General features: G+C 69.2%; 56 protein-coding genes and 1 pseudogene (1 of these 57 cut by a window edge). 21 read left to right on the plus strand and 36 right to left on the minus strand.

Annotated features, from left to right (window positions below; translation table 11 throughout):
• The coding region (locus tag IFT54_RS20275; protein ID WP_206758145.1) for a hypothetical protein at positions 1-204 on the plus strand (204 nt) is incomplete at its 5' end.
• Positions 205-345: 141 nt separating this feature from the next.
• Here IFT54_RS20275 and IFT54_RS16650 read toward each other — a convergent pair.
• On the minus strand, positions 346-3,354 hold the full coding sequence (locus IFT54_RS16650; RefSeq protein WP_192071444.1) for a TonB-dependent receptor: 3,009 nt from the start codon (positions 3,352-3,354) through the stop codon (positions 346-348).
• Between the two features lie 233 nt (positions 3,355-3,587).
• Here IFT54_RS16650 and IFT54_RS16655 point away from each other — a divergent pair, with 233 nt between their 5' ends.
• The 3 genes from IFT54_RS16655 (at position 3,588) to IFT54_RS16665 (ending at position 6,783) form a co-directional block, all read left to right on the plus strand.
• On the plus strand, positions 3,588-4,127 hold the full coding sequence (locus IFT54_RS16655) for an RNA polymerase sigma factor (RefSeq protein WP_051916211.1): 540 nt from the start codon (positions 3,588-3,590) through the stop codon (positions 4,125-4,127).
• A complete protein-coding gene (locus tag IFT54_RS16660; protein ID WP_192071445.1) occupies positions 4,124-5,098 on the plus strand; it encodes a FecR family protein in 975 nt (324 codons plus the stop codon). The genes IFT54_RS16655 and IFT54_RS16660 overlap by 4 nt, the downstream gene beginning before the upstream one ends.
• Positions 5,099-5,223: 125 nt before the next feature.
• Complete coding sequence (locus tag IFT54_RS16665; protein ID WP_192071446.1) at positions 5,224-6,783, plus strand: alkaline phosphatase D family protein; 1,560 nt, start codon at positions 5,224-5,226, stop codon at positions 6,781-6,783.
• Between the two features lie 28 nt (positions 6,784-6,811).
• On the opposite strand, the gene IFT54_RS16670 is transcribed toward IFT54_RS16665, so the two are convergent.
• From IFT54_RS16670 to IFT54_RS16695, 6 genes are read right to left on the minus strand one after another with little or no spacing between them, the layout of a single operon-like run.
• Positions 6,812-7,231, minus strand: a complete 420-nt coding sequence (locus IFT54_RS16670) for a Na+/H+ antiporter subunit G (protein ID WP_107931497.1) — start codon at positions 7,229-7,231, stop codon at positions 6,812-6,814.
• The gene (locus tag IFT54_RS16675) at positions 7,228-7,497 is read right to left on the minus strand and encodes a K+/H+ antiporter subunit F (protein WP_037531531.1); all 270 of its coding nucleotides are present in this window, start codon (positions 7,495-7,497) and stop codon (positions 7,228-7,230) included. Before IFT54_RS16675 ends, IFT54_RS16670 begins: the two co-directional genes overlap by 4 nt.
• Positions 7,494-7,985, minus strand: a complete 492-nt coding sequence (locus tag IFT54_RS16680) for a Na+/H+ antiporter subunit E (protein WP_056408796.1) — start codon at positions 7,983-7,985, stop codon at positions 7,494-7,496. The genes IFT54_RS16675 and IFT54_RS16680 overlap by 4 nt, the downstream gene beginning before the upstream one ends.
• Positions 7,982-9,505, minus strand: a complete 1,524-nt coding sequence (locus tag IFT54_RS16685) for a monovalent cation/H+ antiporter subunit D (protein ID WP_192071447.1) — start codon at positions 9,503-9,505, stop codon at positions 7,982-7,984. The genes IFT54_RS16680 and IFT54_RS16685 overlap by 4 nt, the downstream gene beginning before the upstream one ends.
• Entirely contained in the window at positions 9,502-9,864 is a 363-nt protein-coding gene (locus tag IFT54_RS16690; protein WP_031440531.1) for a Na+/H+ antiporter subunit C, read from the minus strand. The genes IFT54_RS16685 and IFT54_RS16690 overlap by 4 nt, the downstream gene beginning before the upstream one ends.
• Positions 9,861-12,686, minus strand: coding sequence for a monovalent cation/H+ antiporter subunit A (locus IFT54_RS16695; RefSeq protein WP_192071448.1), 2,826 nt, complete (start codon positions 12,684-12,686; stop codon positions 9,861-9,863). The genes IFT54_RS16690 and IFT54_RS16695 overlap by 4 nt, the downstream gene beginning before the upstream one ends.
• A gap of 165 nt (positions 12,687-12,851) precedes the next feature.
• Between IFT54_RS16695 and IFT54_RS16700 the strand changes: the two genes are divergently transcribed.
• Positions 12,852-13,544, plus strand: coding sequence for a hypothetical protein (locus IFT54_RS16700; RefSeq protein WP_192071449.1), 693 nt, complete (start codon positions 12,852-12,854; stop codon positions 13,542-13,544).
• A gap of 5 nt (positions 13,545-13,549) precedes the next feature.
• On the opposite strand, the gene IFT54_RS16705 is transcribed toward IFT54_RS16700, so the two are convergent.
• Positions 13,550-14,182, minus strand: coding sequence for a TetR/AcrR family transcriptional regulator (locus IFT54_RS16705; protein ID WP_192071450.1), 633 nt, complete (start codon positions 14,180-14,182; stop codon positions 13,550-13,552).
• 85 nt (positions 14,183-14,267) lie between these two features.
• Here IFT54_RS16705 and IFT54_RS16710 point away from each other — a divergent pair, with 85 nt between their 5' ends.
• Genes IFT54_RS16710 through IFT54_RS16720 form a run of 3 tightly spaced genes read left to right on the plus strand, consistent with a single transcriptional unit; the run spans position 14,268 to position 18,419 of the window.
• Positions 14,268-15,710: an efflux transporter outer membrane subunit gene (locus tag IFT54_RS16710; protein WP_192071451.1), complete on the plus strand. Its 1,443-nt coding sequence runs from the start codon at positions 14,268-14,270 to the stop codon at positions 15,708-15,710.
• Positions 15,707-16,879 carry an HlyD family efflux transporter periplasmic adaptor subunit gene (locus tag IFT54_RS16715; protein ID WP_244649143.1) on the plus strand — a complete coding sequence of 391 codons (1,173 nt, stop codon included), beginning with the start codon at positions 15,707-15,709 and terminating at the stop codon, positions 16,877-16,879. Before IFT54_RS16710 ends, IFT54_RS16715 begins: the two co-directional genes overlap by 4 nt.
• Before the next feature lie 10 nt (positions 16,880-16,889).
• Complete coding sequence (locus tag IFT54_RS16720; RefSeq protein WP_192071452.1) at positions 16,890-18,419, plus strand: DHA2 family efflux MFS transporter permease subunit; 1,530 nt, start codon at positions 16,890-16,892, stop codon at positions 18,417-18,419.
• 47 nt (positions 18,420-18,466) lie between these two features.
• Here IFT54_RS16720 and IFT54_RS16725 read toward each other — a convergent pair whose 3' ends face one another.
• The gene (locus IFT54_RS16725) at positions 18,467-21,157 is read right to left on the minus strand and encodes a TonB-dependent receptor plug domain-containing protein (protein WP_192071453.1); all 2,691 of its coding nucleotides are present in this window, start codon (positions 21,155-21,157) and stop codon (positions 18,467-18,469) included.
• 425 nt (positions 21,158-21,582) lie between these two features.
• Here IFT54_RS16725 and IFT54_RS16730 point away from each other — a divergent pair, with 425 nt between their 5' ends.
• Together IFT54_RS16730 and IFT54_RS16735 are read left to right on the plus strand one after the other, a co-directional pair.
• A complete protein-coding gene (locus tag IFT54_RS16730) occupies positions 21,583-22,683 on the plus strand; it encodes a serine hydrolase (RefSeq protein WP_235188233.1) in 1,101 nt (366 codons plus the stop codon).
• Between the two features lie 98 nt (positions 22,684-22,781).
• Positions 22,782-25,217, plus strand: coding sequence for an EAL domain-containing protein (locus IFT54_RS16735; RefSeq protein ID WP_192071454.1), 2,436 nt, complete (start codon positions 22,782-22,784; stop codon positions 25,215-25,217).
• Between the two features lie 3 nt (positions 25,218-25,220).
• Here the strand turns inward: IFT54_RS16735 and glsA are convergent, their stop codons facing one another.
• The 3 genes from glsA to IFT54_RS16750 all read right to left on the minus strand — a co-directional run bounded on the left by glsA (position 25,221) and on the right by IFT54_RS16750 (position 28,354).
• Positions 25,221-26,156 carry a glutaminase A gene (gene glsA, locus IFT54_RS16740; RefSeq protein ID WP_192071455.1) on the minus strand — a complete coding sequence of 312 codons (936 nt, stop codon included), beginning with the start codon at positions 26,154-26,156 and terminating at the stop codon, positions 25,221-25,223.
• A gap of 69 nt (positions 26,157-26,225) precedes the next feature.
• On the minus strand, positions 26,226-28,130 hold the full coding sequence (locus IFT54_RS16745; protein ID WP_192071456.1) for a hypothetical protein: 1,905 nt from the start codon (positions 28,128-28,130) through the stop codon (positions 26,226-26,228).
• Positions 28,127-28,354 carry a hypothetical protein gene (locus tag IFT54_RS16750; protein ID WP_192071457.1) on the minus strand — a complete coding sequence of 76 codons (228 nt, stop codon included), beginning with the start codon at positions 28,352-28,354 and terminating at the stop codon, positions 28,127-28,129. The genes IFT54_RS16745 and IFT54_RS16750 overlap by 4 nt, the downstream gene beginning before the upstream one ends.
• 115 nt (positions 28,355-28,469) lie before the next feature.
• Between IFT54_RS16750 and IFT54_RS16755 the strand changes: the two genes are divergently transcribed.
• The gene (locus tag IFT54_RS16755; RefSeq protein ID WP_192071458.1) at positions 28,470-28,907 is read left to right on the plus strand and encodes a hypothetical protein; all 438 of its coding nucleotides are present in this window, start codon (positions 28,470-28,472) and stop codon (positions 28,905-28,907) included.
• Between the two features lie 46 nt (positions 28,908-28,953).
• Here IFT54_RS16755 and IFT54_RS16760 read toward each other — a convergent pair whose 3' ends face one another.
• The 5 genes from IFT54_RS16760 to flgG form a co-directional block, all read right to left on the minus strand.
• On the minus strand, positions 28,954-29,259 hold the full coding sequence (locus tag IFT54_RS16760; protein WP_166747139.1) for a hypothetical protein: 306 nt from the start codon (positions 29,257-29,259) through the stop codon (positions 28,954-28,956).
• Between the two features lie 232 nt (positions 29,260-29,491).
• Complete coding sequence (locus IFT54_RS16765; RefSeq protein ID WP_031395278.1) at positions 29,492-30,370, minus strand: flagellin; 879 nt, start codon at positions 30,368-30,370, stop codon at positions 29,492-29,494.
• A gap of 157 nt (positions 30,371-30,527) precedes the next feature.
• Positions 30,528-31,259, minus strand: coding sequence for a flagellar basal body L-ring protein FlgH (flgH, locus tag IFT54_RS16770; protein ID WP_192071459.1), 732 nt, complete (start codon positions 31,257-31,259; stop codon positions 30,528-30,530).
• Positions 31,260-31,270: 11 nt separating this feature from the next.
• Entirely contained in the window at positions 31,271-31,729 is a 459-nt protein-coding gene (flgA, locus tag IFT54_RS16775) for a flagellar basal body P-ring formation chaperone FlgA (RefSeq protein WP_192071460.1), read from the minus strand.
• Positions 31,726-32,433, minus strand: a complete 708-nt coding sequence (gene flgG, locus IFT54_RS16780; RefSeq protein ID WP_192071543.1) for a flagellar basal-body rod protein FlgG — start codon at positions 32,431-32,433, stop codon at positions 31,726-31,728. The genes flgA and flgG overlap by 4 nt, the downstream gene beginning before the upstream one ends.
• Between flgG and IFT54_RS16785 the strand changes: the two genes are divergently transcribed.
• The 3 genes from IFT54_RS16785 to IFT54_RS16795 all read left to right on the plus strand — a co-directional run bounded on the left by IFT54_RS16785 (position 32,432) and on the right by IFT54_RS16795 (position 36,461).
• The gene (locus IFT54_RS16785) at positions 32,432-34,450 is read left to right on the plus strand and encodes a FlgK family flagellar hook-associated protein (protein ID WP_192071461.1); all 2,019 of its coding nucleotides are present in this window, start codon (positions 32,432-32,434) and stop codon (positions 34,448-34,450) included. The two genes, flgG and IFT54_RS16785, sit on opposite strands and share 2 nt — an antisense overlap.
• Before the next feature lie 11 nt (positions 34,451-34,461).
• Positions 34,462-35,370 (plus strand): flagellin, encoded by a 909-nt coding sequence (locus tag IFT54_RS16790; protein ID WP_107931515.1) that lies wholly within the window; start codon positions 34,462-34,464, stop codon positions 35,368-35,370.
• 92 nt (positions 35,371-35,462) lie between these two features.
• Entirely contained in the window at positions 35,463-36,461 is a 999-nt protein-coding gene (locus tag IFT54_RS16795) for an adenosine kinase (RefSeq protein ID WP_031394261.1), read from the plus strand.
• Positions 36,462-36,575: 114 nt separating this feature from the next.
• Here IFT54_RS16795 and IFT54_RS16800 read toward each other — a convergent pair.
• The 8 genes and pseudogenes from IFT54_RS16800 to hisB all read right to left on the minus strand — a co-directional run.
• Positions 36,576-38,104 (minus strand): annotated as a pseudogene (locus IFT54_RS16800) (amino acid permease); the annotation flags it as partial.
• 110 nt (positions 38,105-38,214) lie between these two features.
• Positions 38,215-38,592, minus strand: coding sequence for a histidine triad nucleotide-binding protein (locus IFT54_RS16805; protein ID WP_192071462.1), 378 nt, complete (start codon positions 38,590-38,592; stop codon positions 38,215-38,217).
• Positions 38,593-38,734: 142 nt separating this feature from the next.
• Complete coding sequence (locus IFT54_RS16810) at positions 38,735-39,055, minus strand: phosphoribosyl-ATP diphosphatase (RefSeq protein ID WP_192071463.1); 321 nt, start codon at positions 39,053-39,055, stop codon at positions 38,735-38,737.
• A gap of 32 nt (positions 39,056-39,087) precedes the next feature.
• Positions 39,088-39,264 carry a hypothetical protein gene (locus IFT54_RS16815; protein ID WP_166747134.1) on the minus strand — a complete coding sequence of 59 codons (177 nt, stop codon included), beginning with the start codon at positions 39,262-39,264 and terminating at the stop codon, positions 39,088-39,090.
• Between the two features lie 5 nt (positions 39,265-39,269).
• Positions 39,270-40,043, minus strand: a complete 774-nt coding sequence (gene hisF, locus IFT54_RS16820) for an imidazole glycerol phosphate synthase subunit HisF (protein ID WP_056019835.1) — start codon at positions 40,041-40,043, stop codon at positions 39,270-39,272.
• Positions 40,044-40,260: 217 nt separating this feature from the next.
• Positions 40,261-40,995, minus strand: a complete 735-nt coding sequence (gene hisA, locus IFT54_RS16825) for a 1-(5-phosphoribosyl)-5-[(5-phosphoribosylamino)methylideneamino]imidazole-4-carboxamide isomerase (protein ID WP_192071464.1) — start codon at positions 40,993-40,995, stop codon at positions 40,261-40,263.
• The gene (hisH, locus tag IFT54_RS16830; protein WP_192071465.1) at positions 40,992-41,597 is read right to left on the minus strand and encodes an imidazole glycerol phosphate synthase subunit HisH; all 606 of its coding nucleotides are present in this window, start codon (positions 41,595-41,597) and stop codon (positions 40,992-40,994) included. Before hisH ends, hisA begins: the two co-directional genes overlap by 4 nt.
• Entirely contained in the window at positions 41,594-42,181 is a 588-nt protein-coding gene (gene hisB / locus IFT54_RS16835; RefSeq protein ID WP_192071466.1) for an imidazoleglycerol-phosphate dehydratase HisB, read from the minus strand. Before hisB ends, hisH begins: the two co-directional genes overlap by 4 nt.
• 71 nt (positions 42,182-42,252) lie before the next feature.
• Here hisB and IFT54_RS16840 point away from each other — a divergent pair, with 71 nt between their 5' ends.
• The 5 genes from IFT54_RS16840 to gmk all read left to right on the plus strand — a co-directional run bounded on the left by IFT54_RS16840 (position 42,253) and on the right by gmk (position 45,593).
• Positions 42,253-42,738, plus strand: a complete 486-nt coding sequence (locus IFT54_RS16840; RefSeq protein ID WP_031394376.1) for an SspB family protein — start codon at positions 42,253-42,255, stop codon at positions 42,736-42,738.
• 165 nt (positions 42,739-42,903) lie between these two features.
• Positions 42,904-44,295 carry a class II fumarate hydratase gene (gene fumC, locus IFT54_RS16845; RefSeq protein WP_192071467.1) on the plus strand — a complete coding sequence of 464 codons (1,392 nt, stop codon included), beginning with the start codon at positions 42,904-42,906 and terminating at the stop codon, positions 44,293-44,295.
• 162 nt (positions 44,296-44,457) lie between these two features.
• Entirely contained in the window at positions 44,458-44,670 is a 213-nt protein-coding gene (locus IFT54_RS16850; protein WP_192071468.1) for a hypothetical protein, read from the plus strand.
• Positions 44,667-44,870: a hypothetical protein gene (locus IFT54_RS16855; protein ID WP_031440271.1), complete on the plus strand. Its 204-nt coding sequence runs from the start codon at positions 44,667-44,669 to the stop codon at positions 44,868-44,870. The genes IFT54_RS16850 and IFT54_RS16855 overlap by 4 nt, the downstream gene beginning before the upstream one ends.
• 72 nt (positions 44,871-44,942) lie before the next feature.
• Positions 44,943-45,593 (plus strand): guanylate kinase, encoded by a 651-nt coding sequence (gene gmk, locus IFT54_RS16860; protein ID WP_031394372.1) that lies wholly within the window; start codon positions 44,943-44,945, stop codon positions 45,591-45,593.
• Between the two features lie 39 nt (positions 45,594-45,632).
• Here gmk and IFT54_RS16865 read toward each other — a convergent pair whose 3' ends face one another.
• The 6 genes from IFT54_RS16865 to IFT54_RS16890 form a co-directional block, all read right to left on the minus strand.
• Positions 45,633-46,313 (minus strand): ATP12 family chaperone protein, encoded by a 681-nt coding sequence (locus IFT54_RS16865; RefSeq protein WP_192071469.1) that lies wholly within the window; start codon positions 46,311-46,313, stop codon positions 45,633-45,635.
• Between the two features lie 13 nt (positions 46,314-46,326).
• A complete protein-coding gene (locus tag IFT54_RS16870; protein WP_192071470.1) occupies positions 46,327-46,545 on the minus strand; it encodes a hypothetical protein in 219 nt (72 codons plus the stop codon).
• On the minus strand, positions 46,542-47,201 hold the full coding sequence (locus IFT54_RS16875; RefSeq protein WP_192071471.1) for an HAD-IA family hydrolase: 660 nt from the start codon (positions 47,199-47,201) through the stop codon (positions 46,542-46,544). Before IFT54_RS16875 ends, IFT54_RS16870 begins: the two co-directional genes overlap by 4 nt.
• A gap of 511 nt (positions 47,202-47,712) precedes the next feature.
• Entirely contained in the window at positions 47,713-49,011 is a 1,299-nt protein-coding gene (locus IFT54_RS16880; RefSeq protein WP_183936828.1) for an RluA family pseudouridine synthase, read from the minus strand.
• The gene (crcB, locus tag IFT54_RS16885) at positions 49,008-49,382 is read right to left on the minus strand and encodes a fluoride efflux transporter CrcB (RefSeq protein ID WP_031441014.1); all 375 of its coding nucleotides are present in this window, start codon (positions 49,380-49,382) and stop codon (positions 49,008-49,010) included. Before crcB ends, IFT54_RS16880 begins: the two co-directional genes overlap by 4 nt.
• 87 nt (positions 49,383-49,469) lie before the next feature.
• A complete protein-coding gene (locus IFT54_RS16890) occupies positions 49,470-50,222 on the minus strand; it encodes a hypothetical protein (protein ID WP_192071472.1) in 753 nt (250 codons plus the stop codon).
• 108 nt (positions 50,223-50,330) lie between these two features.
• Between IFT54_RS16890 and IFT54_RS16895 the strand changes: the two genes are divergently transcribed.
• Entirely contained in the window at positions 50,331-50,552 is a 222-nt protein-coding gene (locus IFT54_RS16895) for a hypothetical protein (RefSeq protein WP_031395999.1), read from the plus strand.
• Between the two features lie 17 nt (positions 50,553-50,569).
• Here the strand turns inward: IFT54_RS16895 and IFT54_RS16900 are convergent, their stop codons facing one another.
• From IFT54_RS16900 to IFT54_RS16910, 3 genes are all read right to left on the minus strand, one after another.
• A complete protein-coding gene (locus tag IFT54_RS16900; RefSeq protein WP_192071473.1) occupies positions 50,570-51,016 on the minus strand; it encodes a hypothetical protein in 447 nt (148 codons plus the stop codon).
• A 13-nt stretch (positions 51,017-51,029) separates the two neighbouring features.
• The gene (locus IFT54_RS16905; protein ID WP_031395930.1) at positions 51,030-51,455 is read right to left on the minus strand and encodes an OsmC family protein; all 426 of its coding nucleotides are present in this window, start codon (positions 51,453-51,455) and stop codon (positions 51,030-51,032) included.
• Between the two features lie 88 nt (positions 51,456-51,543).
• The gene (locus IFT54_RS16910) at positions 51,544-51,852 is read right to left on the minus strand and encodes a glycine zipper 2TM domain-containing protein (RefSeq protein ID WP_037532560.1); all 309 of its coding nucleotides are present in this window, start codon (positions 51,850-51,852) and stop codon (positions 51,544-51,546) included.
• Positions 51,853-52,203: 351 nt separating this feature from the next.
• Here IFT54_RS16910 and IFT54_RS16915 point away from each other — a divergent pair, with 351 nt between their 5' ends.
• Positions 52,204-52,845: a trimeric intracellular cation channel family protein gene (locus IFT54_RS16915; protein WP_107045759.1), complete on the plus strand. Its 642-nt coding sequence runs from the start codon at positions 52,204-52,206 to the stop codon at positions 52,843-52,845.
• Between the two features lie 7 nt (positions 52,846-52,852).
• On the opposite strand, the gene IFT54_RS16920 is transcribed toward IFT54_RS16915, so the two are convergent.
• Both IFT54_RS16920 and sppA read right to left on the minus strand, forming a co-directional pair.
• A complete protein-coding gene (locus tag IFT54_RS16920) occupies positions 52,853-53,446 on the minus strand; it encodes a GNAT family N-acetyltransferase (RefSeq protein ID WP_042466732.1) in 594 nt (197 codons plus the stop codon).
• Positions 53,446-55,303 carry the 3' portion of a signal peptide peptidase SppA gene (gene sppA, locus IFT54_RS16925; RefSeq protein WP_192071474.1) on the minus strand. Its footprint extends 17 nt past the window's final position, so 1,858 of the gene's 1,875 nt are visible here — the last part of the coding sequence; its start codon lies beyond the right edge, outside the window; it ends in the stop codon at positions 53,446-53,448. Before sppA ends, IFT54_RS16920 begins: the two co-directional genes overlap by 1 nt.

The following is a 55,303-nucleotide window of genomic DNA, read 5'->3' on the forward strand; positions in this document are numbered from 1 at the left end:
GTAGCTCGTCAGGCTCATAACCTGAAGGTCACAGGTTCAAATCCTGTCCCCGCAACCAAATCCTACGACAGCCCCGATGCGAAAGCATCGGGGCTGTCGTCGTTTGCGGTGTCCTTCGCCGGTCGCGACAGACCACGCGACAAGAATGCCGAACCGGCCGTGCCTGTGCGGGTGTACGTTTGTGGAATCCCGGCATCAGGATAATGCTGCCGCACGGCGCGCGCGCTATCGTTGGTATCGCTCGATTGCGGGCCCCAGGGGGGCAGATGATGCTCCGGATCGGTGAAGGGCCACACGATCCCGGTGCGTGGGGCAGGCCGGTGACCGACCTGCCCCTGTGCTCGTTCAGAAGCGCATCGTCCCGCCGAACGCGACGGTGCGGCCGCTGACGGTGTTGGTCATCACCCGCTTTGCGGTGCCGTCGGCATATTGGACGATCGGCTCGTCGGTGATGTTGATCACGTCGAGCGTCAGCTTGAACCGCGGTGTCAGATTGACATAGGCCGAGGCGTCGAGGTTCGTGGTGCCCTTGATATATTCGCCGATATTGCCGTTGCCGCCATCGCCCCAGCGATAGCGCGAGCGCGTTGCGATCGAGCCACGCGCGCCCCAGCGATCGGTGTCGTAATAGAGCGTCGCGTTCGACGAGAATTTCGACAATGTCGGCAGCGGCAGGCGGACCGGCACGCCCGCATAGAAGACGTCGGTCGACCCGCTGGCGACCGTGACGTTGCCGAGTATGCCGAGCTTGTCGAACGGCGCGGGCAGGAAGTCGAAGTCGCGCTTTGCGGCGACCTCGATCCCCTTGATCGACGCGCCGGGGCCGTTGATCGGGCGCGTATAGTTCACCAGCACCGCAGGGTCGACGCCGACGGGCAGCAGCGCCGCCGGATAGCCGGTCGAGGCGTAGGACACGAGCCGCGTCTCCGACGTGATGTACGAGTCCATATGCTTGTAGAAGGCGCCGATCGCGAGCGATCCGCGCGTGCCGTCATAATATTCGAGCGACGTCTCGATCGAATCGGCGATGAACGGCTTCAGATTGGGGTTGCCGGCCGCGATCGTGCCGCCGAACGAGGCGAGGTTGAGCGTCCCGGCCGCGCGCATGTCGCTGAGCGCAGGGCGGCTCAGATTGCGATTGCCGCTCAGCCGGAAGACGACCGACCGGCTGAGGTCGAAGGCGAGGTTCGCCGCGGGCAGGAAACCGTCATAGCGGTTGGTCACGCTGACCGGGACGAGCGCGCTGCCGACCAGCGCGGTTCCGGCGGATCCGAGATCGGTATGGTAATAGCGCACGCCGACATTGGCGCGCAGGCCGATCGCGCCGAGCCGGGTGGCGAGGTCATATTGCAGATAGGCGCCATAGGTCCGTTCGGTCAGGTCATAGGCGGTGCCGGCGACGGTGCTGTTCGCGTCGACGGTCATACTCTGGCCGAGCAGCGCATAGGTGCCGGCGACATCGCCGATCACATAGGGGGCGAGCGTGCTGTCGGTCAGGACGCTGGTCGGGACGTCGGGCACGCCCGGCTTGTTCTCGTAGCTGGGCGCGACCTTGCGCTGCCAGCCGCCATTGGTGAAGCGCTTGAACCCCGCGCCCGCCTTGATCGTCGACCCCGTGGCGACGGTCCAGGCAAGCTCTGCCTTGCTGTTGTAGAATTCGCTCTCGATCCGGTCGGCGCGGGTCTCGAGGCCCTGCAAATCCCATTGCGACGCGTCGGTGGTGTCGAAGCCATAGTCGGTCCGCGGCGAGGCGGTGTTCAGCCCCGAAAAGGAATAGCTCTTGCCGACCGCCTCGAGATAGACCTGGGCATAGCGCGATGCGAAGGTCGATCGCGACCAGCCGCCCAGGACGTTGAGCGTCAGGTTGCTGGCGAGATCGGTATGCGCGTTGAGCGCGGCCTGCCAGAAGGTCGTCTGGTCATGCGTCACCTTGGATTCGGTGCGCATGTCGACGCGGTCGAACGACGCGCCGACGATGTCGTTGAAATCGTCGAAGGTGACGCCGGTCAGCAGCTGCGTGCCGGTCACGTTGTTCGCGGCGACGCCGTTGGTCCCCGCGGCGCCGATCACGCCCGAGCGCCGGTCGTTGTTCAGCCGGCCATAGAGCAGGTCAAGCGAGACGTCGGTGCGGTCGTCGGGATGATATTGCAGTGCGGTGGTGACGCCGAGGCGTTCGCGCTTGTTGAAGAACGTGGCGTAAGTCTGCGCACGGCTGTTCCAGACGCGTGCGGCACCGGTCGCGCCCACCAGGAGCGCGCGGTCCGCCGCGGAGACGGCGGGCCCGACATTGGCCGCGCCGAAATTGATCTGCGACCAGTTCCAGTTGCGATAGCCGAACTCGACGGTCTCGGCGGTGCTGTACGCGACCGAGGCGAGGACGCCGAAATCTCCCCAACGATCGGATATCAGCCCGACGAGGCGCGGTGTGACCGTCTTGGTATATTGGTTCGCCTGGCCGCGGGCGGAGGCGACGACGGTGAGCCCGTCATAGTCGAACGGCTTGGCGGTGTGCAGCCCGACCGTGCCGCCGATGCCGCCCTCGTCCTGCTGCGCCGCATAGGATTTCTCGACGACGACCTTGTTGAACAGCTCGGACGCGAAGATGCTGTAGTCGAACGCGCGCGACCGGCTGACCGACGAACGGCTGTCGAGCCCCGACGAGGTATTGGTGAGCACCTCCATGCCGTTCAGCTGCGTGCGGGTGAAATCCGCGCCAAGGCCGCGTAGCGAGATCTGGCGGCCCTCGCCGCTGTCGCGGGTGATCGCGACGCCGGGGATGCGCTGGAGCGCCTCGGCGAGGTTCTGGTCGGGAAACGCGGCGATGTCCTGCGCCAGGATCACCTCCTGCGACCCGGTTGCGGCCTTCTTGATCTGCTGCGCCTTGGCGACGCTCTGGCGGTAGCCCCGGACGACGATGTCGGCACCGTCATCGGCGAGGGGGTCAGGCTGCGTGGCCTGCGCGATCGCCTGGGCTTCGGTCCCGCCGGGCGCCGCGGCAGGAGCGTATGCCGTCGTCACCGGCCCCATGTGCCGCGCGACGGTGACCGTGCCGCCGACGATCCTGCCGTCGACCGCGCTGCCCGCGGTGATCCGCGCGAGCGCCTGTTCCGCGGTCATCCGCCCGCGCAGGCGCTGGCTGCGTGCGCCCTGCAGCAGCGACGGCGACGTCGCGAGCTGCAGCCCGGTCAGCCGTGAGAAGGCGAGGAGCGCGTCGGCGAGACCCTGTGCGGGAACGTCGAAGCTGAACTGGCGTGGTGCCGGTGGTGCGGTCTGCGCAATCGCAGGCGCGCAGACGAGGCCGGACAGTGCGACGGACGCGAGCAGACGCCGCGCCAGACGAATTCTATGAAACATGATTTCCCCCCGAGATGGTTCGAGGGCAAGACGGGCAGGCGCCCGGAAACCCGACAAAGTATTTGGTTTCAGTTATATGACAGCGAAGTCTGATGTAGGTCGGTGTTTATACTGACGGTGGTGCTGCACAATTTGGGGGATCGGGCGGCGTCCGCGCGAACTCCTTGTCGCACCCTCTCCGAAATTGTCACAAACGCGGCCTAGGTCGCCGGGATCAACAACCCGGACGAGCCATGCCAGCGACGCTTCCCCAGATCGACACCCGCGCGGGCGAGCCCGCGGTCGAGGACTGGCGCGCGATCGCGGCGACGCTGAGTCGCTATGTCCGCGCGCGGACCAGCCGGGTCGATGTCGTCGAGGACGTCGTGCAGGAGACGCTGTCGCGACTGGTGCACCAGGGGCGCGTGCAGAAGCTGGTCAGCATCTATGCGCTCGGCTTTCGGATCGCCGCGAATCTGTTGGTCGACCATCATCGCAGGGACCGCCGCTATGTCGCCGAACGCGCGGAGGAGCCCGTCAGCCAGGCGCCCCTGCCGGATCGGGTACTGGTCGGCCGCGAGGCGGTCGCGATCCTCCGGGACGCGCTCGACGCCATGCCGCCGCTGCGCCGCGACGTGCTTGTCCGCCGCCGTTTGCAGGGGCAAAGCTGCGCGGCGATAGCGAGGGATCTGGGGTTGAGCCCGAAGGCAGTCGAGAAACACATCACCCGCGGCCTGGCAGACCTTCACAAGGCGATGCCGGGAGAGGCGATTGCGTGCGGACGCGGGCGATGAGCCGCGAGAGCCAGATCGCCGAGGATGCCGCCGCGTGGATCGACCGGCTCAACCAGCCGGCGTTCGATGCCGCGGCGGGGCCGGACTTCGATGCGTGGATGGCAGCGTCACCGCGGCACCGCGCGGTCTTCGCCGAGATGCAGGCGCTCTGGCAATCGGAGGCGCTGGTCGAGGCGCTCGGGACCGCGGCGTGCGCCCCTGCGGCCGCGATCCCGCCGGCCCCGCGGGTCGATCGCGCGCGTCGGGGGCGGCGATCGGCGCCGTGGCTCGCCGCTGCGGCCTGCGCGATGCTGCTTGTGATCGCACTGCTCGGGCCGATGCTGGCGACGACGCGCTATCGCACCGGCCCTGGCGAAAGCCGCACCGTCGTGCTCGCGGACGGGTCGCGCGTCGACCTGAGCGGCGACACCGAGCTGCGCGTGCGAATTCTGCCGTGGCACCGCGGTGCCGAGCTCGTCCGCGGCGAGGCCTATTTCGATATCCGCCACGAACGCAGCCGGATGTTCCGGGTCGCGAGCGGCACCACATCCGTCCGCGTGCTAGGCACCGCGTTCAACGTCGACCGCCAGTCGCCGACGCGCACCGCCGTGGTCGTCTATCGCGGTGCGGTCGAGGTCGGCGTCGCCGGGGAAGCGGATCTGGTGCTGCACAAGGGCGACGGCGCACGCGTCGTCGACGGGCAGGTCACGGCGCAACCGCGCATCGCGGCGAGCGCGCCCGAGTGGAAGTCGGGGTGGTTCGAGGCGTCCGACGTTCCGCTCGCGGTGCTGATCGGCAAGGTTCAGCGTTACTCGGCGCGGCCGATCCTGTTGGAGGATCGCGGCCTGCAGGCGCTTCCGATCAGCGGCCGCTTCCATATTTCCGATACCGACCGCGCATTGCAGGCGGTGCAGGCGGCCTATCAGGTCGATGTCGCTTACGGGAAAGACGCGATCGCCATCCGCCCGGCGGGTGAGCGCGGGAATCCGTAGGATCGCCGCCGCCCGTTCTTTTGTCTGTCGGGTTTTGCCCCGCTGCTCCGTCTTTCCGGCATAGCAGGTCGCGCTGCGACGCCGGTCGGGCGCTGCAGGCGCGCGCTGCCGCAGGGAGTGTCCTTATGGCTCAGTTCGATCGCCGCAATCTGGTCAAGGCCGGCCTCTCGCTCGCAATGCTGGGCGGGGCGGGGGCGCCGCGGTTGCTGGCGAAGGCGACGTTCACGCGCGATCCGTTCACGCTCGGTGTCGCCTCCGGAGACCCCTGGCCCGACGGGTTCGTGATCTGGACCCGGCTGGCGCCCGAGCCGCAGACCCCGGACGGCGGCATGCCGCCGCATGATGTTCCGGTCCGCTGGGACATCGCCGAGGACCCCGGTTTCCGCAAGATCGTCCGGACGGGATCGGCGGTCGCCGACGCGACGCTTGCGCATTCGGTCCATGTCGAGGTCGACGGGCTGCGATCGCACCGCCCCTATTGGTATCGCTTCCTCGTCCAGGGTGCCGGATCGAGCCCGGTGGGGACCGCGCGCACCGCGCCTGCGGCGGGCGCGTCGCTCGATCGGCTGCGGCTGGCGATGCTGGGGTGCCAGGATTTCGAGACGGGCTTCTTCACCGCCTATGCGCATGTCGCGCGCGAGCCCGATCTCGACGCGGTCTTCCATTATGGCGACTATATCTACGAGATGGCGACCCGGGCCGAGCCCAGTCCGCGCAAGCACCTCGGCACCGAGACCCATACGCTCGACCAGTATCGTCGCCGCTATGCGCAGTACAAGGCGGATCCCGACCTGCAGGCGGCGCATGCGGCGGTCGCGTTCATCATGTCGTTCGACGATCACGAGATCGACGACAATTGGGCGGGCGAATTCGACAAGGACGGCAACCCGCCGCCGGTGTTCGCCGCGCGCAAGGCCGCGGCGTTGCAGGCCTGGTACGAGCATGTCCCCGTCCGCCGCGCGCAACGGCCCGGGACCGGGCGCGCCTATCGCCGGTTCGATTACGGCACGCTGGCGCGGATGCACGTGCTCGACACGCGCTCGGCCCGCAGCGACCAGCTCTGCGAGCGGCCCGGGATCGCGCGGGGCGAACTCGACGCCTGCGTGCCCGTCGACCGGCCGGGGCGCACGATGCTGGGGGCCGCGCAGGAGCGCTGGCTCGACGACGGGCTCGCCAATGACGCCCGGTGGAACTTCATCGCGCAGCAGGTGCTGTTCATGCCCTATGACGCGCGCAAGGACGGCGCGACGACGCCGGTGGTCGGCAAGGACAATTGGAACGGCTATCCGCTCGCGCGGCAGCGGCTCGTCGACGGCATCGCGCGGCGCGGGCTGACCAATGTCGTGATCGGCAGCGGTGACCTGCACCAGAATGTCGTCGGTTCGGTCCCGCGCGACGCGAACGACCTGGGCGGTCCCGCGATCGCGACCGAGTTTCTCGCGACCTCGATCTCGTCGGGCGGCACCGGCGGTGCGCGTTATGCGGGCGAGACGCGCGCGCTCGACCATAATCCGAACGTCAGCCTGCTCAACAACCAGCGCGGCTATCAGCTGTTCACCGTGACGCCGGACCGCTGGCTTGCCGAGGTGAAGGTGATGGATCAGGTCGATCGGCCGGGCGGGTCGATCTCCACCTTCGCCAAGTTCGTGGTGGATCCGAAACAGCCCGGGCCACAGCCGGCCTGACGCGGTTGCGCGACCCCCGTGCGGACGCTCAGGGGTTTTCGATCGAGGCCTGCGTGTCGGTATGCGGCGCCTCGAACGTCGCCCATTCGCCTTCGCCATCCGGGTCGGGGCGGGGCGGCGGCCCCGCAATGCCGTCGTGATCGGGGCGGTCGCCGGTACGCGCACGGTGGAGATGGACCTTGGCGATCATGTTCGCCGAAATCGGCGCGGTGATGAACAGGAACAGCGAGATCAGCAGCTCGTGCGCGGTCCAGACGCCGAGCCGGACCTGGAAGAACACGACCGACGCCAGCAGCAGCCCGCCGAGCCCGAGCGTCGTCGCCTTGGTCGGGCCGTGCAGCCGCTCCATCGTCGAGGGCAGGCGGACCAGCCCCCAGCTACCGATCAGCACGAATGCCGCGCCGAGCAGGATCAGGCCGGCGATGACGATCTCGACGATGCCGCTCATTCGACGATGTCCCCGCGCAGGAGGAACTTGCAATAGGCGATGGTGCTGACGAACCCGACCATCGCCAGCAGCAGCGCGGCTTCGAAATAGGTGTCGTTGCCGCCCATCATGCCGATCACGACGATCACCGCGATGACGTTGATCACCATGGTGTCGAGCGCGAGGATCCGGTCGGCGAGCGCGGGCCCGCGGTACAGCCGCCAGCCGTTGAGCAGCAACGCGAGCGCGATGGCGATGGCGGCGATCTGCAAGGCTATGGCGATCATGCGAAGATCCTCAGCAGCGGCGCCTCGTAGCGGGTCTTGATCCGCGCGATCTCGGCGGCCGCGTCCGCGACGTCGAGCGCGTGGACCAGCAGGAAGCGCCCGTCGGCGGAGACGTCGGACGAGACCGTCCCCGGCGTCAGGCTGATCGTCGCGGCGAGCACGGTGATCGCCTCGGGCGACGACAGGGCGACGGGCACGACCAGCCAGCGCGAGCGGAGATCGCGGTTGCGCCGGAACAGGATCAGCCGCGCGACCTCGAAATTGGCGACGACGATGTCGTAGAGCACGAGGCCGACATAGCCGAGCAGCGCGCGGCCGAAGCGGACGCGGGGGCGATCGGGCCAGAAGGGCTCGGTGAACTTGGGCAGGACGATCCCGAAGACCAGACCGAGCAGGATCCCGCCGACCGTGATGCTGTTCGCCATCAGCAGCCAGACGACGACCAGCATCGCGGTCAGCGCCGGGTGGGGGAGGAGGCGCTTGATCATCGCGTCGCCTCCGTCAGGACCGCCGCCGCATAGCGATCGGGGGCATAGATCTGCGCGGCGGTCGCCTGTGCCTGTGCGGTGGCCCAGCCGGCACCCAGCGTCAGCAGCGCGAGCAGCACGAGCAGCGTCGCCGGCGCGATCAGTTCGGCGCGCGACCGGTCCGCGCCGGCGATCGGGTCGGCATCGTCGGCCGCCTTCCAGAACAGCGTGCTGCCGCTGCGGGCAAAGCCGACCACGCCGATCAGCGTGGTGCCCAGCACCGTCGCCCAGATCACCGGCCATGGCTCGGCCGTGACGCTGCTCTGGAGGATGAACAGCTTGGCGACGAACCCCGACAGCGGCGGCAGGCCGACCGCGGCGATCGTCGCGGCGAGGAACAGCAGCCCGGTCGCCTGCTGCCCCGCAAAGCGCGGACTGGGGACGATCGCGTCGCTATATTGGCCGCGTCGGCGCAGCGTCACGTCGGCGACGAGGAACAGCGCCGCGCCCGCCAGCGTCGCGTGGACGAGATAGAACAGCGCGGCGGCGGTCGTCGCCTGCGTCCAGCAGGAAACCGCGAGCAGCAGCGTCCCGGTCGAGCCGAGGATCGCGAACGCCGCCTGTTCGCGCATCGCGCGCGCCGCCAGCACGCCGACGAAGCCGGTGATCGCGGTCAGCACGGCGGCGGGCAGCAGCCACGGCGCTGGCACCCAGGCGGCGGCGCCCGCGGCATCGCCGAAGATCAGCGGCACGACCCGGATCATCGCATAGACGCCGACCTTGGTCATGATCGCGAACAGCGCGGCGACGACCGGCGCGGTCGCGGCATAGGTGCGCGGCAGCCACAGATGCAGCGGCACGACCGCCGCCTTCAGCGCGAACACCGCGAGCAGCAACAGCCCGGCGAGCCGGATCAGCCCCTGATCCGCCGCGCCCAGTGCGGCGATGCGCTGGCCGAGATCGGCCATGTTGAGCATGCCGGTCAGCCCGTAGAGCAGCCCCAGCGCGATCAGGAACAGCGCCGAGCCGACGATGTTGACGACGACATAGGCGACCCCCGCCTTCAGCCGCGCCGCCCCCTGACCGTGGAGCATCAGCCCGTAGGAGGCGATCAGCAGCACTTCGAAGAACACGAACAGGTTGAACAGGTCCCCGGTCAGAAACGCGCCGTTCAGCCCGAGCAGCTGGAACTGGAACAGGGGGTGGAAATGCCAGCCCTTGCGGTCGACCGCGGTGACGACCGCGTGGAGCATCACCACCAGCGCCAGCACCGCCGCGAGCACCAGCATCATGGCGGACAGCCGGTCGAGCACCAGCACGATCCCGAACGGAGCGGGCCAGCCGCCGAGCGGATAGGCGCGGATCGAATCGTCCTGCGCGATGCCGAACAGCGCGAGCGCGACGACCAGCATCGCGGTGCAGCCGGCGAGCGACAGCGCGACGCCGACATGCCGCCGCCGCCGCATCACCATCAGCGTCAGCGGCGCGATGATCGCGGGGATCACGACCGGCGCGATCACGAGATGGTCGAGCAGCGTCATGCGCGATCCTGCTCCGGGCCGGGGACGGCGTCGGCGATGCCGTCGACCTGATCGGATCCGCTTTCGAGGAAACTGCGCAGCGACAGGATGACGACCAGCGCGGTCATCCCGAAGGTGATCACGATCGCGGTCAGCACCAGCGCCTGGGGCAGCGGATCGGCATGGTCGGTCACGCCCTTGGCGAACAGCGGCGGGCGGTCGACGACGAGCCGACCGATCGCGAACAGGAACAGGTTCACGGCGTAGGACAGCAAGGTCAGCCCGAGCACGACCTGAAAGGTGCGCCCGCGCAGCGCGAGATAGACGCCGCCCGCGGTCAGCACCGCGATTCCGCTGGCGATCAGGAATTCCAGACTCATGCCGATGTCTCCTCGTCGGCCTGATCGCGGCTGCGCGCCGCGCGCTGCGCAACGTGGCTGAGCTGGGCGAGCGCCATCATCACCGCGCCGACGACGACGCAGGCGACGCCGGTGTCGAAGAACATCGCGGTCGCCAGCTCGACCTCGCCGACCAGCGGAATGTGGAAATAGCCGAAGCTGCTCGTCAGGAAGCGCGCGCCGAAGACGAGCGAGCCGAGCCCCGTCGCGGTCGCGATCAGCACGCCGACCGCGATCAACGGATGTTCGCCGATACGGCGGCGGTCGTCGGTCCAGTCGAAGCCCGAGGCGAGATATTGCAGCAGGATCGCAATCGAGACGACCAGCGCGGCGATGAACCCGCCGCCGGGCTGGTTATGCCCGCGCAGGAAGATGTAGAGGCCGACCAGCAGCGCGAGCGGCAGCAGCAGCCGCGTCGCCATCACGAACATCATCGGGTGGCGCTCGGGCGAATGCGGCATGTCGTGCCGCCATTCGCGCAACCGCCGCCCCGCCGTGCCGCGCGCCGCGGGCTCGAGCAGCGCATAGATGGCCAGCCCCGCGATCCCGAGCACGATGATCTCGCCCAAGGTGTCGAACGCGCGGAAATCGACCAGGGTCACGTTGACGACATTGGTCCCGCCGCCGCCCGGATAGCTGTTCGCCCAGTGGAAGGACGAGACCGTGTCGCGCAGGTCGCGCGTCATCACCGCCCAGGCCGCCCAGCCGGTGCCGATCCCGGCGATCGCCGCCAGCAGCGCATCGCGGCTGCGGCGCGGCAGGCTCGAGAGTTGCGGCGGGACCTTGGGCAACAGGTGCAGCGCGAGCAGCATCAGCAGGATCGTCACGACCTCGACCGCGATCTGGGTCAGCGCGAGATCGGGGGCGGAAAGATGGACGAAGGCGAGCGCGATGACGAGGCCAATGACGCTGATGAAGACCAGCGCGAGGAAGCGCTGACGTTGCATCACCACGACGATGCCGGTCGCGACGACCAGCGCGAACCAGGCGACGACCGCGACCGGCGACGCGGGCAGCGTCGCGCGCGTCCCCGCGGGCAGCCCGCCGGGCGTCAGCGCGGCATCGATCCCGAACAGCACCGCCACCGCGAACAGCATGAACAGATAGCGTTGCAGCGACGGCGCATGAATCGCGAGCGAGGCGTCGCGGCTGCGCGCGACGATCGCCGCCATCGCGCCATCGAACAGCCGCTTGGCATCGAGCGTTCGCCGCCCGTCCAGCCAGCGCGCGACCGGCGCGCGCCGCCACAGCAGCAGCGCACCGATCACGACCGCGAGCGCGCTCATCCCCAGGGCGGGGTTGATCCCGTGCCACAGCGCCAGATCCAGCGCGGGCGGGCTGCCACCGATCACCGCCCCCGTCGCGGCGCGCACCAGCGGCCCGGCGATCGTCGTCGGCAACAGCCCGAAACCGAGCGCGACGAGCACGAGCACGATCGACGGTCCGATCATCGCCATCCCGGGATCGTGCGGGGCGACGACATTCCCCGTCGCGCGACGCCCGAAAAACTGTCCGGTGGCGTAGCGCAGCGAATAGGCGACCGACAGCGTCGCCGCGATCGTCGCGAGCAGGGGCACGAGCCAGGACCGGCCATCGTGCGCGGCATGCAGGCTTTGTTCGAGCATCATTTCCTTGGAGATGAACCCGCCGAGCGGCGGCAACCCCGCCATCGCCGCGACCGCCAGCGTACCGAGCGTCGCGGTCAGCGGCATCAGCGCGGCGAGCCCGCCGAGGCGACGGATATCGCGCGTCCCCGTCTCGTGATCGACGATGCCCGCGTTCATGAACAGCGCCGCCTTGAACGCGGCGTGGTTGAGAATGTGGAATACTGCCGCCGCGGCGGCGGCGGGCGTGCCGAAACCAAGCAGCATCACCATCAGCCCGAGCTGGCTGATCGTCGAATAGGCGAGGATCGCCTTCAGATCGTTGCGGAACAGCGCGACGCCCGCGCCGAACAGCATCGTCACGAGCCCGGTCGAGGCGACCAGATAAAACCACAAGTCGCTGCCCGCGAGCACCGGCCACAGCCGCGCGAGCAGGAAGACGCCCGCCTTCACCATCGTCGCGGAATGGAGATAGGCGCTGACCGGCGTCGGCGCGGCCATCGCGTGCGGCAGCCAGAAATGGAACGGGAACTGCGCCGACTTGGTGAACGCGCCGAGCAGGACGAGCGTCAGGATCGCAGGATAGAGCGGCGACGCCTGGACGACGGCGCCACGCGTCAGGATCGTCGCGAGCTCATAGGATCCCGCCGCCTGGCCGAGCAGCAGCATCCCCGCGATCAGCGCCAGCCCGCCGCCGCCCGTCACCGCGAGCGCCATCCGCGCGCCCTGCCGCGCGTCGGCCCGGTCGCGCCAGAAGCCGATCAGCAGGAACGACGACAGGCTGGTCAGTTCCCAGAATATCAGCATCAGCAAGATGTTGTTCGACACCGCGATACCGATCATCGCGCCCTGGAACAGCATCAGGAACGACAGGAACCGCCCGGTCGGCTCAGCCTTGGCGAGATAGCCCTGCGCATAGATCACGACGAGCAGGCCGATGCCGAGGATCAGCCCGGCGAACAGCAGCCCGAGCGGATCGAGCCACAGGCTGAGATCGACCCCGAGCGCCGGGATCCACGCGATCCGCGCGGTCAGCGGGGTTCCCGCGAGGACCGCGGGCGCGGCCAGAAGCAGCAGCGCGAGCCCCGCCGCGCTCGCACCGGCGGCGATCCCGACATGCATGCGACGGCCGCCACGTGCGCCGAGCGCCAGCATCAGCGCCGCCGCGAACGGCAGCACCATCAGGAGCATCAGGGGCATGGCAGATCGTTTCCCGGCGACGTCACGAGACTTGCCATCGCACGATATGGCTTCCGGGTCGACCGGACTACGCCCAGCGGCCCTGACGATATCCCGGGGGCATCGACCCGCGATGCGCGTTGATGCCGCATCGGGAGCCTCGCGCCCCGGAATAGCGGAGCGACCATGCGCACGATCGACTTCAGTTCCTGGCAGACCACGTTGCTGACGCTGTTCGGGCTCGCGCTGGTGACCGCGATCGGCGTCGGCATCCGCCTCGTCACGATGATGACGATCCAGCAGCGCCGCGAACGGATCAACCGGCAGATCAACGAACGGCTGCGTACGCTGATCGCGGCCTACAAGACGCTGGGTGGGTCCTTCACGGGCACGCTGACGGTCGACCCCGCGCATCGGCGCGACCTGCGTCGCCGGGGCGAGGCGGTTCCTGCCGATGCGGCGGATGTCACGATCGACACGGGATCGGACCGCGGCCGGCGGATCCGCGACGCAGTCGAGGCGGCGCTGTCGGACATCATCCTGCTCGGCACCGACGAGCAGGTCCGGCTGGCCGCACAGGCCGCGGGCGAACTCGCGGCAGGCCGGCCGGTCCCGACGCATGCGCTGGTGGTGTCGCTGCGCGATTTCGTGCGCGCCGCGCTCGATCTGGCACCCGTCCCGACCGACCTGGTCCTGCCCACGCAGGGCCCGACGCGGCCGGCCGCCGGCGGCGGCCGCGGCAAGGGCGACGGCGCCTCAGCCGCCCGTGGTTCGGGCGGTGGCGGTGGTGGTGGCGGTGGAGGACAGGGCGGCGGCGGCGGGGGCGGCGACACGGTTGCCGCGGGGGAGGACGCTCCGGCTCCCGGTACCCGCGCGTAACGCCGTTACGGCGCGACCTCTGCCCCATAAGCGCGCGTGAACAGGTCGAGCGCGCGCGCCGCCTGCCGGCGCGCTTCCTCCGGACCGGGTATGCCGACAACCCCCCAGAGCCGCAGATTCTGTTGCGCCTGGGCGAGCAGCAACAGGTGCATCGCCGCCTGCACCGGATCATCGGCGCGCAGGTCGCCGGCGTCCATCCGGCCGCGCAGATAGAGTGAAAGCTGTTCGATCACGATCTGCGGCCCGCGGGCATAGAAGATGCGGCCGATCTCGGGAAACCGCCCGCCTTCGCCGACGATCAGCCGGTGCAGCCGGATGTTGTCGGGATGCAGCAGCTTGGCCTGGAAGCGTTCGAGGAAATCGAGCAGCGTCGTCGCACAGTCGCGCCCCGGGCGCAGCGCATCCTCGAGGCTCTGGCGGAAGTTCGACGTGACGTCGTCGAGCACCGCGCTGAACAGATCCTCCTTGGAGGGGAAATAGGCCCAGAGCGTCCCCTTCGACCCGCCAAGCTGCGTGGCGATCGTCGACATCGAGGTGGCGGCATAGCCATGGTCGAGAAACGCCTCGCGCGCGGTCGCCACGATCGTCTCGCGACGGGCTTCGCGGTTCAGATCGCGGCGGGTTTTCGGCTCGGACATAGTCGTACTATACGGTACGATTATTTATTGACAAGTCCACGACCCGGGACCATCTGCCGAGCGTACGCAGGAGTACGATGATTCAATGCGACTGATTCGATTCGCCGGCTGCACTGCAATCGCAGCCGGGCTTGCCGGCTGCGCGGTGCCCGATCTGGGGCCGCCGCCCGTCCTGGCATCCGCGGACACCTATGCATCGCGCAACAGCCTCGCGTCGAACGGCCCGGCGTCGAATGCGGCATGGCTGGCGGCGCAGTGGTGGCGGGGCTACGGCGATGCGCAGCTCGACACGCTGATCACCGAGGCGCTGGCGGGATCGCCCGACATCGCGATCGCGGCGGCGCGCGTGCGGACCGCGCGCGGCGCCGTGCAGCAGGCGGGTGCCGCCAACCAGCCGCGACTCGACGCCGAGGGCACGGTCGGGCTCAACAAGCAGAGCTACAATAACGGCATCCCAGCGGAGTTCATCCCGAAGGGCTGGAACGACACGGGCCGGCTGGCACTCGACGCAGGCCTCGATCTCGACCTGTTCGGGCGCAACCGCGCGGCGCTGGTCGCGGCGACGTCGGAGGCCGAGGCGGCGCGGCTCGATGGCGAGCAGGCGGCGCTAACGCTCGCGACCGATATCGCCGCGCGCTATGCCGATCTCGCGCGGCTCTATGCCGAACAGGACGTGCTGCAGCGGGCGAATGCGGTGCGCAGCGCGAGCGAGCGGCTGGTGAACGAGCGTGTCGCGATCGGGCTCGATACGCAGGCCGAGCTCAAACAGGCGCGCTCCGCGGTGCCGGCGTCGCGGGTCGACCTGGCCAGCAACGCCGAACAGATCGCGCTCGCCAAGAACGCGATCGCCGCGCTGCTCGGCGCGGGGCCCGATCGCGCGCTGACGATCACCCGGCCTGCGGTCCCCGTGCTTGCCACCGAACTCCCCGCCGACGCGGCGATCGGCCTGATCGGCCGGCGTCCCGACGTCGCCGCCGCGCGCGCGCGCGCCGAAGCGGCGGCGAGCCGGATCAAGGTCGCCCGCGCCGATTTCTACCCCAATCTCAGCCTGTCGGGGCTGATCGGGCTGCAATCGCTCGGCCTAGACAACCTGTTCAAGGGCGGATCGAGCATCGGCAATGTCGGCCCGGCGATCAGCCTGCCGATCTTTCGCGGCGGCGCGCTGCAGGGCCAGTATCGGCAGGCGCGCGGCCAGTATGACGAGGCGGTCGGCAGCTATGACCGCATCGTGATCAACGCACTGCGCGAGGTCGCGGATGTCGTGACCAGCCGGCGCCAGGTCGCCGCACAGATGCGCGATGCGCGCGCGTCGCTGGTCGATGCCGAAGGCGCGTATCAGGTCGCGCAGCTGCGCTATCGCGGCGGCCTGTCGACCTTTCTCAACGTGCTGAGCGCCGAGGAAGCGGTGCTGACCGCGCGGCGTTCGGTCGCGGCGATCGATTCGCGCCGGTTCGCGCTCGACGTGCAGTTGGTGCGCGCGCTCGGCGGCGGCTTCCAACCCCTTATCCAGACCAGCGGGACACGATGATGGACACCCCATCCCACGACAGCGACCAGACTCCCGCCGAGGAGCCCAAGGCCGACGCCAAGGTCGAAACCGCCAACCCGGGCAAGCGCAAGCGGCTGCTGCTGATCTTCGCGGCCGTGCTGGTCGTGATCGCCATCCTGTATTTCGTCTACGATGCGCTCGTGCTGTCGAAGCGCGTGACGACCGACAATGCCTATGTCGCGGCGGAAACCGCGCAGGTCATGCCGCTGGTCAGCGGGCAGGTGATCGCGGTCACGGTGAGCAACACACAGACCGTCAAGCGCGGGCAGGTGCTCATGCGGCTCGACGATGCCGACCTGCAGATCGCGGTCGCGCAGGCCGAAGCCGATCTGGCAGGCGCCGAGCGCCGCTATGGCCAGACCGCGGCGACGGGCGATGCGCTCCAGGCGCAGGCCAATGCGCGCGGTGCCGATATCGGTGCCGCCCGCGCGCAGCTGCTGCTCGCCCAGGGCAATCTCGACCGCGCGCAGATCGATTATCAGCGTCGCCAGGCGCTGGTCGCGGCGGGCGCGGTATCGGGTGACGAGGTGACCGCGGCGACGAACGCGCTGCGCACCGCGCGCGCCAATGTCGCGATCGCGCAGGCGGGGATCGCGCAGGCGACCGCGACCCGCGCCTCCGCGCTCGAGGATCGCGCCGCCAACACCGCGCTGACCCGCGGCACCACGCGCGACAACGCCCCCGAGGTCCTTGCCGCGCGCGCCAAGCTGCGCCAGGCCCGGCTCGACCTGTCGCGTGCGGTCGTGCGTGCGCCGATCGACGGCGTGATCTCGCAGCGCAACGTCCAGATCGGCCAGCGGCTCGCGCCCGGCACCGCGGCGATGGTGATCGTGCCGGTCGATCAGCTCTATGTCGATGCGAACTACAAGGAGGGCCAGCTGCAGCATGTCCGCGTCGGCCAGCATGCGACGCTGATCTCCGACCTGCACGGCGACGACGTCGTCTATCACGGCCGCGTCGTCGGGCTTGCCGGCGGGACCGGCGCATCGTCCGCGCTGATCCCCGCGCAGAACGCGACCGGCAACTGGATCAAGGTGGTCCAGCGTCTGCCGGTGCGCATCGCGCTCGATCCCAAGGAACTGCGCGATCATCCGTTGCGCGTCGGGCTGTCGATGGACGCCGAGATCGACATCTCGGGCGATCGCTAGGAGCGGATCGATGGCCGCCGACACGTCCGCGCCGGTGCTGACCGGCCCGCGCCTCATCCTTGCGGGCTTCGTGCTGGCGCTGACCAACTTCATGGTAGTGCTCGACACGACCATCGCCAATGTGTCGGTGCCGCATATCTCGGGCGGGCTCGGCGTGTCGCCGACCCAGGGGGCCTGGGTCGTCACCTCCTATTCGGTCGCCGAGGCGATCTGCGTGCCGCTGACCGGGTGGCTGGTCCGGCGGTTCGGGACGATCCGCGTCTTCATGGCGGCGATGATCGGCTTTGCGGTCTTCTCCGCCTTGTGCGGCCTCGCCTCGTCGCTCGGCGCGATGGTCGCGTTCCGGATCGGGCAGGGCTTTTGCGGCGGCCCGCTGATGCCGCTGACGCAGACGCTGCTGCTGACCATCTTTCCCCCGCAGAAGCGCGCGGCGGCGATGGGCGCCTGGGCGATGACGACGGTCACCGCGCCGATCCTCGGGCCGATCCTGGGCGGGACGATCAGCGACAACTGGTCCTGGCCGTGGATCTTCTACATCAACCTGCCGATCGCGATCTTCTGCATCGTCGGCGTCTTCACGCTGTTGCGCAAGTCGGAGACCAAGACCGAGATCGTGCCGATCGACCGTTTCGGCCTGTTCCTGATGGTCGTGTGGATCGCGGCGCTGCAGATCATGCTCGATCTCGGGCGCGAGCATGACTGGCTGGGGTCGAGCTTCATCGTCGGCTGCGCGATCATCGCGGCGATCGGCTTCGTCACCTTCCTGATCTGGGAGCTGACCGCGGGCAATCCGATCGTCGACCTGCGCGTGTTCCGGCACCGCGGGTTCACCGTCGCGGTGACCGCGCTCGCCTTCAGCTTCGGGACCTTCTTCGCCTCGGTCGTGATCATCCCGCAATGGCTGCAGTCGACGATGGGCTATACCGCGAGCGATGCGGGCTATGTGACCGCGTTCAACGGCGTGCTCGCGGTGATCTTCTCGCCGATCGTCGCCAAGCTGAGCAACAAGGTCGATCCGCGCGCGCTGGTGTGTTTCGGGATCTTCTGGCTCGGACTGACGTCGGTGCTGCGGACCTTCTGGTTCAGCGGTGCGGATTTCTGGATCCTGGCGGCGCCGCAGCTCGTCCAGGGGCTGGGGATGCCGTTCTTCTTCATCCCGCTGACGATCATCGCGCTGGGCGCGGTCGATCCCGAGGAAACCGCGTCGGCGGCGGGCGTGATGAGCTTCCTGCGCACGCTGGCGGCGGCGATCGGCACCTCGATCGGCAGCACCATGTGGCAGAACAACGCGCAGACGAACCGCGCCGAGCTGACCAACATCCTCAACAATGGCGATCAGGTGATCGCCAACGCGCAGCAGCACGGGCTGAGCGCGGAACAGGGGCGCGGGCTGATCGAGCGCGTGGTCGAGCAGGAAAGCTTCGCGCTGGCGACGAACCATCTGTTCGCCTTTGCCGCGCTGATCTTCTTCGTGTCCGCCGCGATCATCTGGCTGGCGCCGCGGCCCGCCCGGCCGGTCGACCCCGCCGCCGCGCACTGATCCGGTGGTGAGAAGACGGGGGGCACCGCGGCGCCCCCCGTCCGGTCTCAGTATTTCACGCGCAGACGCGTATAGTAGAAGCCGCCGTTGAAGCCGAACGGTCCGCCGTTGCGCGGATAGACCTGGCCGTCCGACGTGCCGCCGGTGAGCGGATAGATCTGCACCGTCGAGGTCGGCTTGAGCCGGTCGGGATGCTCGTCGGTGAAGTTCTGCGCGCCGACCGCGACCGTGAAATGCTCGGCGAAGGTGTAGCTGAGCTCCAGATCGGTGACGAACTTGCCGCTGAACACCTGGTTCGGCACGCCGTTGGTCTGGCCGTAATCCTGCGCGCTGGTGAACGAGCTGTAGTAATTCTCGCGGACGTTCAGGCTCAGATTGTCGAGCGTCCAGCCGGCGTTGAAGACGACGCGGTGCTTTGGCGCGAGGTTTTCCGCGTCGATCAGCTGCGCGGTGCCGACCACCCGGGCATCGAACTCGGTAACCTTGGTGTCGTTGTAGTTATACGCCAACGAGAAGTTCAGCTCCGCCTCGCTGAACCGCGTGCGGTAGGTGCCGACGACGTCGATGCCCTGGGTCCGCGTCTTGAAGCCGTTGGTGAAATACTGGACCTGGCCGCCGACACCGACCGGCAGCAGCGCTGGCTGCGCGGCAAGGTCCGCCGCGGTGACGATGAAGGGCGAGGTCAGGCCGATCCGGTTGCGCAGGTTGATCCGGTAGCCATCGACCGTGACCGTCATTCCGCGGACCGGTTCGAGGATGAAGCCGAGGCCGTAATTGGTCGACTTTTCCGGGGTCAGGTTGCTCGCGCCATAATATTGCGCGACCGCGGTGTTGGTCGGGTAGGTGCCCGCCTGGAACGCGACGCCGTTGTTGAACGAGGTCGTGACGATCGAGACGTTCGACTGGCCCGGCGACGGTGCGTGGAAGCCCGTGCCGAAGCTGCCGCGGACCGAGAAGGCGTCGGCGAACTTGTACAACGCGTTCACCTTGCCGACCCAGGCATCGCCGAACGTGTTGTAATGTTCGTACCGGCCCGCCGCGCCGACCGTCAGCGCGTCGGTCAGGTCGGTCTCGAGCCCCACATAGGCGGCATAGGCCTTCTGGCTGAACTTGCCTGCGGTGGCGGGGCTGGTGCCGGCATAGCCGCTCGCGCCGACGCCCTGCGCCGCGGTCGTGCCGGAGGCGACGTACACGCCCGGCGCGGTCTGGGTGAAGAGCTGTTGCGCGATCGCATAGGGGCCCGCGGCATAGGATTGCGTGTCGCCCGCGGTCTGTTCGTAGGTTTCCTTGCGGAACTCCCCGCCCGCCGAGATGGTCAGCGGTGCGGCGAGACCGAGGTCGGCGGCATAGGTGAAGTCGGCGTTGAAGTTGGTTTCCTTCTGGATCAGGTCGCCAAAGTCGAAGCTGGTCTGCGTCGCCGGGCCGTAGGAGAAATTGGCCGAGTCATACATCGACAGCGACAGCTTGTTGCGCGCCAGCGTGCCCGACAGGTCGTAGCTGAAGGCGCCGGACGTGCCCTTGTAGCCGAGCACGCCATACGCCTCCTGCGTCTTGCCGACGAAGCGCGGCGTGAAGCCGGCGGGGTAGAGCGTGCCGAAGCGGAAGGTGTTGCCGTCGCGCACGAAGCCGCCGCTCGGGCAGGTCGCGTTGCCGGTCGGGCAGGGGGTGAGGAAGAAGGTGTTGTTGAACGCGCCGTTCGCGCCCTGATTGCGGACCACGCCGTTCGTGTCGACCGCGGTGCTCGACACCGAGGCGCGGTAGTTGAAGCTCTGATTGCCCTTGCTCTGCGCATAATTGGCAAAGACGTAGATCTTGCTGCTGTCGGTGACGTTGATCGCCGAGTTATAGACCGACTTGAAGCCGTGCGACGGCGAATTGCCCCAGATCTGCACAGGCAGCGGATAATTGGGGAGCTGGTTCGCGAGCGCCGGGAAATTCTGCGCGAAATTGGCGGCCGAGGGGCGGGTGCGGCCGCGGCTGGTCTGGCCTTCGTCGACATATTCGCCGGTGACGTTGATGAAGCCCCAGTCGCCCTTCACGCCCGCATTGCCCGCGATCTGATAGCTTTCGCCGTCGCCCGCATAATATTGGCCGGCACGACCGACCAGTTCGATCCCCTGGTCCTCGCGCAGGCCGTAATTGAGCACGCCGGCGATCGCGTCGGAGCCATATTGCGCGGTCGCGCCCTCGCGCAGCACCTGCAGATTGCCGATTGCGAGCGACGGGATCGCCGAGATGTCGGGCCCCTGCGCACCGCGACCGAGCCCGGTGTCGCTGCCGCCATAGACCTGCACCAGCGCGGAGCGGTTATAGCGTTTGCCGTTGATCATCACGAGCACCTGATCGCCCGACAGGCCGCGCAGCGATGGCGAGCGGACGAAGGTCGAGGCGTCCGAGATCGAATTCTGGCCCGCGTAGAAGGACGGCACGATATTCTTGAGCGCGTCGATCATGTTGGCGGCGGGCTGCGACGTCAGTTCGGCCGAACTGATCACGTCGACCGGCGACGGCGACGTGGCGAGCGTGCGATCGGTGCGGCGCGTGCCCAGCACGACGATGTCGTTCGACGGTTCGGGGGTCGCGCTGGCGGCGTCGGGTACGCTTTCCTGCACGGCGCTGGCCGGTGCGGGTGTGGGCGCGGCGCCATCCTGTCCGCTGCCGGGCGTCGCTGCGAAGGCGGCGGACCCGGCAAGAAGTGCGACCGCCAGTGCGACGGTCGAGGTCGTGTATCTGATCATCCTAAGCCCCCTTTGAAAAGTGGCTCTCAGGATCCTCCCCCATCATCGCCGTTCCAGACCGCCGATTCCCCTTGGCGCGCCTGCGGAAATTGCCCTGTCACACGCAAGGACGGCCGCCTGTCCGGCTTCGTCCTTGACCTGTCCTGGCAACAAACGGCCATAGCGGTCCCGTCTTTGCAACCGAAAATACGCACGACTTTCATATGGACGTCATAATGTTGCAGAATTGACGCAATCGATTGTCCCGGTTCCAGCCAGACAAGGGGCGGCGGACGTAGTGGGCCGGGCATCGCCACCGGGGCCAAAGCCGGGCCACGGCGAATCGGCGGCGTGCGACCGGCGGAACCCGAAACGCGGCGGATGCGGCAGCTTTCGGGTTCCGCGCAGCGCTCAGCGCGCTAAGCAGCGGACAAGGGGAACTTATCGTGTCAATTTCAGTGTCTCATCGCCTCGCCGGGATCCTTGCCGCGGTCACCAGCCTGGGTGCGTGCGTTCCCGCGGGTCGCCAGCCGATGCGTCCCGCACCGCCGCCGCTGACCGTCACGACCGTGGCGCCGGCGCCCCGGCCATCGTCGCCGACGCGGCCGTCGACCAGGCCCCAGCCCGCGGCGGACCTGCTCAACGCGGTCCAGGCGCTCGGCGCGAGCTTCAAGGGACAGGTCGGGATCACGGTGCGCGACATCGACGAGGGCTGGGTGGTGGCCTGGGACGGCGACACGCGGCGTCCGCAGCAAAGCGTCAGCAAGCTGTGGGTGGCGATCGCGGTGATGGACGCCGTCGACCGCGGGCAGATTTCGCTGTCCGACCGCGTCACGCTGACGCGTGCCGACCTGACGCTGTTCCACCAGCCGATCCGCGCGCTGATCGGCGCGGACGGCTATACGACGACGATCGACGAGCTGTTGCGCGGTGCGATGACGCGCAGCGACAATACCTGCAACGACGTGCTGCTGTGGCGCGTCGGCGGTCCCGCGGCGATCAACCGGATGCTCGACGCCAAGGGTGTCGAGGGCGTGACCTTCGGTCCGGGCGAACGGGTGCTGCAGGCGAAGACCGCGGGGCTCGAATGGCGGCCCGAATGGGCGGGGGGCTGGGGCTTTCTCCAGGCGCGCGCGGCGATGACCTACGAGGCGCGGGCGAAGGCGCTGAACCGCTATCTCGCGGCGCCATACGACGGTGCGTCCGCCAATGGCGTGACGCTCGGCCTGTCGCTGCTCGCGCAGGGCAAGCTGTTGAGCGCGCGCTCGACCGCGTCGCTGCTGACGCTGATGCGGTCGAGCAAGACCGGGCCGCTGCGACTCAAGTCGGGGCTGCGGCCGGGCTGGTCGCTCGCGCACAAGACCGGCACCGGGCAGGACCTGGGCAGCCTGTCGACCGGCTATAACGATATCGGGCTGCTCGTTGCGCCGAACGGCCATCGCTATGCCGTCGCGGTGATGATCGCCAGCACGCGCGAGCCGATTCCGGTGCGGATGCGGCTGATGGGCGACGTGACCCGGGCCGTGGTCGCCTCGGCGGGCAATTGATCGTGCCGGCCGGGCAAGGGGCCCTATCAAGCCGTTTCGGTTATAACTTTCTTTAATAAATTCATGCGATTGGGAGTGACTTCCTGAGAGCAAAGATCGTGGTCCCCCTTTTCAATCTTCATTTCGAGCATTCGGGGTCGCTGGTCGCCGTTGCAGTCGGGATCTGCCTGACCGCGAGCTGGTCGGTGGCGATGCTCGCGATCGATCTCGACCGGACCGCGGCAGAGCCCGGCGAGCCGCTCGGCTGGCGGCATGCCGCGCTCGCGCTCGCCGCGGGGCTCGGCGTCTGGGCGACGCATTTCATCGCGATCCTCGCCTATCGACCCGATCTCCTGCTCCGCTACGACGTGCCGATCGCGATCCTGTCCGCGCTGGTCGGCATCGCGCTGGTCGGCGTGCCGCTGGTCGCGGTCACCCGCCTGCGCCGCCGCGCCGCGCGGATCGCTGCGGCGACGATCGCGGGCGCGGGCATCTGGTGCATGCATGCGGTCGGGCTGACGGGCATGACCGATTGCGTCCACGTGTTTTCCTGGCCGACGAACATCGCCGGGCTGGTGCTCGGGACGGTGCTGATGGCGACGTGGCAGCTCCACCGCGGCTGGGCGCGGTCGCGCACCGCCGCCTGCATGCTGTTCGCGCTCGCGATCTGCACGACGCATTTCGTCGCGCTGTCGGGCGATATCGTGATCGGCAGCATCGGCGACGTGCGCGGCAGCCTGTTGTCGCCGGGCCTCGTCGCCGCCTGCATGGCGTTTGGCGTGTCGGTCACCTGCCTCGCCAGCCTGCTGACCTTCGAGCGGTTCAGGACGACGCGCGAGGAAGAGGGGCACACGCTGAGAGCGGTGCTCGAAAGCATGTCGGACGGGCTGGTGTTCATCGACGGCCATGCCCGGCTGCAGCATTTCAACCACCGGTTCCTCGAGATGTACGCGATCCCGGACGGGGCGATCGCGCCGGGCATGACGATCACCGCCTGTATCGACATCGTCGCGCGTCATCGCGGCTGGCGGCCCGAGCGGCGCGCCGAGATCCGCGCGGCGATGCAGCAATGGATCCGGACCGACGCGACGTTCGACCGCGAATGGGCGATGGACGATGGCTGCGTCTATCGGATGCAGTGCCGTCCGATGCAGTCCAAGGGCGTGGTGCTGACCTTCAACGACGTCAGCGCGGAGCGGCAGGCGCTGCGCAACCTGACGCATCTGGCCTATCATGATCCGCTGACCGGGCTGGGGAACCGCCGGTCGCTGCGCGAGCAGAAGGAGGCGCGGATCCGGATCGGCACGCCCTTCTCGCTGCTGATGATCGACCTCGACGATTTCAAGCGGATCAACGATGCCTTTGGTCACGCGGTCGGCGACCAGCTGCTGGTCCATGTCGCGGCCGAGCTGACGCGGCTGCTGCCCCAGGACAGCTTCATCGCGCGGATGGGCGGCGACGAGCTCGCGATCCTCGCCAGCGAGACGGGTGACGCGGCGGCGGCGCTCGCCGATTCGATCGTCGCGCAATTGAGCGGCGCGGTCGTCATCAACGGCTGCCGGCTGCTGCCGAGCTGCAGCATCGGCATTTCCCACTTTTCGGGCGCCTGTTCCGCCGACGACCTGATGAAGCGCGCGGACATGGCGCTGTACGAGGCCAAGCGGCTCGGGCGGCGGCGCGCGCAGGCCTATCTGCCCGGGCTCGCCGAACGGCTCGCCGAACGTCAGGGGATCGTCGACGACCTGCACGAAGCGGTCCAGACGGGCGGCTTCGCACTCGCCTTCCAGCCGGTCGTCGATCTGCTGACCGGGGGCACGACGGGCTATGAGGCGCTGATCCGCTGGAACCACCCGGTGCGCGGCTGGATCCCGCCGGGCGTCTTCATCCCGATCGCCGAGCAATGCGGGCTGGTCGAGGATATCGGCCGCTGGGTGATGATGGAGGCGTGCCGCCACCTCGCGGGCTGGTCGCCGCATCTCAACGTCGCGATCAACATCTCCGCCGCGCAGCTGAAGTCGGAAGGGCTGCTCCACAGCCTGACGCAGGCGATCCTGATCCACGGCGTCGCCCCCGAGCGGGTCGAGATCGAGATCACCGAGACCGCGCTGATCGACGATGCGGGCCGGACCGCGGTGATGCTCGACCGGATCCGCAAGCTCGGCATCAAGGTGTCGCTCGACGATTTCGGCACCGGTCAATCGTCGCTCGCGCATCTGCGCGACTTCCGTTTCGACCGGATCAAGATCGACCGCAGCTTCGTCGCCGAGGCGGCGAATGATCCGCGCTGCATGGCGGTGCTGAGCGCGACCGTCGCGATCGGCAAGGAACTGGGCGTGCTGACGCATGCCGAGGGGGTCGAGACGCGCGAACAGCTCGACGTGCTGCACGATATCGGCTGCGACGTGGCGCAGGGCTATCTGCTCGGCCGCCCGGTCGTCCCGTTCACCGATGCGACGGCGGACTTCGCCGCGCTGCCGGGGGACACGATCATCGGCGCACCCGGCGATACCGACCCGCAATCCTCGGGGGTGACGGTTACCCGGCTCGCTGCCTGAGCGTCAGACCAGCGGCGGTCCGAACACCGACCAGCCGGTCCGGTGCGCGATCATCTCGAGCGCGCGGATGCCGAGGATGCTGTTGCCATGCTGGTCGAGATTGGGCGACCAGACCGCGATCGCCGCCCGGTCCGGCACGATCGCGAGAATGCCGCCGCCGACGCCGCTCTTGGCGGGCAGGCCGACCCGCACCGCAAAATCCCCCGACCCGTCATAATGACCGCAGGTGATCATCAGGCCGAGCACCGTGCGGTGACGCTTGGCGACCGCGTCGGCCTCCGGGTCATCAGGCGACCGCCGCGTCGCCGCGAGATAGGCACCCGCCTTGGCAAGGCCACGGCAATCGAGCGCGATCGCGCAGTTGCGGACATAGGCGGCCATCACCGCGTCGGGATCGGCATGGAGATTGCCGTGATGCCGCATGAAGCTCATCATCGCGCGGTTCAGGTCGCCACCCTCCTGCTCGGACGCCATCACGTCCTCGTCGAACGTGACGCTATCGGCCCCGGTCTCGCGGCCGATCAGCCGGGCGACCGCCGGGTCGTCGCCGTCCTCGGGCCGGTGTTCGACCAGGATATCGACGACCGCCAGCGCGCCTGCGTTGATGAACGGGTTGCGCGGCACGCCCTTGGTCCGCTCGAGATCGACGATCGAGTTGAACGGGTCGCCCGACGGCTCTTTCCCGACGCGCGCGAAGACGTCGTCGCCGATCGCCGCGAGCGCGAGGTCGAGCGCGAACATCTTCGAGATGCTCTGGATCGGGAATGCCGTCGTCGCCGCGCCCGCGGTCAGCAGCGTGCCCGACGTCAGCGCGACCGCGATGCCGATCGGCCCGGGCGCGGCCTCCTCCTTGCGGTCCGCCGATGCCTCGATCCGCGCGGCGTCGTCGGTGATCTCGGCGGCGATCTCGGTGATGATCTGCGCGATCGTGCTGGGCATGCGGCTCTCCTGGTGAACAGGTTGAACTCGCAGGCGGCGCGCATGATCCGTGGGCAGGGGCGCGGCGCCCTAGTCCAGCCGCGTCGACGTCCGCGCCGCCTGTCCCGCGGTCAGCAGGTCGCCGATCGCGCCCGCGGGGCCGGTCGCGGACAGCGCGGTCATCGCAGAGTCGAGCCGCGCCGGGTCGAAGCCTCCGACCGGCGCGGTCAGCATCGCGAACACGGGCGCGGTCGGCAGCGGCGCGAAGGCGCGGGCATAGCGCCGGTTGAGCCGCGCCAGCGCGGCCTCCTGTCCGAGCATCGCATGGGCGATCGCCTGGCGCAGGACGATCGCCTGGCCCTCCGCGGACAGGCCGCCGCGCGGTCCGGGGGCGGGCAGCAGCGCGGTGCCGCTGGCGGCTAAGCCCGACCAGTCGCGCGCGTGCCAGTCGAATTCGGCGCGGATCGGCGTCGCGTCGCGGATGTCGGCGAGCGTCGCCACCGCTTCGGCGTGGCGGCCGAGCAGTTCGAGCGCGACGGCCTGGAGGCGGCGGCGTTCGTCCTGGATCGCGTCGGGATAGGGAATCATCGCGGTTTCGCGCAGCACGCGGACCGCGGCGTCGGGCGCGCCCGCCAGGATCCGCAGCGTCGCGACGCGGATCGACAAGGGGCCCTGTTCGACGTCGCGCTGCGTGGAGGACAGCCGGCGTTCGAGCAGCTCGGCGGCGCGGCGATAGAGTCCGGCCTGTTGCAGCCGGTCGGCGAGCATCCACACCACGCGGTCGCCTTCCGCCCCCGTCGGCATCAGGTCGCGGTAATCCCAGAGCAGGCCGGCGGCGGTGCCGAGCGGCATGGTCGATTGTGGCGCCACCAGTGCGACGAGATGCGCCTGGACGGTCGCCGACAGCGGGGCGGCGTCGGCGCCGACATTGCCATAGCGCAGCAGCGCGGCGGCCGCCGCCAGCAGCGCGGATTCGTCGCCGCGGCGGGTGGCGAGGCTCATCGCCAGCGTCAGCCCGCGGCGCTCGACCATGCCCCCTCGCCAGCGGAACAGCAGCGCCGCCAGACGCCGTGCCGCGGCCGGCGGGGCGAGCATGCGCGCGGCCAGATCGGTCTCGATCGTCCCGAGCGTGGCCGCGGCGCGCTGTTCGGGATCGCCGGTGCGTGCGGCCAGATCGAACCAGCGACGGCTCGTCGCGGCGGCGCCGAGCGCACGGTCCGCCTCGCCGTGCAACAGCGCGGCCGCCGCGTCGGTCGCCGGGATGCGATCGAGCCAGTCGCGCGCCGGGCCGGGCCTGCCCGCGTCGATCGCCGCGCGCGCGGCGGCGAGAATGAAGGGGCGGCGCGCCTTGGCGCCACGCGCGTTCAGCGCGGGCATCGCACAGCCGAGCACGCCCAGCGCCGGCGCCGCACGACCCGCCTCCGCCAGGATCCGCATCCGCCACAGACAGGTCTCGGGATCGGTCGCGAGCGCAGGGTCGTCGAGCGCCGCGATCGCCGGATCGGTCCGCCCGAGGCGCCCGAGCGCGACGCCGCGCGCGCGCCGCCACGCGGCGACCTTTGCAAGCCCGGTATCGTCGGCTGCCATCACGTCGAGCACGCCGAGCGCCTCGCCAGCGCGGTCGCGCGCGATCAGGGCGACCGCATAGCGCCAGCGTGTCGCCTGCCGCGTCGCGGGCGTGGCGGTCGCAAGCGCCGCCCAGGCCGACTGCTCGCTCATCGCGGTCCAGGCGGTGCGCGCCGGCGGCAGCGGCTGCGCGGCGAGCTCGGCGGCAAAGGGTACAGGCGCCGGGCGGGCGGGGGCGGGTGGCGACGGTTGCGCGGGCGTCGGCGTGCCCGGGTGGGGCGTGCCCGGGTGGGGCGTGCCCGGGTGGGGCGTGCCCGGGTGGGGCGTGCTCGGGTGCGGCGCGCTCGGATGCGACGGTTCGGCAGCGCGCGCGGCATGCGGTCCGGCCAGCCCCGCGCCGATCGCCAGCGCGATGGCGAGGCGGATCATGCGAAGGCCAGCGTCACCGCGACCGCGGCTGCGGCGGCGGCGCCAAGGAACAGCAGCGCGAACACGATCGTCGCGACCCTGTTGCCTGCAGCGGCATGATGACCATCGTCCGGTCCGGCCGCGGGCATCGGCGCGATCGCGGTCGCATCGCCGCGCCGACGGGCGTCCGTCTCGGCACCGTTCGCGACGATCCTGACGCGCGCGGGTTTCTGATCGTGGCTCACTTGCGCTCCATCCCTCCGCTATCCTCCTATTATAGAGGTAAAGACCTGCGGATCGTCGGCATCGGCCGGCATTCGGGGCGACGTCCCGACGAAACCACAAACCGGAGCCCAAGCGATGCGCACCCGCCCTTCACCCAAGCAGATCGCGCTGCTGATCGCGGCGCTGCTGACCGCGCCGATCATGGCGCCAGGCGCGGCGGCGTCCGAAGGGGGCGGGGCGGAAGGTGAACCCGTACGGCCGTCGCCGCTGTTCGTGATGCTTGATCCGCTCGACGTGCCGATCGTCGAGGGCGATCGCGCGGACGGGCGGCTGAAGGTCAAGCTCGTGCTCCAGGCCGCGGACGTCGCAGGCGCGGGGGCGATCGAGACGCGTCGGCCCGAACTGCGCGAGGCGGCGCTGGTCGCGTCGATCGAATTCGCGCGGTTGCATGCCTCCGCGTCGACGCCGGTCGATGCACGACGGCTGGCGCAGGACGTCTCCACGGCCCTGCGCCGGGTCGATCCGACGATCGCGGCGGTGTTGCTGGTCGAGGTGGCGGCGCGCCGCGCCTGATCGCGCTGGCGTCCGCGCGCTGCGCCGAACCCCGGCCCGGCGTGTCTCAGGCGTTGGCGTTCAGCCCGTGCCGCGTCGCGCGGGGGCGGGTCGGCAGCGGGGTGACGTCGGCCACGCGCTCGGGCCGGCCGGCGCGACGGCAGGCAAAGTCTTCGATCCGCGCCCCGGTGATCCGCGGCGACAGCAGCAGCAGCGCGATGCAGTCGGCGATGTCGGGATCATGCTCGCTGCCGATCGTCTCGATCACGTCGTCGAGCGTCATGCCCGGCGCGGTCAGCGCACAGGCCGCCGCGGCAGACCACAGCGCATGCGGGTCGGTGACCGAAAGCGACAGCGAAACGCGGTAGTCCATGACCTCATCCTCTCCGGCCGTTCGTGGCTGGCCCGCCCGCCGGTTCGCCCGCCGGTTCGCTCGACCCTATTCGAACCGGGCCGCACGGCTATTAAGGGATTACCCGTATCGGCGCGCGCCGCTGCCTGAAAACAGGCATGAAAAAACCGGGGTGGCCGATCGGCCACCCCGGTTTCCACGACCCCCCGCCGATGTGCTTGGGGGACTTGGCGGGATCGTGTCTCGTACCGGCTTACCGGAACAGCGAGGTGATCGTCTGCGGTGCCTGGTTGGCGATCGACAGCGCCTGAACGCCAAGCTGCTGCTTGACCTGCAGTGCCTGCAGCTTCGCCGATTCCTTGGCCAGATCCGCGTCGACCAGCTTGCCGACGCCGCTTTCGATCGCGTCCGACAGCTTGCTGGTGAACGTCATCTGTGCGTCGATCTTGCGCGACCCCGAGCCGAGATCGCTCAGCTTGGTGTTGAGCGAGCTGCCCAGCGTGTCCAGGGTATCGACCATCGCCTTGGCCTTGGCAGCCGTGTCGATTTCCGAATCCTGGCCGAGCACGCCGGTACCCACGCCCGCGGACGCGGTTTCCGTCGCCGGCAGGTCGATTTCCTGGTTGGCGATGGAGAGCGTATCGGGATCGTAGGTGTCGGTGCCGGTTGCCTTGTTGGTCAGCGACTGCAACGCACTCACGGTGCCGCCGCCGGTCTTGAGCAGGTTCGTACCGTTGAACTCGGACGAATCGACGATCGTGCTGATCTGGTCGCGAAGGGCGGTGAAGTCCTTGTTGTACGCAGCGCGGCTCTCGTCGCTGATGCCATCGTCCGACGCCTGCTTGGCGAGCGTCTTCATCTGGTTGACGACGTCCGAGATCTGCTCTGCGCCTGCGACCGCAACGTCGGCCACGCTCTTCGCCCGGCTAAGCGAGGAGTTGACCGCCTTGAGGCCACCCAGATCGCCGCGAAGGCCCTGGGCAATCGTGAAGGCTGCCGAATCGTCCTTGGTCGATGCGACGTTCAGGCCGCTGTTGATGCGGCTCTGGACGACGGACAGACCCTTGCTGGTCTCGTTGAGGGCCTGGAGGGCCGCCATCGCGCCAACATTGGTGTTAACGGACATTCCCATGATATTCTTCCTTCTGGAATAGTCGGTCGCTTCTGCGTCCTTGAGCCGTACGGCGGCTCGCCGACGGAGCGGTCAGATCCGACCCGCTCCTTATTCTGGGAAGAAATCCGGGGACTTGGTCGCGCTGCGCGGATTATTTGCAGCGCGGGCGCGCGCCTCAGAACGGAAACAGCGCGTCGTAGATCTGCTGGCCCCAGCGCGCCTGCTGCGCCTGCGTCAGCTGGCCGCGGCCGCCATAGCTGATCCGCGCCTCGGCGATTTGCGTGTGGCGGATGCTGTTGTCGCGGCTGATGTCCTGCGGGCGGACCATGCCGGTCACGATCAGCTCGCGCAGCTCGTAATTGACGCGGATCTCCTGGCGGCCGCGGATCATCAGATTGCCGTTGGGCAGCACGTCGGTGACGATCGCCGACATCGTCATGCTGATCGTTTCCGACCGGCTGATATTGCCCGATCCGTTGAACTGCGACTTCGAATTGCCGGCGATCAGCGGGTCGGGCGTCGCGACGCCGAGCCCGAGCGCGGCGGTCAGCCCGGCATTCTCGGAGCCGCCGCGCGTGCGCGCGGTCGTGTTGCCGACCTCGGCGCGGTCCTGAACGTTGATCCGCACGGTCAGGATGTCGCCCTTGCGCGCGGCGCGCTGGTCGCCGAGAAACGCACCAGCGCCGGCGCGGAACAGCGATGCGTCGGGGGGCGCCAGCGCCAGTGGCGGCGCGGCCGGGCGACGGCTTGGCTGGCCAAGCGAATCCTCGGTCAGCGGGGTGTCGACCGCGGTCATCTCGCTGAGTTTCGGCGCCTTGCCGATCGTCTTGAGCTGGCCGATCGTGCCGCAGCCCGACAGCGCGGTCGCGCCGGCGAGGATCAGGAACAATGTCGCGGGTCTGGTCATCGAAACTCTCCTCATTGCGCGGCGACGCGGACGCTGCCCGCGCCCGTGACGACGCCATCGACGCTGTGGTTGGTGGACAGCGCGACAACGCGGACGACGTCGCCAATGCCGCCCGCCGCCAGCGCCCGCGCCGCGGTGGTGATCGCAAACCCGCGACCCTGGAGCGACAGCGTCACCGCCTCGCCGCGGCGCACCAGCCGGGGCGCGACAAGATCGCCGGCGCGGACCATCGTGCCGGCGGGCAGCGCGCGCACCGCCTCGCGGCCGCTCGCCGCGTCCGCCGCCAGCGCGCCGCGCGCGGCGACCGCGGCGCGCGGCTGCAGTTCGAAATCGGTCGCGCTCAGGATATCGCCGCGCGCGATCGCGCGGGTGAGCACCGCGACGGGCGTCTCGGCGGGATCCGCCGCGTGCGCCGGGAGCGCGATCCCCGATGCGAGGAGGAGCGCGACGGCGATTGCCAGGCGGCTCACCGGAGCTGGCTCGAGGTGGCGAGCATCTCGTCCGCGGTCTTCACCACGCGGCTGTTCATCTCATAGGCGCGCTGCGCGGTGATCAGCGCGGTGATCTCGGACACCGGGTTGACGTTCGACGCCTCGACAAAGCCCTGCAGCGTGTCGCCAAAGCCCGGCTGGCCCGGCGCGGCGACGGTCGGCTGCCCCGACGAGGCGGTTTCAAGAAACAGGTTGCCGCCCTGCGCCTCGAGCCCCGCCTCGTTGACGAAGGTCGCGAGCTGGATCTGGCCGACGGTCTGCAGCGCGGGATCATTGGCGAGCTTGACCTGGACCTCGCCGGTCTTCGAGATCGCGACGTCGACCGCCTCTGGCGGAATGACGATCGCGGGTTCGACGCGGAAGCCGTCCGCGGTGACCAGCTCGCCCTGTTCGGACAGCTGGAACGATCCGTCGCGGGTGAAGCCGATCTGCCCCGAGGGCAACGTCACCTGGAAATAGCCGCGCCCCTGGATCGCGATGTCATAGCGGTTGCCGGTCTGGTTCGGCGCACCCTGTTCGGTGATCCGGTAGACGCCGCCGGTCTTCACGCCCGCGCCGATCTGGATCCCGGTCGGCACCTTGGTCTGGCCGTCGCCGCCCGCCGCCGAACCGGGGCGCGTCTCCTGCTGATAGAGCAGGTCCTGGAACGCCGCGCGCTGGCGCTTGAACCCGGTGGTGTTCATGTTGGCGAACGTCAACACGCCGGGCTATGCGCGCGAGACGGTCGCGTTGCAGACGGGGGTTACTGCAGGCCGCGTCAACGGCGTGGTGGTCGGCGAACCCGGCCGCGTCGCGGACAAGTTCCTCGAAGCGACCGTCTATGGCCGCAGCGGCGATGCGGGCCGTGCGGAGGTCGAGGCGGGCTATCTCGACCGGTTGCAGTCGCTGCTCGGCGCGACAGGGTCCGAATCCGCGCTGCCCGCGCGGCTCGACGCGGTTGCCGCGACCGCGACCGCGATGGCCGGCGCCAATGGCGGCTCCGCGGTCACCGCGCCCTTTGTCGGCATGGTCGAGGACGCGATCGGATCGATGCGCCAGCTCGGTCGCGACGTCGACGTGCTGCGTGGCGATATCGAGGGCGAGGTTGGTGACACGGTCGAGCGGGTCAACGCGCTGCTGCGCACGGTAGACACGCTCAACGACTCGATCTCGCGGCTGCAGGGGCTGGGGCGCAGCGCGTCGGGCCCCGCCGACCGCCGCACCACCGCGCTCGAGGAGCTCAGCGCGCTGATCGGCATCACCGCGCGCGAACAGCCGAGCGGGCGGGTGACGATCGATACCGCCTCGGGCGTCCCGCTGCTCGACCAGCGGCTGCGCCAGCTCTCCTATCCCGCCAGCGGGGTCGGCAGCGCGCAACCGGTCTATCCGACGATCGACGTTCGGTTCGCCGAGGCGGACGGCACGCTCGGCGCGGCGACCGGGACGACGCTCGACACGCCGGCGATGGGCGGGCGGCTCGGCGGGCTGCTCGACCTGCGCGACCGGCAGTTGCCGGCGTTCTCGGCGCGGGTCGAGACGCTGTTCGCGGGGCTCGCTCGGACGATCAACGCCGCGTCCAACACCGGGTCGGCGGTCCCGCCGCCGGCGATACTCACCGGCCGCGCGACCGCGCTGACCGGTGGCGACCGGCTGGGGTTCACCGGCGCGGCGCTGATCGCGGTGACGCGGTCGGACGGCACGATGGTCGCCGGCACCACGCTCGACTTCGACGCGCTCGGCGCGGCAGCAACCGTCGACGATGCGATCGCGGCGATCAATACCAGCCTGGGCGGTGCGGCGACCGCGTCGTTCGCCAACGGCACGCTCACCATCGCCGCGACCGGCCCAGGCACCGGCGTCGCCGTGGCGCAGGACACCGCGCGGCCGAGCGCGCGCGCGGGGATCGGCCTGTCGCACTATTTCGGGTTGAACGACATCGTCCGCAGCGACACGAGCATGCTCGTGCCGTCGGGGTTCACCACCGCCGATCCGCATCGCTTCGCCGCCGGCGAGGCGGTCGATTTCGCCTTGCGCGATTCGTCGGGCCGGCTGGTCGCGCGCTATGCGCTGACGGGGGCGACGGGGCCGAGCTATGGCGACCTGATCGACGAGCTCAACGCCAGTCCACTCGGCGGTTATGGCCAGTTCGCGCTCGACGATGTCGGACGCCTGCGGTTCTCGGCCACCCGCGCCGAATCGGGGGCAATGCTCTCGGTCCTGTCCGACACGACCGACCGCGGCGGCACCGGACGCGGTTTTGCGGCGATCACCGGGCTGGGCGCGGCGGGGGCGGGGCTCGACAGCGCCGGGGTCCGCCGCGACGTGCTCGCCGACCCGACCCGCCTGCCGCTCGCCCGGCTCCAGCCCGTCGCGGTGGGAACGAAGGCGCTGGGGCCGAGCGACCGGCGCGGCGCGACCGCGCTGGTCGATGCGCTGGCGAGTGCGGTCGATCTCGGCGATGCGGGGACGATGACGATCGCGCGCTTCTCCGCGGTCGTGCTGGGCGATGCGGGATCCGCCGCATCGCGCGCCACCGATCGTGCGGACCAGATGGGCGCACGCCGCGACGACGCGATCAACCGCCGCGACAGCGTCTCGGGCGTCAATATCGACGAGGAGCTCGGCCAGATGGTCGTGCTCCAGAACAGCTACGCCGCCGCCGCGCGCGTCATGACCACCGCGAGCGAGATGTACGACACGCTTCTCGGCATGATCAGATAGGACCAGCATCGATGACCCGCATCGCCACCATCCCGCTCCAGCGGACGCTGACCGACGCGGTCCAGAAGGCGCAGCAGCGGCTCGCGCAGACGCAGCTGCAGCTCAATTCGGGCAAGAAGGCGAAGGACCTCGCCGATCTCGGCAGCGCCGCGGTCCGCACTTTGTCGGCGCGCAGTGCGCTGTCGATGCAGGCGGCGCAGAGTGCGGCGACGACCCGGCTCGGCACGACCTTGTCGCTGTACGAGGCCAATATCACCGCGATCGACACGATCGCCGGCGATCTCCGGACACAGCTGATGACCGCGGTCGGCACCGGCGCGACGCCCGCGCTCGGCAGCGCGATCGAAAGCGCCTTCAGCCAGTTCCGCTCCGCGCTCAACGCGACCGACGGCAGCGAGCCGCTGTTCGCCGGTGCGCAGGGCGACGCGATCCCGTTCAAGCCCGCGACGCTCGCCGAGACCGCGGGCACGACGACGCAGGCTGCATTCGGCAATGACGACGTCCGTGCCTCGGCGTCGATCGGTGGCGGCGCGACGCTGACCTACGGCGTCACCGCGAGCGAGCTCGGCGACGGCGTGCTCGCCGCGTTCCGGACGCTGGCCGAGGCCGGGCCGATCGGCGCCAGCCCCAGCGCAGACCAGGCCGCGGCGCTCAAGACCGCGATCGCGCAACTCGACGCCGCCTTGCCGCAGGTCCGCGGGCTCAACGCCGCCAACGGCCTCCGCCAGGCGCAGATCGAGACGCTCGGCGCGCGCGCGGCCGATCGTGCCGCACTGCTCGAGAAGATCGTCTCGGACAATGAGGATGCGGATTACGGCCAGATCTCGATGGATCTGATGCAGCGCAAGACGATGCTCGAGGCGAGCTATTCGGTGTTCGGCAAGGTCGCCGGGCTCAGCCTCGTCGCTTATCTGCGCTGACGTCCACGGTCGGGGCACCCGTCGCCAACGGTTGCGCCTGCCGCCCGCGCGAATTACGGCGAGCTTTTCCCGTTCGGTCCGGAGACCTCCCCTTGAGCACGCCTACCTATGACGTCGTCGCGATCGGCAATGCCATCGTCGACATTCTGAGCAGCGCCGACGACGCCTTCATCGCCGAGATCGGTGTCGCCAAGGGCTCGATGCAGCTGATGTTCTCGTCGGAAGAAGCCGACGCGCTCTACGCCAAGATGGGGCCGGGCATGGAAATCTCGGGCGGGTCGGCCGCCAACACCGTCGCCGGCGTCGCCGCGCTCGGCGGCAAGTGCGGTTTCATCGGCCAGGTCGCCGACGACCAGCTCGGCCAGGTCTTCGCGCATGACGTGCGCAGCATCGGCATCGAGTTCGCGACCCCGGTCCGCGCCGGCGACCCGACCACCGGCCGTTGCCTGATCTTCGTGACGCCCGATGGCCAGCGGACGATGAACACCTTCCTCGGCGCGGGCCAGTATCTGCCCGCCGCGGCGATCGACACCGCGATGATCGCCGACAGCGCGATCCTGTATCTCGAGGGCTATCTCTGGGATCCCGAAGAGCCGCGCGCCGCAATGCGCGCCGCGATCGATTGCGCACGCGGTGCGGGGCGCAAGGTCGCCTTCACGCTCAGCGACGTGTTCTGCATCTCGCGCCACGGCGGCGATTTCCGCCAGCTGCTGTCGGACGGCCTGATCGACATCCTGTTCGCCAATGAGAGCGAACTGGCGGCCCTCGCCGAGACCGAGGATTTCGACGCGGCAGTCGCGAAGATCTCGGCCCAGGTCCCGACCCTGGTCGTCACGCGCGGCGAACACGGTGCCTGCGCGATCCAGAACGGCACGCGCGCCGAAGTGAAGGCCGAGCCGATCGCCAAGGTCGTCGACACGACCGGCGCGGGCGACCTGTTCGCGGCGGGCTTCCTCCACGGCCAGGCACAGGGTCACGACCTCCACGCCTCGCTCAAGCTCGGCGCGGTCTGCGCGGCCGAGATCATCAGCCATGTCGGCGCCCGCCCGATGGTCGACATGAAGGCGCTGGCCGCCAAGCATATCGGCTGACGAACCGAACCGTCATTCCCGCGCAGGCGGGAACCCATATTGGCCGGCCGCGCGATAGACTCGCAACCGCTGGAGGATAGGGATCCCCGCCTTCGCGGGGATGACGCGTTCGGNCTGCCCGGGGGCGCCATGTCGATCGGCTCGCCGCCGTCGGCCATGCCGCGCCCGAGATAGCTCTTGCGGTAGCCATAGAGGAAATAGATCACGAGGCCGACCGCGCCCCAGATCGGCAGTACCGCCATCGCTTCGTAGGGAAGCGAGAAGTACAGCCCGATGCAGCCGACGATCGTCAGCGGCGCGACGATCCAGGCCGCCGGCGTGCGGAACGGGCGGTGCCGGTTCGGCTCGCGCTTGCGCAGGATCAGCAGCGCGATCGCGACCATCATGAACGCGTAGAGCGTGCCCGCATTGGCGATGTCCGCGAGCTGCCCGACCGGCAGGAACGCGGCGGCGAACGCGACGAACACGCCGGTGATCGCGGTGACGATATGCGGCGTCTTCCACTTCGGATGCACGCGGCTCAGCACTTCGGGCAGCAGGCCGTCGCGGCTCATCACGAAGAAGATGCGCGTCTGGCCGAACATCAGGATCAGGATCACCGACGGCAGCGCGAGACCGGCGGCATAGCCCATCCAGTTGCCGACATTGGCATAGCCGACCTGACGCAGGACATGCGCCAGCGCCTCGTTCGAGCAGACCAGCGCCTGCGCGTTGGCGGGGATCAGGCAGGCGCGGGCGAGCTCGGCCGACCCGGTGGTGAACGGCACGCCATCGGCGCCGAACAGCGGCTGCCCGCCGATCGTGCCGATCGCGCCCGCTGCGACCAGCATGTAGAACACGGTGCAGATGCCGAGCGAAGCGATCAGCCCGATCGGCACGTTGCGCTGCGGATCCTTGGTCTCCTCGGCCGCGGTCGAGACCGCGTCGAAGCCGACATAGGCGAAGAAGATCGTCGCCGCTGCGCCGACCACGCCCAGCCCGTTGCTGCCGAGGATGCCGGTGGGGAGGAACGGCTCGAAATTGCTGCCATGTGTCTTGGGCAGCGTCAGCGCGACGAACGCGGTCAGCGCGACGACCTTGATCGTCACCAGCACCGCGTTGACGCGCGCGCTCTCGGTCGTGCCGATCATCAGCAGCCAGGTGATCAGCAGCGAGATGACGACCGCGGGCAGGTTGATGAACCCGCCGGGCATGTACGGCCCGTGCGACAGCCAGGTCGGGAGTGTTATCCCGAACGTCTCGTGCAATATCGAGCCCGCGAAATAGCCGGACCAGCCGACCGACACGGCGCTCGCGGCCACCGCATATTCGAGGATCAGCGCCCATCCGACCGTCCAGGCGAGCAGCTCGCCCATGACCGAATAGGTGTAAGTATAGGCGGAGCCCGCGACCGGGGCCATCGCCGCGATCTCGGCATAGCAGAGCGCGGCGACGACGCAGACCGCGCCGGCGACGACGAAGCTCAGGATCATGCCCGGCCCGGCCTTCTGCGCGGCGGCGGAGGTCAGCACGAAGATACCCGTGCCGATCACGCAACCGATGCCGAGCATGGTTAGCTGGAACGCGCCCAGCGATCGGTGGAGCGATTTCTTCTCCGCCGTCGCCAGAATGGCGTCCAGTGACTTAACGCGACCAAAAATCAATTCGGTTCCCCCCGGGGGTTGTGAGGGCCGGTTCACTGGCCCCCTTGCTCAAGCCGGGAAGCCTAATGGCAATTTTATTACGCGCAATCCTTTAGTGGCGGAAAGCCGCGCTATCCGGCCAGCATCGGGCCAAGCGGACGCCCGCCGAAGACATGAACGTGCAGGTGCGGCACCTCCTGATGCCCGTGCTGGCCGATGTTCGCGAGCAGGCGATAGCCCGGTTCGACCAGCCCCGCGGCGCGCGCGACCGTCCCGACCGCGCGGATGAACCCGGCAATCTCCGCATCGCCCGCACGCGCGGAGAAATCGTCCCACGAGACATAGGCGCCCTTCGGGATCACCAGCAGATGCGTCGGCGCCTGCGGGTTGATGTCGTGGAACGCGATCGCGAAGTCGTCGTCATAGACGCGGTTCGACGGGATCTCGCCGCGCAGGATCTTCGCGAAGATGTTCTCGTCGTCATAGGGCTGGGTGGCGTCGATCGGCATGGGGCTTGCTCCTTTCGGGGCATCCTACCAACCTTCGTCATCCCCGCGAAGGCGGGGATCCATATCCTCGGAGGATCATGATCAATCCGCGCGGCCAGCCAGTCTGGAGTCCCGCCTCCGCGGGAATGACGGAGGTGGCGGATCAGCCGGTCCGCGCAGCCTTCTCGACCAACCCGCCGACTCCTTCGCGGCGCTCCAGCTCCGCCCGAACATCGTCGAGGCTCAGCCCGGCGTCCGCCAGCAGCACCGCGAGATGGAACATCAGGTCAGCGGCCTCGGGGACGATGCTCGCCTCGTCGCCCGAACAGGCCGCGATCACCGTCTCGACCGCTTCCTCGCCGAGCTTCTGCGCGATCTTGGGGCGGCCACGCGTGAACAGGCTGGCGGTGTAGGAGGTGTCGGCGGGCGAATCGCGGCGCGCGCGGATGGTCGCCTCCAGGCGATCGAAAACGGGGTCTGCCATGCCGCGCGTGCTGACGCAGGCGCGCGGGCGGGTCAATCCTTTGCGCGCGGTGGCCGCTTCAGGAACCGCTTGCGCAGCGCGCGGCGGACCAGCCACACGCCGATCGCGGCGACCGCGAACAGCGCGATGTCCGACGCTTCGGGGCCGGTGCGCGGATGCACCACGCCGCTATGCCCCGACTGCACCGCGACCAGCGGCAGCGTCGCCATGCCGGTCAGGCCGACCGCAGGGGGGTCCGCACCGGGATCCCCGCAGCCGCCAACGCGGCATGCGCGTCGCCGATCGACGCCTGGCCGAAATGGAAGATCGATGCGGCCAGCACCGCGCTGGCATGCCCGTCGCGGATCCCGGCGACCAGATCGTCGAGCCCGCCGACCCCGCCGCTCGCCACGACGGGCACCGCCACGCGGTCGGCGATCGCGCGGATCAGGTCGAGGTCATAGCCGCTGCGCGTGCCGTCGCGGTCCATCGAGGTGACGAGCAGCTCCCCCGCGCCGAGGTCGGCGAGCCGCACCGCATGGGCAATCGCATCGATCCCGGTCGCGCGCCGGCCGCCATGCGTGAACACTTCCCAGCCTTCGCCCGACCGCCGCGCATCGACGCTCGCGACGCAGCACTGGCTGCCGAAGCGTTCGGCGATATCGGCGACGAGTTCGGGTCGCTCGACCGCGGCGGAGTTGACCGCAACCTTGTCCGCGCCCGCCAGTAACAGCGCGCGCGCGTCGTCCGCTGTCCGCACGCCGCCGCCGACCGTCAGCGGCATGAAACACACCGCCGCGGTCCGCCGCACGACGTCGAGGATCGTGCCCCGGCCCTCATGGCTCGCGCCGATGTCGAGAAAGCACAGCTCGTCCGCCCCGGCGGCGTCATAGGCGCGCGCCTGCTCGACCGGATCGCCCGCGTCGCGCAGCTCGACGAAGTTCACGCCCTTCACGACGCGGCCATCGGCGACGTCGAGACACGGGATCACGCGTGCGCGGACGGTCATGCGGCGTCTCGAAGAAGTGGTTCACGCGGAGACGCGGAGACGCGGAGACGCGGCGAAGCCGCTAAGATTGATTCACGCGAAGGCGCGAAGGCGCGAAGAGGGAGAAGGGCAGAGCAGGGCTTCTGCTTACACTTCGCGCCTTCGCGCCTTCGCGTGAACCCATATCTGCCTGCGGCGCCAAAAGACTCTCCGCGGCTCCGCGTCTCCGCGTGAACCCTCATGCCGCCTTCGCCACGCTCAACGCCGCCGCGAGGTCGAGCCGCCCGTCGTACAACGCACGCCCCGTAATCACGCCTTCCACGCCATCACGGACGTGCAGCGCCAGAACGTGGATCTCCGCGATCCCCTTCACCCCGCCGCTAGCGATCACCGGAATGTCGACCGAGCGCGCAAGGTCGACCGTCGCCTCGACGTTGCAGCCCTTCAGCATCCCGTCGCGCCCCACATCGGTGAACAGCAGCGACGCCACGCCCGCATCCTCGAACCGCCGCGCGAGATCGACCGCGCTCGTGGTCGACACGTCGGCCCAGCCCTTGGTCGCGACCATGCCGTCCTTGGCGTCGACCGCGACGACGATCCCGCCGGGGAAATCCTTCGCCACGCCGCGCACGAAGTCGGGATCCTCGAGCGCCGCGGTGCCGATCACGACCCGCGACACGCCCAGATCGAACCAGCCCTCGACATTCGCACGCGTACGAATCCCGCCGCCGAGCTGCACATGCCCCGGAAACTGCGAAACGATCGCGCGCACCGCGTCGCCATTGACCGGCGCGCCTGCAAACGCGCCGTCGAGATCGACGACGTGCAGATGCTCGGCACCTGCGCTCGCGAACAGCATCGCCTGCGCCGCGGGATCGTCACCGTAGACGGTCGCACGGTCCATATCGCCCTCGGCGAGGCGGACGACTTGCCCTGCCTTGAGGTCGATCGCGGGGAAAACGATAAGGCTCACGGCCGCCACTCCAGAAAACGTTCGAGCAAGGCTAGGCCGTAGCGCTGGCTCTTCTCAGGATGAAATTGCACGCCGATCATCGTGTCGCGGCCGATCGCCGCGGTGACGGGACCGGCGTGATCGGTGGTCGCAAGCACGTCGGCGCCTTCAAACGCGAAGCTGTGCAGGAAATACGCCTCGCCCGGCGCGATCAGCGGATGCGCGGTGGCCGGCACGACGTCGTTCCAGCCCATATGCGGCACCTTCGCGTCCATCGTGCCCGGCTCGAGCCGCCGCACGCGCCCCGGCACCCAGCCGAGCCCGGCATGCGTCCCCATTTCCTCGCCGGCCTCGGCCATCAGCTGCATGCCGACGCAGATGCCGAGGAACGGCGCGCCCTCGTCGCGCACGCGCCGGTTCAGCGCCTCGACCATCCCCGGCACCGCGCGCAACGCCGCCGCGCATGCGCCATACGCGCCGACGCCGGGCAGCACGATCCGCTCGGCCTTCGCGACGACGTCCGCGTCGGCGGTGACGATCAGGTCGCTACAGCCCGCGGTGCGCAGCGCGTTCTCGACCGAATGCAGGTTCCCCGCGCCGTAATCGATCAGCGCGAGCGTCACAGCATCCCCTTGGTCGATGGAATCGCGTCGGCCTTGCGCGGGTCGATCTCGATCGCGGTGCGCAGCGCGCGCGCGACGCCCTTGAATGCGGCCTCGGCGATGTGATGGTTGTTGGTGCCGTACAGCGTCTCGACGTGCAGCGTGATGCCCGCGGCCTGCGCGAAGCTGTGGAAGAAATGCTCGAACATCTCGGTGTCCATGCCGCCCAGCCGCGTCTGCGAGAACAGGTCCTTCCACACCAGCCAGGGCCGCCCGGAAATGTCGAGCGCGACCCGCGTGAGAGTCTCGTCCATCGGCGACAGCGCATCGCCGTAGCGCGCGATGCCGCGCTTGTCGCCGAGCGCCTGCGCGAACGCCTGGCCGATCGCGATGCCGGTATCCTCGACGGTGTGATGCTCGTCGATGTGCAGGTCGCCCTTGGTGCGGACGTGCAGGTCGATCAGCGAATGGCGCGAGAGCTGTTCGAGCATGTGGTCGAAGAAGCCGACGCCGGTCTCGACGTCGTACAGGCCGGTCCCGTCGAGGTTGATGGTGACGTCGATCGCCGTCTCGGCGGTGGAGCGGGAAATCGTGGCGGTGCGCATGCCACCTCCCATAACGTGCGCCACGACGCATGCAATCTTGACCGCGATCCGAATACCGCTACCCAGAGGGAATGAGTGATGGACTGCCCGATAGCCTGATTCCGTACGACGAGATCGTGCAAGAAGCCCTGCGTGCCGTCGTCGGCCGTGTGCTCGGCTCCGTGTCGGAGGCCGGCGGGCTTCCCGGCGAGCATCATTTCTACATCACCTTCAAGACGCAGGCGCCCGGCGTCGACATCCCCAAGCGGCTGATCGAACGCTTCCCGGACGAGATGACGATCGTCATGCAGAACCGCTACTGGGACCTCGTCGTCGACGACGAGCGCTTCTCGATCGGCCTGTCGTTCAACCAGGTCCCGTCGAAGCTGGTCATCCCCTATTCGGCGATCACCGCATTCCAGGATCCCGCGGTCAGCTTCGAACTGCGCTTCCAGGCGCAGGAAGGCGCGGACGAGTCGCTCGGCGAGCATGACCCGGCCGAGAATGACGGCCCAACCGCGGTGCCGATCGAAGACGGCTCGAACGTCGTCGCCGTGGATTTCAAACGGAAGAAGTAAGCTGGAGCGAGGCGATCAGGCAAAGCTGATCGCCGGTCGCAAAGCGACGCGAACGGCCGGCCGACGCGCACCGCGCGGTCGACGACATGGGATTTACTCCCATGTCGGCCTTCTGCTCTACGCCGCCATACCGGAACAAGCCCGGCATGACGGCGTAGGTAGGCCATGACCAACACCCGCACAGAAACCGACTCGATCGGCCCGATCGAAGTTCCTGCCCAGGCCTATTGGGGCGCGCAGACCGAGCGATCGGTCGAGAATTTCCCGTTCGGTACCCGCGAACGCATGCCGATCGAGATCGTCCACGCATTGGCGCTCGTCAAACAGGCCGCCGCGCGCGTGAACCGCGCGCACGGCCTCGACGCCACAATCGCCGACGCGATCGACGCCGCCGCGCAGGAGGTGATCGACGGCACGCTCGACGACCAGTTCCCGCTCGTCATCTGGCAGACCGGCAGCGGCACCCAGTCGAACATGAACGTCAACGAGGTCATCGCCGGCCGCGCCAACGAGCTGCTCACGGGCACGCGCGGCGGCAAGTCGCCCGTCCACCCCAACGACCATGTCAACATGAGCCAGTCGTCGAACGACAGCTTCCCGACCGCGCTCCACATCGCCGCCTCGCTCGCCGTTACGCGCCGTCTCTTCCCCGCGCTCGACCGGCTGAAGACCGCGCTGCAGGCGAAGGCGGACGCTTGGGACGACATCGTCAAGATCGGCCGCACGCACCTGCAGGACGCGACCCCGCTGACGCTCGGGCAGGAATTCGGCGCCTATGCCAATCAGGTCTATCGCTGCGGCCGCCGGATCGAGCCGGGCGTCACCAACGGCACCAACCGGCTCGCGCAGGGCGGCACCGCGGTCGGCACCGGGCTCAACGCGCCCAGGGGGTTCGCCGCGGATTTCTGCAAGGCGGTCTCCGACCTGACCGGCCATCCGTTCATCCCCGCCGAGAACAGCTTCGAGGCGCTCGCCTCGAACGACCCGCTCGTCCATCTGTCGGGCACGCTCAACACGCTCGCGGTCGCGCTGACCAAGATCGCCAACGACATCCGCCTGCTGGGCAGTGGCCCGCGCTGCGGCTTCGGCGAGATCGACCTGCCCGCCAACGAGCCCGGCAGCTCGATCATGCCCGGCAAGGTCAACCCCACCCAGTGCGAGATGCTGACGATGGTCGCCGGCCAGGTGATGGGCAATCACGTCGCGGCCACCATCGGCGGGATGCAGGGGCATCTCGAACTCAACGTCTTCAAGCCGCTGATCGGCGCGAACGTGCTCCGCTCGATCGATCTGCTCGCGACCGCGATGGAGGGCTTTGCGGAGCGCTGCGTCGACGGCATCGAACCCAATCGCGACCGCATCGCCGACCTGCTCGACCGCTCGCTGATGCTCGTCACCGCGCTCGCGCCCGAGATCGGCTATGACGCCGCGGCGAAGATCGCCAAGCACGCGCATGCCGAGGGGCTGACGCTGAAGGAAGCCGGCCTCGCACTCGGGCTGGTCGATGCGGAAACCTTCGACCGTGTCGTGCGGCCCGAGTCGATGCTCGGCCGCTAACCGACCCACCCCGTCATCCTGACGAAAGTCAGGATCCAGGATTACTCAGCGAGACGATCGTGGCTCTGGGTCCTGACGTTCGTCAGGATGACGGATGGTGGTGAGGCGGGGAACCCAAACGCCCCTCGCGCGCTAACCCGCCACACGCGAAGGAGAAATTACGTGGGCGCAACGACCATAGGCGCGCTGATCGGCGCAGGCATCGACTCGCTCAGCGGCGATGACGGCAATGCGGACGGCGCGATCATCGGTGCGGTCGCCGCCAACGTGCTCAAGATCGTCGTGCCGCTGGCCGTGACCTACGCGATCGGCTGGGCGGTGCTGCGCGGTGCAGCGGAACTCAAGGACCAAGTTTTCGGAGAGTTTAAGTCATGATCGGACGTATCATCAGTGCATTGGTTGGCCGCGAAATGGGTCGGCGTAGCGGCGGCAGCGGCGGCACCTCGGGTGCGGTCAAGGGCGTGGTCGCGATGAGCGTGCTGCGTCGCATGGGGCCGCTCGGCATGATCCTCGGCGGCGGCTATGCTGCCAAGAAGGCGTATGACCGCAACCGGGCACGCAAGTCGGGCTACTGATCCGCCGCCAGAATGACACGCGCGGGCTGTGCATGGGTTGACGCCCATGCGCAGTCCGCGGCAAGGGCGCGCATGCCCCACACACTTCCGTCCGACCCGCATGGTTTCCGTCGCCGCGGCGTCCTGTTCGTCCTGTCCTCGCCATCGGGCGCCGGCAAGTCGACGATCGCGCGCCGATTGCTCGCCGACGAGCATGAGCTGGAGATGTCGGTCTCGGTGACGACCCGCGCGATGCGCCCGGGCGAAGTCGACGGCAAGGACTATCATTTCACCGATCTCGAGGGCTTTCGCGACATGGTCGCGAAGGACGAATTCCTCGAATGGGCGCATGTCTTCAACCACCGCTACGGCACCCCGCGCGCGCAGGTCGAGGAGATGCTGGCGGCCGGCAAGGACGTGCTGTTCGACATCGACTGGCAGGGCGCGCAGCAGCTGTTCCAGATCGCGGGCGGCGACGTAGTCCGCGTCTTCATCTTCCCGCCGTCGATGGAGGAACTCCACCGCCGCCTCACCAGCCGTGGCACCGACTCGACCGAAGTGATCGACGCCCGCATGTCGCGCGCCGCGAACGAGGTCAGCCACTGGGACGGCTATGATTACGTCCTGGTCAATGACGACGTCGACAGCTGCATCCGCGGCGTGAAGACGATCCTCGCCGCCGAACGCCTCAAGCGCTCGCGCCAGACCGGCCTGATCGGCTTCATCCGCCGCCTGACGCGCTGACCCCCCGTCATCCTAGATCTGGTCCAGGATGACGAAAGCCTACAGCATTCCCAGAAACGCCACGCCGCGCGCGAATTCCTGACGCTTCAGCTCGCGCAGCTGCGCCGCCTGCCAGTCCTCGCCCCACATCTCGATCGACCAGTCCTCGTCGATCCCCGCCGCCGCCCAGGCCGCATCGCCGTCGATCTCTCCCTCGACCAGCGCCAGCCCGATCACCAGCGACCCCGTCAGCGTGACGACCGGCGACAGCCCGGCAAGGTGGAAATCGTCATGCGCCGCGACCGCCTCGTGCAGCCGCGCGATCGTCGCAGGGGCCTGTGCGACGTGCATCACCCCCGTCGTCACCGCGAACGTCACGTCGTACCGTGCGCGCGCCCAGTCGAGCAGCGGGTCCCAGCGCGCCGCCTGCCGCTCGACCAGCGGCGGCGGGCCGTCCGCGCGGTAGCAGAGCAGGTCGCTCTCGCCATAGGCCGCCAGCCGCGCCGCGAACTGCGCCGGATCGTTCGCGATCGGATCGGTCGCGGCATTGGCGAGGCCGGTCAGCGGCATCGTCCGCGGATCGATCGTCTCGCCGACGCTGCGCCATTCCTCCGCCACCGCCTGTGCCAGCGCATCGGTCGGCAGCGTGAGCGGCCGTCGCCCGGGCGTGCGGACCGGCTTGCCGTCGAGCGTCACCACGCGATCCGCATCGATCGCGACGTCTGTCCAGAATCTCTTCATGCGTCCTGTCCGGTCATTCGGTGGGCGTGCGCCAGCGCTGCGCCAGGCTGCGCGGCACGATCGCGATCATCGCCATCGCCGACAGCACGATCGCGGTGCCGAGGATCTTCGGCCCCCAGCTATAGGCGCGCGCGATCAGCACCAGCCCGAGCACCGCGCCCGCCACGCCCGCGAGCCGCACGCCGACCAGCACGAACCAGCGCCGCTGCGCCAGGCGATCGGCGTCCGTCACGATGCGCTCACGAGATGACGCAGCGCCGGTACCGTCTCGGCAACGACGTCCGCGCCGGCCTCCGCCAGCTCGTCGACCGCGTGATAGCCCCAGGTGACGCCGACCGCGCGCGCCCCCGCGGCGCGTGCCATCGCCATGTCATAGCTCGTATCGCCGATCATCGCGGTCGTCGCCGGGCTCGCGCCCGCCTCCTTGATCGCCGCGAACAGCATCGCCGGGTCGGGCTTCGACGGATGCCGGTCCGCGGTCTGCAGCGTCACGAACCGGTCGGCGATGCCGTGCGCGGCGAGGACATGCGCGAGCCCGCGGTCCGACTTGCCCGTCGCGACGCCCAGCATCCAGCCATCGTCGGCGAGCGTCGCCAGCACTTCGGCGATCCCCTCGAACAGCGGCTCCTCGATCAGCTCGCCGCTCGTCCGCATCGCATGGAAGGCGGCCTTGTAGTCGGTCGCGAGCGTGCGGTGCAGCGCCTCGTCGCCCTGCGGCACCAGGATCTGCATCGCCTCGACCAGGCTGAGCCCGACGATCCGGCGAATCGCGGCGCGCGGCGGCGGGACGAGCCCGGCCGTCTCGAACGCCCGCTCGCACGCGACGCAGATATTCGCCTGACTGTCGACGAGCGTCCCGTCGCAATCGAACACGGCGAGGCGGATCATGAGATTTTCCAGCGCATCCCCGTCTCGTAGATCAGCCGGGCGAACGAGGGAACGCCAAACCGGAACGCGCATCGTCATGTTCCCCCGCAAAGGCGGGGGACTCGGACCCAAGCAGAACGGCCGATCATGCCCCCTGGACCCCCGCCTCCGCGGGGGAACGGGCAGGGGGCACCCCCACCACCACCACCCCGGCGAAGGCCGCGGTCCAGTTGGGGGACGGTGCTGACGAAGCGCAGCCCCCGGTTACTGCAACCTCCCCAACTGGACCCCGGCCTTCGCCGGGGTGGTGTTAGGTATGGGGCGAGGTTGGTCCGCGAGATGACCGCGACCCCCGCCTCCGCGGGGGCGGGCAGGCGGGCACCCCCCACCATAATAACCACCCCGGCGAAGGCCGGGGTCCAGTTGGGGGACGCTACTGACGAAGGGCAGCACCCGGTTACTGCAACCTCTCCAACGGGACCCCGGCCTTCGCCGGGGTGGTAGTGGATATGGGCGAGGCCGACCCGCTAGATCACCGCGACCCCGGCCCACTCCTAGGCCCACTCGGCTTCCCCCCCGGACGACCGCGGCCACCAGGCTTCGCACCCTCGACCCGCGGCCCACTCCTGGGCGCGCCGAACTTCGACCCCGCGCCCGTCCGCGAACCGCCCGTCTTCGGCCCCGCAGGCTTGCCCCCCGCCGTCTTCTCCTCGACCACACCGCGCCCGCGACGTTCGCCGCGACGCTCCTTGCGCACCGACTTCGCATGCGCCCGCGCGCGCGACTTGATCTCCTCGCGCGACGGCGCGGTCTTCTCGTCGAGCACCAGCGCGTCGCCGAGCGACTCCTCGAAGCCCAGCTGCTTCAGGCTTTCCGCGAAATGCGTCGGCAGTTCGGCGGTCACGTCGATCGAGCCGCCATCGGGATGGTCCACCTTGATGCGGCGCGCATGGAGATGCATCTTGCGCGAGATCCCGCCGGTCAGGAACGCCGCCGCGCCGCCATATTTGCCGTCGCCGACGATCGGGTGGCCGATCGCCGCCATGTGGACGCGCAGCTGGTGCGTGCGGCCGGTAAAGGGCTGCAGCTCGACCCAGGCGGCGCGGTTGCCCGCGCGCTCGATCACGCGGTACCGGGTCCGCGCGGGCGCGCCCTCGGCCTCATCGACATGCATCTTCTCGCCGCCGGTGCCGGGCTGCTTGCCGATCGGCAGCTCGATCATGCCGTCCTCGATCGAGGGCACGTCGACCACCAGCGCCCAATACACCTTCCGCGCAGTGCGCCCCGAAAATGCCTTGGCGAAGAACGCCGCCGCGCGGCTCGTCCGCGCCACCAGCAACGCGCCCGACGTATCCTTGTCGAGCCGGTGGACCAGCTTCGGCCGGCCCTCATTGTCATACTGGAGCGCATCGAGCAGCCCGTCGACATGTTGCGTCGTCTTGGTGCCGCCCTGCGTCGCCAGACCCGGCGGCTTGTTCAGCACGAACGCCTGGAAATCCTTGTGGATGACCATCGCCTGCGCGGCTTCGGTCTCCTCGTCCGACAGGATCACGCGCTCGCGTACGCGTCGCGGCGCGTCCACGTCGGCGGTGGCCTTGTCGGCTTCGGGCGGCGGCACGCGCAGCATCTGGCCCGCCGCGATCCGGTCGCCCGGCGTCGCGCGCGCGCCGTCGACGCGCAGCTGGCCGGTCCGCGCCCACATCGCCACCGTCGTGAAGCTCGTCTCGGGCAGGTGCCGCTTGAACCACCGGTCCAGCCGGATGCCGTCATCGTCGAACCCGACGTTGAACTCGCGGAAATTCGTATCGCTATCGTGTTTGCCCGCAGTCATGCGACGGCCCTTACTGCGGAGAGACCCGCGAATAACGCGGCGATCGAACCGATCACCGACACCAGAACATAGCCGAGCGCGAGGCCCGGCGCGCCACGCTCGATCATCGTGACGACGTCGAGCGAGAAGGAGGAAAAGGTCGTGAACCCGCCGAGCACGCCGACGCCGAGCAGCAGCCGCCAGCCCTCGGGCGCCGAATGGCGCGCAAGCACGCCGACCAGCACGCCCATCAGCAGCCCGCCGACGAGATTTACCGCCAGCGTGCCGAACGGATAGCCGGCACCGAGCAGCGCGGTCATCGCGCGCCCGGTCAGATAGCGCGCGCCGGATCCGACCGCGCCACCGACCATGACATAGAGAAGGGGAGACATGCCCGCGCCCTAGCGCGAATCGCGGAAAACGGAAAGCCGCGCTTGACGGGGATGCACGGCGCTTGCCCGCAGGCGTGGTCGCGGCGCTCAGCGCCCGGCGTTGGAGACCAGATCGACGTCGCTGACGCCACCCATGCGTGGCGTGACATACACCATATAGGCATCGCCACCGCGCAGCCCGCCGAGCACGTGCCGGCGGCCGTCGCTGCGGTGGTCGGCCGAATAGCCCGTGTCGGCGGTGCGGGTATAATAGAAGTCGAGCAGCCGCTGCGGCGCGGCCCGACTCGAGAAATGCACGACGCGCAGCCGGCACCCGGCCTGGTCGGAACCCGCCGCCTCCGACAGCTGCGCATCGGGATACAGCGGCAGGTCGGCGGGCAGGCGATTCGCCCACAGCGCGGAATAGCCGATCGTCCGCGCACACGCCGCCGCGTTCGGCATCGTCTGCCGCTCGGCCAGCGCGCCCAGCGTCAGCGCCGCGTCGGCCGTGCGGCAGGCGGGACAGTCACCGGCAGCGGCGGGGGCGCGTTTCAGCGTACGCGGATCGACCGTATCGGCGCGGCGGCCCGCTTCCTCGCTCGGCATCGCCCCGCCCATCGGCTCGGGCGGCGGGCGGATCGCGTCGTCGTTCGACGACTGGGACAGCGTCGGGTCGACCATGATCTGACCCGCGAGCGCGGCGTTCAGCGCCGGGTCGCCCGCATTGCCGTTGCCAAGGTCCGCCTCGAGGCGCGTCGCGTCCTGCTGATCATCGACCGCAGGCTCGCCGCACGCGATCAGCGCGAGCGGCAGGGCAAGCGCCAGGGCGGGCAGGCGGATGGTGCGGGCGGAACGGGTCATCACCCGGCATCAATGCGGGAGTGCGGGTGAAGAAAGCGTTGTCGCGGTATGCGCGGCCGGCCGGCCCGCGATCTTGCCGGCGACCCGTCGAGACGCCATGTTTGGGTCATGCTCAACCTCGTCTCGATCCTCATCGGCCTCGTCACCCTCGCGCTGGGTCTCGTCGCCTTCTTCCCGCTGCTCGGCTGGATGAACTGGCTGGTCATCCCGATCGGCATCGTCGGTGCTGCGGTCGGGGCATTGTCGTCGAGCAATGCCGGGCGCAATCTGAACATCGTGCTGATCATCATCTTCACGCTGCGGCTGATGCTCGGCGGCGGCATCATCTGATCGCAGGAGTCTTGGGGTCAGCGGCAGCGGATCCGGCCGCGATCGACCGACCGGCCGGGCAGCGCACCGCCGCGCGTATCGACCAGCGTGCCGATCAGCCGTGACTCACCGCGTGCGATGATATTGCCGAGGACACCGCCGGCCAGCCCGCCGGTGATCAGCCCGGTCGTCCCGTCCTCGCGGCGGCAATAGTAACGGCCGTCGGCGCCGCGATACAGCCGATCCGCCCGGCTCAGCCGGCGCACCGCATAATAGCGGCCATCGCGAAAATACCGGTCCGCGAAATAGCCGCGCTGCCCCGGTTCGGGGCGATCATGATCATAGGCGCGGTATCGCTGCCAGTCGCCGGCGTCGCGTCGTGCGCCGCCGGCGATCGTCTGTGCACCGGCCGCGGCGGCACCGACGACCCCCGCCTCGAGCCCCGCACCGAGCAGGACGAGGGCGACAGTCGCGGCGATCCGCATGCCGGCGCGTCGATCAGGCAAGCGTGTGGTCGAGCGTGATGTCGGCGTTCAGGACCTTCGACACCGGGCAGTTCGCCTTGGCGTCCGCCGCGATCGTCGCGAACTCGTCGGCCGAGATGCCCTCGACCTTTGCGTTCAGCGTCAGCGCCGACTTGGTGATCTTGAACCCGTCGCCATCCTTGTCGAGCGTCACCTTCGCGCTCGTCTCGAGCGTGCCCGCCTCATAGCCCTTGGCCGCGAGCGCAAAGCTCAGCGCCATGGTGAAGCAGCTCGCATGCGCGGCGGCGATCAATTCTTCGGGGTTGGTGCCGGGCTCGTTCTCGAACCGCGTGTTGAAGCCGTACGGCGAGTCGGACAAAACGCCCGACTGCGTCGAGACATGGCCCTTGCCGCTCTTGCCGAGGCCTTCATAGCTGGCCGAACCGCTGCGTGTCGTCATTTTCGGATCCTTCGAAACATGAAAAAGGGCGCCGCGGTTTCCCGCGACGCCCCCCTTCAACGCATCAGTCCGCAATGCGGTGCGTGGTTTAGCGGCAACGACGATTATTGTTGCTCGTACCCTTGTCGATCGCGCGACCGGCCAGGCCACCCAGGACCGCGCCGCCGAGCGTGCCGACCGTGCGGTCGCCGCGCGTGTCGACCGTGCGGCCGAGGAGCGCGCCGCCGACGCCGCCGATGATCGTGCCGGTCGTGCCGTTGCTCTTCTTGCAATAGGTCCGGCCGTCGCGACCGCGCCATTCGCGCTTGCCGCGCTGCGCATCCGCGGCCGAGATCGGCACCGCGAGCGTCGGCAGGACGAGGGCGGTCGCGCTGAGTGCCATGATCAACTTACGCATAAAATCTACTCCCGTTTGTAATGATCTGTGTCCGTAACGGCCGGCGTTTACCCCCGGTTGCATGAACCCAAAACAACGTCGCGTTCATCTTCGCTCCGGGCATCCTGGGTCGTGCAGGGCACGCAATCTGTCCCCGTTATCCACAGCAAGTTATCCACAGGCTGTGCACAAAAGGATAAGAACCGGCAAAATTATGCCTCGCACACGGGCTGCCCGGGGACTTTTCCCCGTTATCCACAAAGAATTATCCCCGCCTGTGGATAAGTTCGTCCTCAGCCGGGAAATTTCGCAAAATCCGGTCGCGGGTGCGGCCTCGCTTGTGTCGCGCGCCACAGCGGCTAGGCCGGGGGGATGCTGCCCGTCACGATCCTGTCGCCCGACGTCCTTCCCGCCGCCGCACGCTGGCTCGATCTCGCCGGGCTCGCGGTGTTCGCCGCCTCGGGCGCGCTCGCCGCGGCCAAGCGCGGGCAGACCGTCGTCACCGCGATCTTCTTCGGGCTGATCACCGGGGTCGGCGGGGGCACGGTGCGCGACCTGCTGATCGACGCGCCGGTCTTCTGGGTGCACGACGCGCGCGCCGCCAGCATGTGCCTGATCGTCGCGCTGGTGATCTGGATCACGCCCGAACGCTGGTGGCGCGACGAGGCGCTGGGCTGGTTCGATGCGATCGGGCTCGCCGCCTATGCGGTGTTCGGTGCGGCCAAGGCGCTGGGCTATGGCGTACCGCCCGTGCCCGCCGTGCTGATGGGGGTGATGAGCGCCTGTTTCGGCGGGATCATCCGCGACGTGCTCGCGGGCGAACCCTCGATCCTGATGCGTCCCGAACTCTATGTCACCGCGGCGGCGCTCGCCGCGGCGAGCTATGTCGGCCTCGTGCTGCTGGGCGTGCCGATCGGCTGGTCCGCGGTCGTCGCGGCGAGCGCGGGGTTCAGCCTGCGCGCCGCCGCGATCCGCTTCCACCTCGCGCTGCCCGCCTACCGCGCACGCCGCTAGTCCGCAGTCAGCCGCGCACGACGCCAACCTCGGCAAAGCGGCGCGGCTCGACCGGTGGCACCGCCGCGTCGTTCAGCGCGCATTGCCAGTGGCCGACATCGATCCACTGGCCGTTCTTGTACCCGACCGCGCGGTAGACCCCGGCGCGGCGAAACCCGACCGATTCGTGCAGCCGGATCGATCCGTCATTGGGCAGCGCGATGACCCCGATCGCCTGGGTGAAGCCTTGCGCGCGCAGCGTGTCGATCAGCGCCTCGTACAACAGCCGCCCCGCACCCTGGCGCTGCGCCGCATCCGCGACATAGACCGTGGTCTCGACGACGAAGCGATAGGCGGCGCGCTCGCGGAACCGCCCGGCATAGCCGAACGCGATCACCCCGCCCGCATCCCCCACCGTCGCGACCAGCCAGGGATAGAGCCCGTCTGACGCCGCCATCCGCGTCCGCATCTGCCGCGCGTCGGGCGCGTCGGTCTCGAACGAGACCGTCCCCACCAGCACGTGCGGCGCATAGATCGCGGCGATCGCGGCGGCGTCCTCGGGGCGCGCCGCCCGGATCGTGATGGCCCCGGCCGTCCCGATCGCGGGCGACGCGCCCGGCATTACAGGCCGATCCGCGCGAGCAGCAGGTCGAGCAGCCGCGCGTCGCCGCCGTCGCCGGCACTCGGGCCGATGCCGCCGCATTCGAGGCAGCGTGCCTGGATCGAGCCCGATGTCGCCAGCCGCTTCATGTCGCCGACCGCACGCGCGACCATCTGGCGGCGGTCGAGCGCGATCCGGCCGAACGCGTCGCCGCCGGTCGTGGTGTCGTCGTCACCCGTGTCGAAACCGGCGGCGAGCTGGGCAAGCACGCCCGGCGGCTTTTCGAGATATTCGGCGTGGATCTTGGCGGGATCGAGCTTGGCGCGGCGGGCGGCCTCGGCGATCGCGTCCTTCACCGTGCCGAACCGGTCGACCAGCCCGATCTGGCGTGCGGTGCCGCCGTCCCAGACGCGGCCCTGGCCGATCGCGTCGACCCGCGCGGGGCTCAGCTTGCGCGACGCGGCGACGCGCGCGATGAACTGGCGATAGCCATTCTCGATCCCCGCCTGGATCAGCGTGTCGAACATCGGCGTCGTGCCGGCGGTGATGTCGGGCTGCCCCGACAGCGGCGTCGTCTTCACGCCGTCGGTGGTGACGCCGATCTTGGCGAGTGCGGTTTCGAACGTCGGGATGATCCCGAAGATGCCGATCGACCCGGTGATCGTGCCGGGCTCGGCGAAGATCACGTCGGCAGGCGTCGACACCCAGTATCCGCCCGACGCGGCGAGCCCGCCCATCGACACGACCACCGGCAGGCCCTTCTTCTTGGCCTCGAGGATCGCGAGCCGGATCCGTTCGGACGCGAGCACCGATCCGCCCGGCGAATCGACGCGCACGACCAGCGCCTTGAGGTTCTTCTTGGCGAGGCCGTCGAGCATCGCCTTCTCGATCGTCTTGCCCGCCGCGGTGCCGGGGCCGCCTTCGCCGTCGACGATGTCGCCCGCCACGGTCAGCACGCCGATCGCGTCGCCGCCGGTCGGCAGGGGATTGGCCTTGACCCAGGAATCATAGGTGATGGTGTTGAAACTGCCCGCAGGCTTGCTCGTGTCGGCGCCCGCGATCGCGGCGACGCGCTTGCCGAACGCGGTCCGGTCGCCGAGCTTGTCGACGATCCCTGCGCGCAGGTTCGCGGTCGCGATGTCGCCATTGGCGGCGAGCACCAAAGCGTCGGGACGCGCGAGGAACTGCGCGATCTGCGCCTTGGGGCGGGCCTTGGCGACCGCTTCGCGCCACTGATCGTACAGCGTGCCGTACAGCGCCTGGCTCGCCGCGCGCGCATCGTCGCTCTGGTCGGTGCGCGTATAGGGCTCGACGAACGACTTGTAGCGGCCGACGCGGTAGACATGCGTCGTGATCCCCAGCTTGTCGATCAGCCCCTTATAGTAAAGCTGGTTGCCGCCCGGCCCCATGAACAGCGTGCCGCCCAGCGGGTTGACCCAGACCTCGCTCGCATTGGCGGCCAGCCGGTAGCTGCCGTCGGTATAGGCGGTGGCATAGGCGAGCACGGGCTTCTTGGCGGCGCGGACGCGCGCGATCGCGTCGCCGATCTCGCCCAGCGCGGCCGGATAGGCCCCGGTAAAGCCGTCGAGATCGAGCACCAGCGCCTTCACCCGGCCATCGGTCCGCGCGGTATCGATCGCGCGCACCACGTCGCGCAGGCGAAACTGCTTCGGCGTATTCTGTCCCGACAGCGCGGCAAAGGCGGCGGGTTCGGCGGGCTGCTCGACGATCGAGCCGTTCAGGTCGAGCACCAGCGCGCCGTCCTTGATCGCCTTGGTCCCCGGCCGCGCGTTGAGCGCCGCGAAGACCAGACCGAAGAACAGCAGCATCGCGACCAGGACGAGTGCGTCCTTGATCCCGACCAACAGCTTCCATGCG

It is taken from the genome of Sphingomonas sp. CFBP 13714, from assembly GCF_014842205.1.
GTDB lineage: Bacteria > Pseudomonadota > Alphaproteobacteria > Sphingomonadales > Sphingomonadaceae > Sphingomonas > Sphingomonas aerolata.

Excerpts from the sequence above, each read along its gene's own strand:
- IFT54_RS16855 (WP_031440271.1), top strand. The coding sequence starts at position 44,667 with ATGATCGGACGTATCATCAGTGCATTGGTTGGCCGCGAAATGGGTCGG.
- IFT54_RS16765 (WP_031395278.1), bottom strand. The coding sequence starts at position 30,370 with ATGGGAATGTCCGTTAACACCAATGTTGGCGCGATGGCGGCCCTCCAG.
- IFT54_RS16810 (WP_192071463.1), bottom strand. The coding sequence starts at position 39,055 with ATGGCAGACCCCGTTTTCGATCGCCTGGAGGCGACCATCCGCGCGCGC.
- IFT54_RS16665 (WP_192071446.1), top strand. The coding sequence starts at position 5,224 with ATGGCTCAGTTCGATCGCCGCAATCTGGTCAAGGCCGGCCTCTCGCTC.
- IFT54_RS16785 (WP_192071461.1), top strand. The coding sequence starts at position 32,432 with ATGTTGGCGAACGTCAACACGCCGGGCTATGCGCGCGAGACGGTCGCG.
- glsA (WP_192071455.1), bottom strand. The coding sequence starts at position 26,156 with ATGCCCAGCACGATCGCGCAGATCATCACCGAGATCGCCGCCGAGATC.
- IFT54_RS16655 (WP_051916211.1), top strand. The coding sequence starts at position 3,588 with ATGCCAGCGACGCTTCCCCAGATCGACACCCGCGCGGGCGAGCCCGCG.
- gmk (WP_031394372.1), top strand. The coding sequence starts at position 44,943 with ATGCCCCACACACTTCCGTCCGACCCGCATGGTTTCCGTCGCCGCGGC.
- crcB (WP_031441014.1), bottom strand. The coding sequence starts at position 49,382 with ATGTCTCCCCTTCTCTATGTCATGGTCGGTGGCGCGGTCGGATCCGGC.
- IFT54_RS16660 (WP_192071445.1), top strand. The coding sequence starts at position 4,124 with ATGAGCCGCGAGAGCCAGATCGCCGAGGATGCCGCCGCGTGGATCGAC.
- IFT54_RS16905 (WP_031395930.1), bottom strand. The coding sequence starts at position 51,455 with ATGACGACACGCAGCGGTTCGGCCAGCTATGAAGGCCTCGGCAAGAGC.
- flgH (WP_192071459.1), bottom strand. The coding sequence starts at position 31,259 with ATGACCAGACCCGCGACATTGTTCCTGATCCTCGCCGGCGCGACCGCG.
- IFT54_RS16650 (WP_192071444.1), bottom strand. The coding sequence starts at position 3,354 with ATGTTTCATAGAATTCGTCTGGCGCGGCGTCTGCTCGCGTCCGTCGCA.
- IFT54_RS16715 (WP_244649143.1), top strand. The coding sequence starts at position 15,707 with ATGATGGACACCCCATCCCACGACAGCGACCAGACTCCCGCCGAGGAG.
- IFT54_RS16890 (WP_192071472.1), bottom strand. The coding sequence starts at position 50,222 with ATGACCCGTTCCGCCCGCACCATCCGCCTGCCCGCCCTGGCGCTTGCC.
- hisB (WP_192071466.1), bottom strand. The coding sequence starts at position 42,181 with ATGCGCACCGCCACGATTTCCCGCTCCACCGCCGAGACGGCGATCGAC.
- IFT54_RS16840 (WP_031394376.1), top strand. The coding sequence starts at position 42,253 with ATGAGTGATGGACTGCCCGATAGCCTGATTCCGTACGACGAGATCGTG.
- IFT54_RS16865 (WP_192071469.1), bottom strand. The coding sequence starts at position 46,313 with ATGAAGAGATTCTGGACAGACGTCGCGATCGATGCGGATCGCGTGGTG.
- IFT54_RS16880 (WP_183936828.1), bottom strand. The coding sequence starts at position 49,011 with ATGACTGCGGGCAAACACGATAGCGATACGAATTTCCGCGAGTTCAAC.
- IFT54_RS16900 (WP_192071473.1), bottom strand. The coding sequence starts at position 51,016 with ATGCGGATCGCCGCGACTGTCGCCCTCGTCCTGCTCGGTGCGGGGCTC.
- flgG (WP_192071543.1), bottom strand. The coding sequence starts at position 32,433 with ATGAACACCACCGGGTTCAAGCGCCAGCGCGCGGCGTTCCAGGACCTG.
- IFT54_RS16745 (WP_192071456.1), bottom strand. The coding sequence starts at position 28,130 with ATGATCCGCCTCGCCATCGCGCTGGCGATCGGCGCGGGGCTGGCCGGA.
- IFT54_RS16815 (WP_166747134.1), bottom strand. The coding sequence starts at position 39,264 with ATGGCGACGCTGCCGCTGGTCGCGGTGCAGTCGGGGCATAGCGGCGTG.
- IFT54_RS16700 (WP_192071449.1), top strand. The coding sequence starts at position 12,852 with ATGCGCACGATCGACTTCAGTTCCTGGCAGACCACGTTGCTGACGCTG.
- IFT54_RS16725 (WP_192071453.1), bottom strand. The coding sequence starts at position 21,157 with ATGATCAGATACACGACCTCGACCGTCGCACTGGCGGTCGCACTTCTT.
- IFT54_RS16805 (WP_192071462.1), bottom strand. The coding sequence starts at position 38,592 with ATGCCGATCGACGCCACCCAGCCCTATGACGACGAGAACATCTTCGCG.
- IFT54_RS16685 (WP_192071447.1), bottom strand. The coding sequence starts at position 9,505 with ATGACGCTGCTCGACCATCTCGTGATCGCGCCGGTCGTGATCCCCGCG.
- IFT54_RS16760 (WP_166747139.1), bottom strand. The coding sequence starts at position 29,259 with ATGGACTACCGCGTTTCGCTGTCGCTTTCGGTCACCGACCCGCATGCG.
- IFT54_RS16920 (WP_042466732.1), bottom strand. The coding sequence starts at position 53,446 with ATGCCGGGCGCGTCGCCCGCGATCGGGACGGCCGGGGCCATCACGATC.
- IFT54_RS16790 (WP_107931515.1), top strand. The coding sequence starts at position 34,462 with ATGACCCGCATCGCCACCATCCCGCTCCAGCGGACGCTGACCGACGCG.
- IFT54_RS16695 (WP_192071448.1), bottom strand. The coding sequence starts at position 12,686 with ATGCCCCTGATGCTCCTGATGGTGCTGCCGTTCGCGGCGGCGCTGATG.
- fumC (WP_192071467.1), top strand. The coding sequence starts at position 42,904 with ATGACCAACACCCGCACAGAAACCGACTCGATCGGCCCGATCGAAGTT.
- IFT54_RS16895 (WP_031395999.1), top strand. The coding sequence starts at position 50,331 with ATGCTCAACCTCGTCTCGATCCTCATCGGCCTCGTCACCCTCGCGCTG.
- hisF (WP_056019835.1), bottom strand. The coding sequence starts at position 40,043 with ATGACCGTCCGCGCACGCGTGATCCCGTGTCTCGACGTCGCCGATGGC.
- IFT54_RS16915 (WP_107045759.1), top strand. The coding sequence starts at position 52,204 with ATGCTGCCCGTCACGATCCTGTCGCCCGACGTCCTTCCCGCCGCCGCA.
- IFT54_RS16755 (WP_192071458.1), top strand. The coding sequence starts at position 28,470 with ATGCGCACCCGCCCTTCACCCAAGCAGATCGCGCTGCTGATCGCGGCG.
- IFT54_RS16710 (WP_192071451.1), top strand. The coding sequence starts at position 14,268 with ATGCGACTGATTCGATTCGCCGGCTGCACTGCAATCGCAGCCGGGCTT.
- IFT54_RS16705 (WP_192071450.1), bottom strand. The coding sequence starts at position 14,182 with ATGTCCGAGCCGAAAACCCGCCGCGATCTGAACCGCGAAGCCCGTCGC.
- IFT54_RS16680 (WP_056408796.1), bottom strand. The coding sequence starts at position 7,985 with ATGATCAAGCGCCTCCTCCCCCACCCGGCGCTGACCGCGATGCTGGTC.
- IFT54_RS16910 (WP_037532560.1), bottom strand. The coding sequence starts at position 51,852 with ATGCGTAAGTTGATCATGGCACTCAGCGCGACCGCCCTCGTCCTGCCG.
- IFT54_RS16670 (WP_107931497.1), bottom strand. The coding sequence starts at position 7,231 with ATGAGCGGCATCGTCGAGATCGTCATCGCCGGCCTGATCCTGCTCGGC.
- IFT54_RS16690 (WP_031440531.1), bottom strand. The coding sequence starts at position 9,864 with ATGAGTCTGGAATTCCTGATCGCCAGCGGAATCGCGGTGCTGACCGCG.
- IFT54_RS16875 (WP_192071471.1), bottom strand. The coding sequence starts at position 47,201 with ATGATCCGCCTCGCCGTGTTCGATTGCGACGGGACGCTCGTCGACAGT.
- IFT54_RS16720 (WP_192071452.1), top strand. The coding sequence starts at position 16,890 with ATGGCCGCCGACACGTCCGCGCCGGTGCTGACCGGCCCGCGCCTCATC.
- IFT54_RS16675 (WP_037531531.1), bottom strand. The coding sequence starts at position 7,497 with ATGATCGCCATAGCCTTGCAGATCGCCGCCATCGCCATCGCGCTCGCG.